Consider the following 51,786-nt stretch of genomic DNA (forward strand, 5'->3'; position numbering starts at 1 on the left):
GCTTGGCGGGCACGCCCGCTCTCGCCCAGGGCCACATGGGCACACCGCAGGAGCAGAACGCCTGCTCGCGCGATGCGTCGCGGCTGTGCCGCAAGGAACTCGGCAATGACGGCGCCGTGCAGAGCTGTCTGCAGGCCAACCGGGCCAAGCTGTCGAAAGCATGCAGCAAGGTGTTCGCCAGCCACGGCATGTGAGGAGCGGAGACACCCTGCGAACGGAGAGTGAAGCCATGCTGCGCGACGAACAACTCTCGATCCTCAGGGACATCAGCCAGTCCGTCGCCTTCGCCGACGACCGCCACGGCAAGATCGGCGAGCTGATCGCCGACGGCTATGTGATGAAGGACGGCGATCTGTTCGAGCTCACGGCGAAGGGCGTCAGCGCGGTCGAGGAACATGCCGCTTGCCTCGGTGATGACGATGCGGAACAAGCGAGCGCGTCATCCGACCGGCTGATCTGATCGCGCTGGCTCGCTTGCTGCGTGACGTGCGTGCAACAATTGCGAATTCCTTTGCGATGACCATTGCAGGCTCGTGACAATGGCGCATACTTCGCTCGGGCGGCGCAGCACTTTCGATTCGACATCACGTAATCGAGCGACCACATGCGGGATCAGGATCCCGGCGTGAAGGCTGTGACATGCGGCAGATCAAGTCGCGTGCGGCGCCCCAAAACCAAGTGGCTCAATCCACGGAACTCGGGGACGCAACCTTCATGACGCGCTATCAGACCATCACCTCTGTCGTCGCACTCGCCACCACCTTCGCACTCCAGACATCACCCAGTCTCGCCTTCTCGCAAGAAGCCCAGCAGATGTGCTCGGGTGACGCCATGCGGCTGTGCTCCAGCGAAATCCCCGACATCCCGCGGATCACCGCCTGCATGGTCCGGAACAAGGCGCATGTCAGCCCCGGCTGCCGTGCCGTGATGGACCGCGAGCATGCCGCGGCGGCAGCAGCCCGCAAGCGGGAAGCGGCGGCGCAGTAAGAGGGGTGGGGACGCCTGCCGCTCCGCCGTCATTGCGAGAAGCGCTTGCGACGAAGCAATCCAGAGCTGTCACCGTGGAAAGACTCTGGATTGCTTCGCTTCGCTCGCAATGACGGAGTGTGTGGCGACGCCTCCGGCCATACAGGCCGAGATTTCTCGGAGTAAGCCTAGTCGCCCCACTGCGCGAAGGCGTCGTTGAAGGCGCGCTCGCCGGGGGCGCCCTTCTCGATGGCGATGATGGCGCGGCGCTGGTTGGCGTAGACCAGCGGCACGTCGAACCAGGAGCGCTCCTTCAGGAGCTGGACGTTCCGGGCGCGGTCGGCATCGACATTGGAGAGGCCGACGAGAAAGAAGCCGTCGGTGACCTTGACCGCGAGGCCCGCGAGCGGCGTGCCGCGCGCCTGCTCGTTCGACTTCATCAGGATGCCCGGCACGTTGGAGACGCTGCCGCCCGGAAAATCCGGCGGCAGGATGAAGGTCAACTCCGCGGTGTGACTCGCCGGCAGCGAGGAGTCGGTATTGCGGCGGAACGACATCGTCATCTTGAACTTGCGGTCGGGGATCTCGATGTCGGCGCGCACGGCGAGATCGGCCTTCTGGTTGCCCGACGCCTTGATCGGCTCGAGCCGCCACACCACCGAACCGACATATTGCTTGCCCTTCGGGTCGGACGGATCCTCGTCATAGAGCACGACCTTCTGCGCCACCGGGGCGACCGGCTGGTCGCTGGCCGAGGGCTGGCCGACGCGGTCGGGGATCTTCGGCTTGCTCTGCGGCTGCGACGAATCCTTCGGCGCCTCCACCACCTGGGTCGGCGAGGACTTGAACAGGTTGGTGGCGGTCTGGAGCAGCGGCTTGCCCCAAAGGATGCCGGCCCCAATCAGGATCAGCACGATGCCGACGGCGATCGCACTCTTGAACGGGAACGCGGAGCCGCGGCGCTTGGGCTTCTTGGCGTCGCGGTCGAGGACCGGAATGTGGGGGCGCGCCGAGGCCGGCCGCGGCGCATAGCGCTCGGCCTCCTCGATCGACTCGTCATAGGAATAGGGCGCATCGCCCTCGCCGCCACGGTTTTCCAGGCTCGGCTCCAGCCGGTCGAATTCCGGCGAGGGCGAGGGCACGTTGGCATAGGTGCGGCGCGCGGCGCGGCTGGCCTGCGCAGCGGCGCCGCCGAGGTCGTTGGCATCGGCCGTGATGTCGCGGAAGCCGCGCACGCCCGGGGCGGGCGGCAGCGCCGGCGGAGGTCCGACATCCGGCGGACGGCGCCCACCCGCACGATCGCGGCCGGCCGGTGGCGGCGCCGGCGGCTCCGGCATTGATGGCGGCGCGGGCGGACCCGGCTGGCGCGGCGCGTCGAAACGCGGCGCGCGCGGTGGACGCTGGGTATCGCCCTGGTCATCGACGTTGATGGACGGACGGTCGGCCCGCGGCGGCGTCGGAGCCGGACGGGTGCGCGGCGGCGCGCCCGGCTGGGGAGCGGGCGGATTGCCCTCGGCGGCACGGGTGCTGGCCCGGCGGAAGGCATCGCCACTGCCACCGCTGCGCCCGCCGCTTCCGCCGGGGCGCGAGGCGTCGCGGGCACGTTGGGCGGCCTCCGATTCGACCTTCCGGACGGCTTCTTCCAGCGACAGCCGCTCGCGGGTGATCTCGGATTCGGAGAGCGGCGGCTGCACGCTGCGTAGCTGCGCGATCAGCGCCGTGCGCGCCCGCTCATAGAGCGCGCGACGGCTCTCGCCGGGAGCGTTGGGGTCCAGGGCGGCAATAGCGCGGGCGATCAGCGGATAGTAATCAGCCATTTCTACTCAACTATACGCGCGTCCCGGTAAGATATCGTTAAGCCTCAAACGGATTTTGCACGAGGATAGTATCTTCGCGTTCGGGGCTGGTGGAAAGCAGCGCGACGGGGCACCCCACCAATTCCTCGATCCGGCGGACATACTTGATGGCCTGGGCCGGCAACTGGGCCCATGACCGGGCACTGGCGGTGGGCTCCTTCCAGCCCTCGATGGTCTCGTAGATCGGCTCGACCCGGGCCTGGGCGCCCTCGCCGGCCGGGAAATGGTCGATCTCCTTGCCGTCGAGCCTGTAGCCGGTGCAGACCTCGATCGAATCGAAGCCGTCGAGGATGTCGAGCTTGGTCAGCGCGAGGCCATTGATGCCGCAGGTGCGGACGGCCTGGCGGACCAGCACGGCGTCGAACCAGCCGCAGCGGCGGGGCCGCCCGGTATTGGTGCCGAACTCACGGCCGCGTTCGCCGATCTTGCGGCCGATCTCGTTGTCCTGCTCGGTCGGGAACGGCCCCTGGCCGACACGGGTCGTGTAGGCCTTGCAAAGGCCCAGCACGTAGCCGACCGCGCCCGGCCCGAGGCCGGCGCCGGTCGCGGCCTGCGCCGCCACCGTGTTGGACGAGGTGACGTACGGGTAGGTGCCGTGGTCGACGTCGAGCAGCGCACCTTGCGCGCCTTCGAACAGCATGCGCTTGCCCGCGCGCCGCTCGATGTCGAGCAGGCGCCACACCGTCTCGGCATAGGGCAGCAGTTGCGGCGCCAGCGCGCTCAGCTCCTTCAGGATCTCCTTGCCATCAAACTCCGGCAGATTGAGGCCGCGGCGCAGCGCGTTGTGGTGCGCCAGCAGCCGGTCGATCTTGTGCGGCAGGGTGTTGAGGTCGGCGAGGTCCATCAGGCGGATGGCGCGGCGGCCGACCTTGTCCTCGTAGGCCGGGCCGATGCCGCGGCGCGTGGTGCCGATCGCGGTCGCAGCGTTCGAGGACTCGCGCAGGGCGTCGAGTTCACGGTGCAGCGGCAGGATCAGGGTGACGTTTTCGGCGACACGCAGATTGTCCGGGGAAACGGCAACGCCCTGCCCCCTGAGCTTGGTCACCTCGTCGAGGAAGGCGGCGGGATCGAACACCACGCCGTTGCCGATCACCGACAGCTTGCCCTCGCGCAGCACGCCGGAGGGCAGCAGCGCCAGCTTGTAGGTCTTGCCGTTGATCACCAGCGTGTGGCCGGCGTTATGGCCGCCCTGGAAGCGGACGACGATGTCCGCCTGCTCCGACAACCAGTCGACGATCTTGCCCTTCCCTTCGTCGCCCCACTGGGCGCCGACGACGACAACGTTGGCCATTCGCGGGTAATCCCTGTTCAATCTGTCTCTAGGAGGCACGATCCTCGCGGAAAACCGGTGTCCACTTTTCCGGGATCATGCCTGGCGCCCAGCCCAATCCGCGGCCCAGGACCGCTCGCACGCAAGGCAGCCAACCGGATAAAGGAAGCGGCCCCTCTAGGCAAGCAAGAACGGGGCTTTTTCGAGGTCCCGAGGCCGGCCCAAGCCTTTGATATCCCCTTAAAATCTCGCAACCTTCGCAGCCGGCGGGCACCCCGATTGACCGGCATCAAGCGTTCCAGCCTGCAATTGTGCCAGGGGATGGCTGTCACCTCCGCAGCTTACCCTTCCCGGGTCTTGAACCCCGCATTTTTCGGACATGCCGTGACCAAGCCGTTGAACAGCCAGGCGAGCCAGTTCTGGCGTCTTTCGGCCGACGCGCTCTGCACTCGGCTCGGCTGCTCCTTGCAGGGCCTGACCGGCGCAGAAGCCGCCGAACGGCTCGGCCGTTTCGGGCCGAACAGTGACGCGCCGCCACGCATCGAGGGCGCCATGCGCGCGATCCTGCGCCGGCTGCTGGAGCCGCTGTCGCTGATCCTGCTGGTCGCCGGCCTCGTCTCGATGCTGACCGGCGACGACATTGGCGGGCTCATCATCGTGCTGATTCTCGCAGGCTCGATCGGGCTCGACACCATCCAGGAGGGGCATGCGGTTCGTGCAGCCGAGATCCTCCGCCGCTCGGTGGCGCTCAAGGCCGAGGTCAAGCGTGACGGCGCCTTCCGCGAGATCGACGTCGAGCAGGTCGTTCCCGGCGATCTCCTGCGCGTCCGTGCCGGCGACATCATTCCCGCCGACGCGCTGTTGCTGGAGAGCACCGCCTTCACCGCGGGCGAAGCGGCGCTCACGGGCGAGCCCTATCCGGTGCCGAAGCGTGCCGGCGGCGTCACTGATCCCGACGACAGCTCGAACGCGCTGTTCCGCGGCGCCGTGGCGCAGACCGGCGAGGCGATCGCGCTCGCCGTCAGGACCGGCGGCAACACCGTGTTCGGAGCGGCCGCCGCCGCGCTTGCCGAGACGCAGGCCCGCTCCCCGTTCGAGCGGGATTTGCGCGAATTCGGCCTCGTGGTCGCGCGCGCCACGCTCGCGCTGGTGCTGATCGTCCTCACCATCCGCGTCGTGTTCGGCCGCGAGATCCTGGATTCGCTGTTGTTTGCGGTCGCGCTCGCGGTCGGGCTGACGCCGGAATTGCTGCCGATGATCACCACGGTGACGCTGTCGCGCGGCGCGTTGCGCATGGCCGGCCGCAAGGTGATCGTGAAACGGCTGGCCGCGATCCACGATCTCGGGGCCATGACGGTGCTATGCACGGACAAGACCGGCACGCTGACCTCGGCCGAGATCACGCTTGCCAAGAGCATCAATGCCGCGGGCAAGGATGAGCCCCGCGCGGCGCAGCTCGGCGCCATCGCGGCATCGCTCGGCGGCGACCGCGGCTCGCTCGATGCCGCGCTCACCGCAGGCCGGGTGGATGCCGCGCAAGGCTGGCGGCTCGCCGGGCAGCAGGCCTTCGACTTCTCGCGCCGGCTGGGGTCGGTGCTCGCAACCGGCCCGGAAGGCACGCTGCTGATCGTCAAGGGCGCGCCGGAAGCGGTGCTCGCATTGTGCACGATGGACGAATGCGCGCGCGAGGCGGCCATGGCGCGCGTGCGCGAGCTCGCGAGCGAGGGCCTGCGCACCGTGGCAATTGCCTCGCGGGCGTGGCGCGGCCCGCTGCGCGAGGTCGAAACGGACGACGAGACCGATCTCGCCTTCGAAGGTCTCTGCGCCTTCGCCGATCCGCCGAAGCCGACGGCCGCAGCAGCCATTGCGCGGCTCGCCGCCAGCGGCGTGCGGCTGAAGATCCTGTCGGGCGACGATCCCGTGGTGGTGAAGCGGCTCGCAGGTCTGGTCGGGCACAATCCCGAGCGCGTGCTGTCGGGGGCCGAGATCGCCGAACTCAGCGACGAGGCGCTCGCGGTGCGGGTGCGCACCACCGACGCGTTCGGCCGCCTCGCGCCGGACCAGAAGTCGCGCATCGTGAAGGCGCTGCAGGCCGGCGGCGAGGTGGTCGGCTTCCTCGGCGACGGCATCAACGACGCGCCGGCCCTGAAGGCCGCCGATGTCGGCTTGTCGGTCGACGGCGCCACCGGCGTGGCGCAGGCGGCCGCCGACATGATTCTGCTTGCGTCGGATCTCGAGGTCGTCGCCGACGGTGTCGAGGAAGGACGGCGCACCTTCGCCAACATCCTCAAATATGTCCGCATGGGCGCCAGCTCGAATTTCGGCAACATGCTGTCGATGGCGGCCGCCTCGATCGCGCTGCCGTTCCTGCCGATGCTGCCGACGCAGATCCTGCTCAACAATCTGCTCTACGATCTCTCCGAGCTCGGCATCCCCTTCGACCGGGTCTCGGCGCAGGTCACGGCGCAGCCGCAGGTGTGGAGCATGTCGCGCCTGGTGCGGTTTGCCGCAATCATGGGCCCGCTGTCGTCGGTGTTCGACGCCCTGACCTTCGTCGCGCTGCTGATGCTGTTCAAGGCCTCGCCCGGGGAATTCCGCACCGCCTGGTTCGTCGAATCCATGGCGACGCAGATCCTCGTGATCTTCATCATCCGCACCAACGGAAGGCCGTGGCGCAACCGGCCCGATCCCGCGCTCGCAGCATCCTCGTTGACCGCGCTGCTCGCTGCGATGGTGCTGCCGTTCACGCCGCTCGGGGCCTGGTTCGGCTTCGTCGCCCCGCCGCCGATCATGATGGCCGGCGTCGCGCTGCTCGTCGTCGTCTATCTCGCCTGTGCCGAGCTGCTGAAGCCCTTCGCGATCCGCAGCGGGCGCAAGGATTGAGGTTCCTGCCGTAGCGCCTGCGCATGGAGGCGATGCGCCTCGCCCCATTGATATCGGGGACGTTTCCGTGTCTTTGGACCGTGCCGGGTGATTGAAGCCGGCCCTGCTATCGCGGGGCCGGGTCCCGGTGCATGACGCGGGGCCACAACAATCACAATGTCCGCCACCGGCCACACCACCAGCGCCGACACATCCGGTCACAACTGGATCGCCAACCAGCCTTATCTGCTGCTCAGCATCACTGCGCTGTGCTGGGCCGGCAACGCCATCGTCGGGCGGCTCGCCGCCGGCCACATCCCGCCGGTGACGCTGTCGTTCCTGCGCTGGCTGTTCGCCTTCCTGCTGGTGCTGCCGTTCGCCTGGAAGCATCTGGTGCAGGACTGGCCCGCCATTCGTGGGCGGCTTGGCCTGATGATCACGCTCTCGATCACCGGCATCGGCGCCTTCAACACGATGCAATACTGGGCGCTCGAGCATACGCAGGCGCTCAACACGCTGCTGCTGCAGTCGGCCGCGCCACTCTTGGTGGCGCTGTGGTCGCTGGTCATCCTCGGCATCCGCCTCACCGCGGCGCAGGCCTTTGGCGTGCTGCTGTCGATGTGCGGCGTGCTGACCATCCTCCTGCATGGCGATTTCACCACGCTGTCGAACATCGAATTCAACAAGGGCGACCTCATCTTCCTGCTCGCGCTCCTGATCTTCGCGCTCTATTCGGTCCTGAGCCTGAAACGGCCGGCGATGCACGGCCTGTCGTTCCTCGCCTTCACCTTCGGTGCTGGCGCGGCCTGCCTGATCCCGCTGGAGATCTGGGAGCTCTACGCCCGTCCGGTGATGAAGCTGGATGCGCCGAACCTGCTCACTTTGTTCTATGTCGCGGTGTTTCCCTCGACGCTGGCCTATCTCTGCTTCAATCGCGGCGTGCGCCTGATCGGCGCCAACCGCACCGCCCCGTTCTTCCATGTCGTGCCGGTGTTCGGCTCGATCATGGCGATGGTGTTCCTGGGCGAACACCCGCAGGCCTTCCATTTCATCGGCTTCGCGCTGGTGCTGTCGGGCGTGTTCGCGGCGTCAAGGAAGCAGGCGGCATAGCTACGAAAGTCACTCACGCACGCCGCTGCCCTTCCCTCCTCCCCTTGTGGGAGAAGGTGGCATAGGCGGCCTGACCGGCTACATGGGTAACAGTCTAGACCGGCGATCCACCCTCTCCCACAAGGCAGAGGGAAAGCACGCACTGCATCAAGGGTGCGTCCAACATATTAACCGCTGGCGCTGCTCCTCGGCTCATGCCTGCATTGTAGCATTGCGGTGACGTGACTTGTGTCATCCAGGCAATCGGGCGCAAGTTGTATCCAACGCCCATGACGATTGCTTCGCCCGCGCCACCGGCCGCCAACCCGGCCAGTTGGCTCAACAACCAGCCTTATCTGCTGCTCAGCCTGAGCTCGCTGTTCTGGGCCGGCAACATCGTGCTCGCGCGCCATGTCGGGGCGCATGTGCCGCCGCTGACGATGACCACGATCCGCTGGTTCGGCGTCTTCCTGATCCTGTTGCCGTTCGCCTGGCCGCATCTGAAGCGCGACTGGCCCGCCTTGCGCCGGAGCCTGGCACTGATGCTGTTCCTGTCGCTGGTGGGCTTCGCCTTCAACAACGCGATCTCGTACTGGGCGATGCAGTACACGGAGGCGCTGAACGCGCTGCTGATCCAGTCGGCAGGTCCCCTGTTCGTGGCGCTATGGTCGCTGCTGCTGTTCGGCGTGCGGCTGACAGGCGGACAGCTCGCCGGCATCGCGATCTCGCTGCTTGGCGTGCTGACCATCATCCTGCGCGGCGATCTCGCGGCGCTGGCAAGCATCAGCTTCAACCGGGGCGACCTCATGTTCGCCTCCTCGCTGATCGCATTCGGCCTCTACTCCGCCTTCATCCCGCGCCGGCCCAAGATCCACCAGCTGTCCTTCCTCTCCTTCACCACCTGCTGCGGCGCGATGATGCTGCTGCCCGCCGCGATCTGGGAGGCGATGAGCGGCAGCGTCATGCATTTCGATGCGCTGACGCTGGCAACGCTGGGCTACATCCTGATCTTCCCGTCGACGCTCGCTTACCTCTTCTTCAACCGCGGCGTCGCGCTGATCGGCCCGAACCGCGCCGCACCGTTCTTCCATCTGGTACCGGTATTCGGCTCGGCGATGGCGATCCTGCTGCTTGGCGAAAAGCTGCAGCCGTTTCATTTGATCGGCTACGCCCTGGTGCTCGCCGGCGTCGTGATCGCCTCGCGCCAGGGCTCGGCGGCGAAGTAATTCCGCGGCGCGGGCACGAGACCAAGTCAACTCACGTCTTTTGATTTTCGCCTGGACAAGCTAGGTTCCCCGCCAACGAAAAAGAGGGAACGTCCGAACATGCTTTCAGCGTTGATTCGAAACCTGCGCGCCATCGGCACGGCCGCGCTCTGCCTCGCCGCCTCGACCGCCGCACAGGCCGACAATTGGCCGAGCCGCAACATCACGCTGGTGCTGCCGTTCGCGGCCGGCAGCGGCACCGACACCACGACGCGGCTGATCTCGCAGCATCTGTCGCAGGCGCTCGGCGTCGGCATCGTGATCGAGAACAAGGCCGGCGCCAACGGCATGATCGCGGCGACCTATGTCGCGAAGGCCGCTCCCGACGGCTACACGCTGCTGGTGACGACCAACACCACGCATTCGGCCAATCCCTATCTGCTCAAGAGCCTGACCTACGATCCGGTCAAGGATTTCACCCCGATCGCGCGCACCGGCGATCTGCCCTTCATGCTGGTCGTTCACCCCGACGTCCCCGCCAAGACCGTCGGCGAGCTCGTCGCCTACGGCAAGGCCAATCCGGGCAAGCTGAGCTACGCCTCGGGCTCGTCCTCGGCGATCGTGTCGGGCGCGACCTTCGCGCACAATGCCGGGCTCGATTTGCTGCACGTGCCCTATAAGAGCTCGCCGCCGGCGCTCAACGACGTCATGGGCGGCCGCGTCTCGATGATGTTCGTGGACATCCTGACCGGCCTGCCGCACGTCCAGGGCAACGCGCTGCGCGCGCTCGCCGTCACCACCAAGGACCGCTCGCCGCTGGTGCCGAACCTGCCCTCGATGCAGGAGGCCGGCGTGCCGGATTTCGACATCTCCTCGTGGCAGGGCTATTTCGGTCCCGCCGGGATGCCGAAGGAGATCGTGACGCGGCTCAATGCCGAGATCCGCAAGATCATCGAGAAGCCGGAGATCAAGGCGCAGCTCGCCACGCTCGGCATGGACGCGTTCTCAGGCACGCCAGAACAGCTCGGCACATTCGTGAACGAGCAGCTCGTGCTGTGGGAACGGCTGATCCGCGACGCGGGGATCGAGAAGCAGTAGGGGCTCCCGTGTCCCGGACGCCCTGCAGCGTGAAACGCTGCTGCGCTGCGTCCGGGGCACGAGACTGTGGTGGGGTGGGCAAGGCGAAGCGTGCCCACCGAAACGTCGCAAAAAGAAAAGGTGGGCACGACGCTTGCGCGCCTTTGCCCACCCTCCGAATTCACTGCAAGAATTTACGCCGCGCGCACCTTGGCGAGGAAGCCGTCCACCGCGTTGCGCAGCGCGCCGGATTGGCTGTCCAGCTCGCGCGCGTTGGTGAGCACATCGCTTGCCGCCGTGCCGGTTGCTTCCGCGGCCGAGGTGACGCTGCCGATATTGGCGTTGATCTCACTCGAGCCGGCCGCGACCGACTGGATGTTGCGGGCGATCTCGCGCGTCGCCTCGCCCTGCTGCTCGATCGAGGCGGAAATACCCGCCGTGATCTCGCTCATCTCGGCGATGGTCTGGGTGATGCCGCCGATCGCCGCGACCGCGTCGCTTGTCGAAGTCTGCATCGCCGCGACCTGGGCCGAGATTTCCTCGGTCGCCTTGGCGGTCTGGTTGGCCAGCGCCTTGACCTCGGAGGCGACGACCGCGAAGCCGCGGCCGGACTCGCCGGCACGCGCCGCCTCGATGGTGGCGTTGAGCGCCAGCAAGTTGGTCTGCGCCGCGATCGAGTGAATGAGCTTGACCACCTCGCCGATCTTCTCGGCGCCGGTGGAGAGCTCCTGCACCGTGGCGTTGGTGCGCTCGGCGTCGCTGACCGCACGGCTCGCAACTTCGGTCGAGCGCGTCACCTGGCGGGAGATTTCCGCAACCGAGCTCGACAGCTCCTCGGCGGCCGCCGCAACGGTGCCGACATTGCCTGAGGCTTTTTGCGAGGCCGCGCCGACCGTTGCGGCGCGCGAGGAGGCATCGCTCGCGGTCGCGGTCATCGACTGCGCGGTGGTCTGCATGCCGGCTGCGGCCGAGGAGACCGAGCGGACGATGCCGTTGACGCTGCGCTCAAAATCGTTGGCGATCGCTTCCATGGCGCTGCGACGTTCCGCCGCGGCGCGCTCCTTGGCATCCGCCTCGGTCTTCTCGAGGTCGCGGATGCGGATCGCATTGTCCTTGAAGATCTGGACGGTCGAAGCCATCGCGCCGACCTCGTCGCCGCGACCGACGCCGGGAATGTCGCCCTCGAGCTTGCCGTCGGCGAGGTCCTTCATGCGCGCGCCGAGCAGCGCCAGCGGACGGCTGATGCTGCGGCCGAGCATCCAGGCAACACTGCCGGCGACGATGACGATGCCGAGCATGGCAAGGCCCAGCAGCCAGTAGACCGGACCCATCTTGGCGTCGATGTCGCTGAGATAGGCGCCGGTGCCGAGATACATGTCGAAACCGGGCACCGCGACCGCGTAACCGATCTTGCTGATCGGCGTCTCCTGGCCGGGCTTCACATAATCATAGTAGAGCAGGATCGAGCCGTTGGCCTTGACGCCGTCCATGAGCTCGACGGACAGCTTGCGGCCGTTGGTCACGACATCCATGCGGTTGGCGCCAATCTGCTTCGGATCGGGCGCGAGCTGGGTGATGCCGTCATAGGACGTGCCGAACAGATAGCCCGAACCGTTGTCATAGGTCATCGCATTGCCGTAGCGGCGAAGCTCGGCCATGGCCGCATCCTTCGTCATCTCACCGGCATCGACGCGCTTCTTCAGCGCGGCTGCATAGTTGCGGCCCAAATCGACGATCGCCTTGGTCTGGTCGATGCGCGCATTCACCATCTCGCGCTTCATCAGATAGCCGGCGAGAACTCCGGAGATGCACAGGCCGAACAAGGTGAAGCCGACAAGGATGCCAAGCTTCGGGGCGATCTTCAGATTGCTCAACTTCACGGGATAGCTCCGGCAAAAAGGGATACGGGCACGCGAGTGACTCGATCGAAATTGAATCAACTTTTAGTGTGCGACCCCTTAGCAAGTTACTTACGTGCCTCCGTAGAAGCCCTGACGATGCCGCCAAAACCGGCAATATTCATCGCACGGGACAACCGGCAATTGTACGCGCCCGCCCCGATTTCGCGTAAAAGACGCAAAGGCCCGCCAAGAAGGCCGGGCCCGTAAACAAGAACCGACAACCAAATCGGGAGCCAGAAATGCCGAAATACAGGGTGGTGACGCCGAAGGGTGCGAGCTTCACGGTCGCGGGCAGCGATTATTCCTACGAGCGCGAGGCGCTCGATCCGATCGATGCCGAGATCGTCGAGGCGCCCGCCAACGAGGCCGAGTTCATCGCCGCCGCAAAAGATGCCGACGCCATCTATGCCAAGGGCATTCCGATCACCAAGACAATCATCGACAGCCTGCAGAGCTGCAAGGTCATCACGCTCGGCTCGGTCGGCGTGGACAGCGTCGACGTGAAGGCCGCGACCGCCCGTGGAATTCCGGTGACCAACATTCCCGACACCTTCATCGAGGAAGTCGCCGACCACGCCATGATGCTGCTGCTCGCCGGTTTCCGCCGCCTGGTCGAGCAGGACCGCATGGTGCGTGACGGCCGCTGGGCCGAGGGCCGACCGGCGCTGCTCAAGATCCCGAGACTGATGGGCCAGACGCTCGGCTTCATCTCGTTCGGCCGCGTCGCGCGTGCGGTTGCGAAACGCGCCGCGCCCTTCGGCCTGCGCATGATGGCCTACGATCCCTTCATCCAGGAAACGCTGATGTACGATCACGGCGTGATCCCGGCGACGCTGAACGAGGTTCTGTCGCAGTCGGACTTCGTATCGATGCATGCCCCCGCAAGGCCCGAGGTGCATCACATGCTGACCGAGAAGCACTTCCGGCAGATGAAGAAAGGCTCGATCTTCATCAACACCGGCCGCGGCGCCACGGTGGACGAGGAGAGCCTGATCAAGGCGCTGCAGGAGGGGTGGATCGCGCACGCCGCTCTCGACGTGCTGGAGAAGGAACCGCCCTCGCACAACAATCCGCTGCTCGGCATGGAGAACGTGACTCTGACCGCCCATGTCGCATCGGCCTCGGCACGGTTCGACGAGGCGCGCAAGCGCCGCGTAGGCTACGAATTGTCACTGGTGCTTCAGGGCATGTGGCCGGTAAGCTGTGTCAATCCGTCGGTGCTGCAGAACACCGCGCTCCGCCGCTGGCAACCCGTCAGCATGGATCGCGGACCGAACAGCTAGGCGGCCGGCGCAACACGCGCCGAAAGCCGAAACGGCCCTTCACCGGCGATCAACGCCGGGAAGGGAACATATAGGGAGGTACTGATGAGGAGCGACATCACACGTCGTGATGCCTTGGCGCTGGGCCTGTCCGCTGCAACGCTCGCGGCCACCGGTGCTGCAGCGCAAACAGCCAACATCAAAGCGGCCGATGTTCCGGCCCCCAAGCTCGAGATCGAGAAGGGTGCATCGCTACGCATGCTGCGCCCGGTCCGTTTCGTCCAGGCCGACGAGGACGTGTTCCGCGCCAATGCGGCAAAGTTCACCAAGGACACCGGGGTCGAGGTCAAGGTCGACTTCGTCGGCTGGGAGGACATCAACCAGCAGACCGCGGTGACTTCGAATTCCGGCGCCGGCCCGGACATCATCATCGGCTTCTCCGACGCGCCGCACATCTACATCGACAAGCTGATCGAGCTCACCGACGTCGCCGACTATCTCGGCAAGAAGTATGGCGGCTGGCAGAACCTGGCGAAGGCCTATGGCAAAAAGGCCAAGAGCGATACCTGGATCGGGCTCCCGTTCGGCGCAACCGCAGGTCCCCTGATCTATCGCAAGTCGATCCTCAAATCCGTCGGGTTCGACAAGGCGCCGGAGGACCATGCCGGGTTGCTGGACCTCTGCAGGAAGCTGCACAAGGCCGGCAAGCCCGCCGGCTTTGCGCTGGGCAACGCCGTCGGCGACGGCAACGGTTTTGCCGACTGGATGATGTGGTCGCACAACGCCGCGCTGCTGGACGAGGAGGGCAACGTCACCATCAACAGCAAGGAGACGATCGCGGCGCTGAACTATGTGAAGGAGCTCTACCCGACCTTCATCGCCGGCACGCCGTCCTGGAACGACGTCAGCAACAACCGCGCCTATTCCTCGCAGGAGATCGCGCTGACCGCGAACGGCGTCTCGCTGTACTTCTCGCTGAAGAACGATCCGGCGACTGCTTCCATCGCCGAAGATTCCGAGCATCAGTTGCTGCCGAAGGGCCTTGCGCCGAGGTCGCCGATGTCGGGACTGACGCTGAACGCCATGGTGTTCAAGCACAGCCCCTATCCCAACGCGGCAAAGGCCTTCCTGCAATTCATGCTGGAGAAGGACCAGTACGAGCCGTGGCTCAACGCCAACAGCGGTTACTGGTCGCAACCGCTCGCGGCCTATGCCGATGCAGCGGTGTGGAAGGGCGATCCCAAGGTCGCGATCTTCAAGGACACGATGAACAGCACCTATTACGCCGGCTACAAGGGGCCGATCTCGACTGCCACCGGCGCTGTTCGCGCGGATTATGTGACGGTGCAGATGTTCGCCTCCGTCGCCACCGGCGCTGCCACGCCGGAGGCTGCGGCCGCCGAAGCCGAGCAGCGCTGCAAGCGATACTTCCGGCGGCAGAAGTAGAGATCGTCATTGCGAGCGAAGCGAAGCAATCCAGTCCGTCCCCGCAGCGACAGCCTGAATTGCTTCGTCGCTTCGCTCCTCGCAATGACGACGTGGTGAAAGCTTAGAACAGGACAACGCCCTGATGTCCGTGACGACCCTCTCTTCCCCCGCGCTGGCGCAGCGGCAGCCGAACTGGATCGTGCGGCTGTTCGACTACAAGCCGTTCCTGATCGCGATGTGCCTTGCGCCGGCGCTCGGGCTGCTGGCCGTCTTCCTCACCTATCCGCTGGGCCTCGGCGTCTGGCTCGCCTTCACCGACACCACGATCGGGCGGCGCGGCATCTTCGTCGGCCTCGAGAACTTCCAGTATCTGCTCACCGATCCCCTGTGGTGGAACGCGGTGTTCTACAGCGTATTCTACACGGCGGTCGCGACCTTCGGGAAGTTCGCGCTCGGCTTCTGGCTCGCGCTGCTGCTCAACAACCATTTCCCGTTCAAGAGCGTGCTGCGCGCCATCGTGCTGTTGCCCTGGATCGTGCCGACGGTGCTCTCGGCGCTGGCGTTCTGGTGGATCTACGATCCGCAATTCTCGATCATCTCGTATCTGCTGGTCGACGTGCTGCACTGGAAGTCGACCAATATCGACTTCCTCGGCTCGCCCTGGCCGGCACGGTTCTCGCTGATCGCCGCCAACATCTGGCGCGGCATTCCCTTCGTCGCGATCTCGCTGCTGGCGGGCCTGCAGACCATCTCGCCCTCGCTCTACGAGGCCGCGATGCTGGACGGCGCCAGCGGCTGGCAGCGCTTCCGCTACATCACCTTCCCGATGATGATGCCGATCCTCGCCATCGTCATGACGTTCTCGATCATCTTCACCTTCACCGACTTCCAGCTCGTCTATGCCATCACCCGCGGCGGTCCCGTGAACTCGACCCACCTGCTGGCGACGCTGGCGTTCCAGCGCGGCATCGCCGGCGGCGAGCTCGGCGAAGGCGCCGCGATCGCGGTGTCGATGATCCCGTTCCTGGTGTTCGCGACGCTGTTCTCCTATTTTGGCCTGGCGCGCCGCAAATGGCAGCAGGGAGAGGCCAATGACTGACACCGTCGCGCAAGGCACCGCCGTCGCCAAAGCCGCCCCCGACACCATGGCCTGGGATTCCGGCCTGCGGCGGCTGATGATGATCTACCTGCCGCTCGGCTGCTTCGTGCTGATCCTGCTGTTCCCGTTCTACTGGATGGCGGTCACCTCGTTCAAGCCGAACGCGGAGCTGATGAACTACCGCGATCACAATCCGTTCTGGATCTCCTCCCCGACGCTCGCGCACATCAAGCACCTCTTGTTCAACACCGCCTATCCGCACTGGCTGAAGACGACGATGCTGGTCGCGATCGGCTCGACCACGCTGTCGCTGATCGCATCTACGCTGGCGGCCTATGCGATCGAACGGCTGCGCTTCCGCGGCAGTCCCTATGTCGGCCTCGGCATTTATCTCGCCTATCTCGTGCCGCCCTCGATCCTGTTCATTCCGCTCGCCACCGTCGTGGTGCAGTTCGGCCTGTTCGACTCGCCGCTTGCCCTGATCCTGGTCTATCCGACCTTCCTGGTGCCGTTCTGCACCTGGCTCCTGATCGGCTATTTCAAGTCCATCCCCTACGAGCTCGAGGAATGCGCGCTGGTCGACGGCGCCACGCGGCTTCAGATCCTGCGCCGGATCACGCTGCCGCTGGCGGTGCCCGGCCTGATCTCGGCCGGCATCTTCTCCTTCACGCTCTCCTGGAACGAGTTCATCTACGCGCTCGCCTTCATCCAGAGCGGCGCCAACAAGACCGTGCCGGTCGCGATCCTGACCGAGCTCGTCACCGGCGACGTCTACCAATGGGGTGCGCTGATGGCGGGCTCGCTGCTCGGCTCGCTCCCGGTTGCGATCTTCTACTCACTGTTCGTGGACTACTACGTGTCGTCGCTGACCGGCGCGGTGAAGGAATAGACGGCGGTTGCACGCGACGATCGTGCAATCGCGATAGACTGTCCGCTTCTTTCATCCCATGCTGCCGCTGTAATGGCGGGTCGATCGTTGGCGCCGTCAATTTGTCGCTCGGGCAAGCGAGAATTGTATGGGATCGCCAAGTTCGTTATCGCGACGCCGCTTTTGCTTGTGTTGCGTCGGCGGCGCCACGTTCGCCGCCTCCGCCGGGTGGCTTACGCCGCGCGAGGCTTACGCCGAGGCGCGCGGCCTCGTCAGCCTGGCCAAGGACAGCGCGGCGACGTCTCCCATCACGACCTACAAGCTGCGCGGCAATATCAGCGTGCTGGAAGGCTCCGGCGGCAACATTGCCGTCCTCACCGGACCCGACGGCAAGCTGCTGATCGATGCGGGCATCCGCGTCTCGCGTCCCCAGCTCACCAAGGGGCTGGCCGATCTGGGCGCCGATCCCGTCACCCACCTCGTCAACACCCATTGGCATTTCGATCACGCCGACGGCAACGAATGGCTGCATTCAGCCGGCGCCAAAATCATCGCGCAGGAAAACACCCGCAAGCATCTTCTCCGGGTCGAGCGCATTGAAGACTACGACTACAATTTCCTTCCGCTCGGCGCAGGCGGAATCCCCAGCGAGGTCTTTGCCGACAGCCACGCGCTCAAGCTCAACGGAACCTCGATCGGCCTGAAGCATTACGGGCCCGCGCACACAGACAGCGACATCTCCGTCACCTTCGCAGACGCCAACATCGTTCATGCCGCCGATACGTTCTGGAACGGCATCTATCCGTTCATCGATTATTCGACCGGCGGCAGCATCGACGGGATGATCGCGGCATCCGAAGCCACTCTCGCGGCGACCGACAAGGATACGATCATCATTCCCGGTCATGGCAAGCCGGTCAGCAACAAGGCCGAGCTTCAGGCGTTCCGGGATATGCTGGTCGCGATCCGCGACAACGTCGCCCGGCTGAAGGCGCAGGGACGAACCCGGGACGAAACCGTCGCGGCGAAGCCAACCGCGGCCTTCGATGCGCATTGGGGCCAGTTCGTGATCGACCCCGGCTTCTTCACCAAGCTGGTCTACCAGGGCGTTTGAAGAGCGCACGACTGACGTTCGAGCACCGAGTTTCACAGGGAGACGAGGTCACTCCGCTGATCCGCGATTTCCTCGCCCGCAAGATTGCTTAACCTTTGTCGGATTTCGCGAGGTTGCCGCGCCGGCGGACCCTCGCGAGATTTGATCGGGAGCGGGAGAGCGCGGCAGTTCGGCCTGTTCGACTCGCCGCTGGCCCTGATCCTCGTCTATCCGACCTTCCTGGTGCCATTCTGCACCTGGCTCCTGACCGGTGCGGTAAAGGAGTAGCAGCGTCCGCGCGACCTCGGCTGATCGTGCTATCGTGGTAGATCGCTTGTCTTCTTTGGTGCTACCAGCCGTCCCTGCGGCCGGTTCGATCGTTGGCGCCGCCAATAAGCATCGAGGAAAGCGAGCATCGCATGGGAACGCCAGAACTCCCTTCGTTGTCCCGACGGGGCTTTTGTCTGTGTTGCGTCGGCGGCGCCTTTGCCGCGACAACGGGTTGGCTCACGCCGCGACAGGCCTTCGCGGAGGCGCGCGGCCTCGTCAGCCTGATCAAGGACAGCGCGGCAACGTCCCCGATCACGACCTACAAGCTGCGCAACAATATCAGCGTGCTGGAAGGATCCGGCGGCAACATCGCCGTCCTCACGGGACCTGACGGCAAGCTTCTGGTCGACGCTGGCATCGGCGTCTCGCGCCCTCAGCTCACCAAGGCGCTGGCCGAGCTCGGCAAGGAGCCGATCGCGCACCTCATCAACACGCACTGGCACTTCGACCATGCCGACGGCAATGAATGGCTGCAGGCGGCCGGCGCCAAGATCATTGCGCACGAAAATACCCGCAAGCACCTCTCCGTCGTTCAGCGGGTCGAGGACTGGGACTATAACTTCCTCGCCCTGCCCGCCAGCGCCGTCCCGGCCCAGGTGTTCGCCAAGGAGCATGATCTCAAGGTCAACGGCGCATCGATTGCGATGAGGTACTACGGGCCGGCACATACCGACGGCGACATTTCGGTGATGTTTACCGAGGCCAACGTCCTTCATGCCGGCGACACCTACTGGAACGGCATCTATCCGTTCATCGACTATTCGACCGGCGGCAGCATCAACGGCATGATCACGGCGTCGGATGCCAATCTGGCGGCGGCCAACAACGACACCATCGTCATTCCCGGTCACGGCAAGCCCGTCAGCAACAAGGCGGAGCTGCAGGCCTTCCGCGACATGCTGGTCGCCATCCGGGACAATGTCGGCAATCTCAAGAAGCAGGGAAAGTCGCGTGACGAGATTGTTGCCGCCAAGCCCACGGCCGCATTCGATGCGAACTTTGGGCAGTTCCTCGTCGATCCCGGCTACTTCACCAGGCTGGTCTATGAGGGCGTGTGATGCCGGCTGCAGCGCTTGCGATGCGCTGCGACTCACCCGCGTGGTAAGGGGGTAACCGGGCCCTGCGGCCTTTCGCCCGGTTTCACAAAACTGCAATATGCCATCCGCATAAGGCGTGCGTCCGCTAACAGGAGACGCACATGCGCGCGACTTTTCTCGCTTCCGTCGCAACGATCATTCTCACCGCGAGCTCGGCGCTCGCGCAGAGCGAAGGCGAATTCCCGGCCAAGCTCGCCGGCCACGTTGTGATGCCGGCCGCCACCTTCATCGACGCACCGGCGGATGCGCCCGCCGATCTCAAGACTTCCGGCAAGTACACCACGGGAAAACGCGTCGACGCGCTCGGTACCGTGATGGGCAAGTCCTTTGAGCGCCCGACCGGCGTGTCGCTGCCGTTCAAGGGCCAGCCCTTGCAGGGCCATTCCGGCATCAAGCACATGCCCGACGGCAGTTACTGGGTGATCACCGACAACGGAATGGGCGCCCGCGCCAACTCGCCGGATTCGATGCTGTACCTCAACCGCTACAAGATGGATTGGGCGAACGGCAAGATCGAGCGGCAGGAGACCATCTTCCTGCACGATCCCGACAGACGCGTGCCTTTCCGCATCGTCCATGAAGACACCCAGAAGCGTTATCTCACCGGCTCGGACTTCGACACCGAGGGCTTCCAGATCATCGGCGACACCTTCTGGATCGGCGACGAGTTCGGCCCCTACATCCTGAAGGCGGACAAGTCCGGAAAAATTCTCGGCGTGTTCGAGACCGTTGCCGACGGCAAGCTCGTGCGCTCGCCCGACCATTGGGCGGTGGCAACGCCGGGCGCGCCTGGCGCGACCTACACCAACGTCAATCTCCGCCGCTCCAAGGGTTTTGAGGGCTTCGCCTCGTCGAAGGACGGCAAATTCCTCTACGGCCTGCTCGAGGGGCCGCTGTGGGATGCCGACAAGAAGGACTGGGAGAAGGTCGACGGCAAGGAAGCTTCCCGCATCCTCGAATTCGACGTCGCCGCCGAAAAATTCACCGGCCGCTACTGGCAATACGTGTTCGAGCAGAACGGCAACGCCATCGGCGATTTCAACATGATCGATCCGACGGCAGGCCTCATCATCGAACGCGACAATGGCGAAGGCACCGCCGACAAGGCCTGCCCGCAAGGCCAGCGCGGCGAGAACTGCTTCCCCGATCTCGCCAAATTCAAGCGCATCTACAAGATCGAGCTCTCGGACGCCAATGTCGGCAAGCCCGTCCGCAAGATCGGCTATATCGACCTGATGAAGATCCAGGACCCCGACAAGAAGGCGAAGAAGCCCCTGAATGACGGCGTCTACACCTTCCCGTTCTTCACCATCGAGAACGTCGACCGGGTCGACGACACCCACATCATCGTCGGCAACGACAACAATCTGCCGTTCTCCTCCAGCCGCGATCCCAACAAGGCCGATGACGACGAGTTCATGCTGCTCGAAGTCGCGGACTTCCTGAAGGCGAAGTGAGCTGACCCTCTCTCCCCGCTTGCGGGGAGAGAGTTGGAAACGACGGCGGCGCCACACCCTCCGTCATTGCGAGCGAAGCGAAGCAATCCAGAATCTCTCCGCGGATACAGTCTGGATTGCTTCGCTGCGCTCGCAATGACGAGGATAGAGTTCCGTTCCCGCACTCTCGGTGAGTTCGTGGAGACATCCCCTCACCCCACCCTCTCTCCGTAAGAACAGGGCGAGGGAGCGAGAGAGCGTCGTCACCTCACCGTAAACTCCACCGGAATCGTAAAGCTCATTGCGCCGTTCTTGATCTCGTCCGGCATCGGCGGNCTGGCGGACCATGGACATGGCCTGGGCATCGAAGGCCGCGACGCCTGAGGAACCGCCGAGGCGGCTGGACGTGACCTGCCCGCTGCGGCTGAGGGTGAAGCTGAGCCGCGCGACACCGCGCGCCCCACCGCCTGCGGACGGATATTGATGGAAGCGCATCAGATGCGCGCGGACGCGCTGATTGTAGGACGCGATCGCCGAGGCCACGGCGCCTGAGCTCATGGCGGATGCCATCGGTGCCTCGCGCTCGGCACGCGGCGGTGCGCTGGTGCGAGGCGCAGGCGTTGCGTCCGAGGGCTTCTTCGCTTCGCGGCGAACGACCTTCGGCTTCTCGGGCGCAGACTTTTCGACCGGCGCGATCTTCGCGGGCTCGGGCTTGGCAGGTAGCGGCTCCAGCTTCTCCGGCGCCGCCACGACTTCAGGCTTTTCCTGCGGCGGCGTCGGCGCGATGGTGTCCTCGACGGCCTGCTGCTGCACCGGCTCCGGCGGCGAGGCGTCGGCCTCCTGCATCAGTGGACCCGGCGCGACGTCGTCCAGAGTCGGCTGCGGCCTCGAGGTGACCGGGGACATGTCGACCATGATCGCCGGCAGGCTGACACCTTGCTCCGGCTGCGTCCTGAGCCAGCTCATCGCAGTGAGCGCGGCGGCGATGTGCAACGCCACGATCACCGCAGCCGATGCGGCCCAGCGCGCGGTTTCACGCTCGCCAGGCGGCGCGTGCAGGGCGAAGGCGTTCGCGGCGGCCATCAGCTGCGCCCGTCGAGACCGACGAGGGCGATCTTGAGATAACCGGCGTTGCGCATGGTGTTCATCACCTCCATCAGGTCGCCATAGGACACGGCCTTGTCGGCGCGGAGATAAATGCGCTCATCCTTGCGGCCCCGGGTGGCGGCATCGAGCGAGATGCCGAGCGCGTCGCGCCCCACGACATCTTCGCCGACCGCAATCGAAAGATCCGGCTTCAGCGTGACGAAGACCGGCTTGTCCGGACGCGGCGCGGGCTCGGCCGCGGTTGCCGGCAGATCGACGCCGATGTCGACGGTGGCGAGCGGGGCTGCGACCATGAAGATGATCAGCAGGACCAGCATCACGTCGATGAAGGGCGTGACGTTGATCTCGTGGGCGACGTCGAGATCACCGGGGTCGCCGCGCTTGAGCGGCGATGGCGAACGTGCGCCGAGCCTCAAAGCCATGGCCTACTCCGCCGCCCGCGCCAGGCGGAATTCCCCGTGGTCGCGCTGGCGGCTGACCAGCAGCATCAGCTGCGCCGAGGCATCTCCAAGCAGCGCGCGGTAATTGGCGATGCCGCGGACGAGATGATTGTAGATCACGACCGCCGGAATCGCGGCGACGAGGCCGAGCGCGGTGGCGAGCAGCGCCTCCGCGATGCCGGGCGCGACCACCGCGAGGCTGGTGGTGTGGCTCTCGGAGATGCCGATGAAGGCGTTCATGATGCCCCAGACCGTGCCGAACAGGCCGACGAACGGCGCGGTGGCACCGATGGTCGCGAGCACGCCGGTGCCGCGCGCGATCTGCCGCGACATCGCCGCCTCGACCCGCTCCAGCCGCAGCGCCACCCGCTCCTGCAGGCCATCATCGACAATGCCGCCGGAGAGCTCCGCCTCCTTCGCGCAGGACTGGATGAGCTGGGCGACGGCATCGTGCGCGTCGCCGGTCCGCTCCGCCGCCTCAGCCAGCTTCATCCTGCCTTCGAGCGCGCGCGTGCGCTCGAAGGCGAGCGCGCTCTTGCGGCGCAGCTCGATGGTCTTGGCGAGCCACACCGTCCACGTCACCAGGGAAGCCATGGCGAGCCCGATCATCACCGCCTTCACGACGATGTCCGCGCCGAGGAACATGCCCCAGGGCGACAGATTGCGCGGCAACAGCGCCTCGTCGATCGCCAAGGCCGGCGCCGGCGCGAGCGTCAGCGCGGTTGTTAGGATCACGTGCCGAAGCCTGGACCCGCCTTGCATCCTGATCTCCCGACAGACAGAGGGAAATTATGCCGCGATCCGGTCCGCGAGCGCGCGAAACCGCACGAGCTGGTCGCTGCGCAGTGCCCGGGTCTCGTCGCGGCCGACGAAGACCTTGAACATGATGCCGCCGTCGACATTGACGAAGGCGACGAAGGCCGAGACCTTGCCCATGAAGGGACGCTCGACGAAGGCGATGGCCGCACAGCGCTCGTGGCGGAGATGGCCATGCAATCCCTTCGGCTGCATCAAGTTGAAATAGCCGCGGCCGATCTCGCCCGCCGGCACGGCCCCGGTGAACTCGAAGATCGCATCATCGGTATGGACGATCAGCGTCACCTCGCCCCACCCGGCGATGTCCTGCATGCCGGCGGCGAAATGCTCGCCGCTTCCGATGCGCACCATCGACGGCGGCAGCGCTTCGATCACCGCGCGCGGGGTGACCCTGCGCTCGCGCGCGACGTCCTCGATCACCGCGCCGGGATTGTCGGCCATGTACGCCTTGAGGTCGGCGAAATCGGTGCTCAGCATGTCCGGCTCCTTTTTCACGCAGTCTCAGGCGGCCACGGCCTTGCGTTCGCTCTGGATCACCTCGAAGCCCTCGAATTTGGGATGGCCGAGATAGAGGCTTTCGCCGGTCCTGTTGTCGGCGCGGGCATGGGCGCGACGGAATTCCTCCGAGCGTGTCCAGGCCTCGAACGCAGCCTTGTCGACCCACACCGTGTGCGAGGAATAAAGGGTGTGACCGTCGGCGACCGGTCCCTTCAGCAGGTGGAATTCGACGAAGCCCGCCATGCTGCCGAGATAGGACTCGCGGGTGCGCCAGACGGTCTCGAACGCGGCTTCCGAACCGAGCTTCACCTGGAACCTGTTCATCGCGATAAACATTCAATCTTTCTCCTGTCAGTCTTGTCGATCGATCGGCGAATGCCGACCAGATTCAGAATGGGCCGAAGCCACGCTGGGACATCAGCGTGGCTCTAGAGGTCAATACGGCGTCCCCGTTCGGGGCGGCGGGCCTGCCCTTAGATGCCGCCGAAGTGATACTTCAGGCCCCCCTTCACCACGAGGCCGGCGCCGGCGCTCGCCCATTTCACGTCGTTTTGCGTATCGCCCGTGCTGCCGACCGGAATGGCGTAGGGCCGGTAGTACTGGTTGAGAAGATTCTCGACCGAGAAGTTGAGCGTGAGATCCGGCCGCGGCTGATACTGGGCGTAAAGGTTGACGAGATCGTAGGACGTCGCCGGCGTGTAGCTCGGCGGAATGTCGTAATTCGCGATCGCCGACGTCCACATCACCGAGAGGATCAGGGTCCGGTCCAGCAAGCGCACGCCGGCGGTCGTGGTGACCTTCTGCGGCGGAACGCTGTAGAGGCCAAATCCCGTCTGCAGGTTCTTGCCGTTCTGGTAAGTGCCGGAAAGGCCGAAGAACCAGGTGTTCGCGTCGTACATCGCCTCGGCCTCGAAACCCTGGATGCGGGCGGACGCGACGTTCTGATATTGCAGGAACGGAAGCACGGTGATGGACGGCGCCGGCGGCGGGCCGGTGGGGACCACCAGCGGGTTTCCGTAGGCGACCTGGTCGATGAAGTCGGAGATGTCGTTGCGGAACACGTTGATCTTGGCTCGCAGCGTATCGCCCGCCGCGAACAGATCGTCCTTCTTGATGTTGAAGCCGATTTCCTTGTTCTTGCCCACCTCGGGCCGCAGGTTCGGATTCGGAACGAAGCAGAAGGTCGAATCCGCGCCCGGCCCCGGCGTGCCCGATGGACAGCGGAAGAAGGAGTCGTTGACCGTGGCTCCGGAGTGCGGACCGCTGACCAGCGTCTCCGTGATCGACGGCGCACGATAGCCTTCGGCGTAGCTGACATAGGGCGTCACCACCGCTGTCGGAACGAGCGCGACGGTGATCTTCGGCGACAGCCGGTCACCGCCGGACGAGGTGGTGCCCGAGGACAGCTGATAATTGTCGTAACGGAGCGCGCCGATCATCTCGAGCATGGACGTGTAGTTGGCCTTCCACTGCACGAAACCGCCGGACAGCGTGCGCTGGCCGCCTGGCGTCGTCACCTCCGACGTGCCGGTCCTGTCCTGCGTCGAGACCTTGTCCTGGAAGGCGTCCAGTCCGTAAGTCACCGCGTGACGCCAACTGCCGGTGTCGAACCGCGTGGTGTTGTGCACGTCGACGCCGATCGTATCGAGCAGATATCCGCGGTTGCTGCCGATACAGCCGGACACGGCGTTGCCGGGCACGCCACCGCAGAAGACCGACGGTGTCGCGCTGGTATGCCCGGTCTTGATCTGGTCGTTCTCGGTGCGGTTCCAGTAGACCTTCGCATCCCAGTCGAACCACTGGTCGTCCGGCTGCGAATATTTCCAGCCGAGTGTCGTGGTGTAGTTCTTGACGTCGGACCTGTAGATCGACGTGCCGTTCAAATTGTTGGTGCCGTTCGCATTGGTCGAGTTGGGATCGCCGGCACGGCGCGGCGGCTGGCCCACGCTGTAGAGGTCTTCCTGGAAGATGGTGCCGAGCTTGACCTCGTGCCCGTCGGCCGGGCGCACCGTTAGCTTGGCGATGCCGCTGCTCAGCCGGTTGCCAGTGTTGGCGACCTCGAAGCCGGTGCCGTCCCTGTAACTCTCCTGCGTCGAATAGGTGCCGCCCGCGAACACATCCACGTTCGGATTGACGTGAACACCGCCGAAGACAGAGCCGAGCGCGCGCCCGTAATTGCTGCCAAGAATGGTCTTGACGTCGACGCCCCAGCGCTCGCCGGCAGGCACGACGTCCTCGATATCCTTGGTGCGGAACGACGCCACGCCGCCGATCGCTCCGGTGCCGTAGATGTTCGCCGTGGGGCCACGAACGATGTCGATGCCGCTGATCAATTCGGGATCGAGGAAGAACGAGCCGTTAGCGAAATGGCCGGTGCGCTGATAGTTCTGCCGCGCACCGTCGACAACGACGGCGACGCGGCCGAAATCCTGCAAGCCGCGGATATTGATCGAGGTGGAAGGCTCGTCGCCGCGGTTCTGAACCCACACGCCCGGCACGTTATAAATGAGATCGCCGACGGTGCTGGCCTGACGGGCCTCGATCTGCGCAGAGGTCACGACACTGACCGGCGCAAGCGCATCGACTGCGCGCTCGTCGGTCTTGGAGGCCGCCGCCGTGATAGTGTCGAGCGCCTGGACACCGACGATCGCCTGCGCGCGCGCATCCCACACGCTGGTGCTGGCCTGCGGCCGCTGACCGGCTTGCTGTGTGGCCGGCTTGCGCTTGGCCTGTTTGGGTTTCGCCGGCTTGGATGAATGCGCAGCTTGATCGGCGGNCCGCCGCAATTGAAACCACCGACGCGCCCAAGATCAAGGCGCGCGAATACCTAGCCCCGTCAGCCATATCAGCCCCAGCCTGCACTTCACTTCAGTTTTGGTGTCTTGTGGCTGGCGTGCGCCACACGACGCGGCGACTGGCTGGCTGATTGTCTCAAGGCGCGGACATGTCTGCCCGCTGCCATATTTGGTTACGTGGCAACACTCTGACGGTCAATGACGCCGGGTTGCAGTTTATATCAATTGTAAATTGCAGCCGTTGGAATGCGCCTGATGCCGCTTATACAAACAAGCGGCATCCGGAATTTCGAAAGCGCATCACACGGGCAATATGTCGGCAACATCTGGAGACAATCACGGCGACGCGGCGGGGCCGACACAAAGCTCTTCTGCGACAACGAGAACGCTCACTATGCGCGGAAGCCGGATCGACAGCCGCGAGCTGTTCGCGCATGAGCGCGAGATCATCATCGCGCATGGCGAGGACAGCTATCGCCTTCGCCTGACCTCGCAGAACAAGCTGATCCTGACGAAGTGACCCGCAATGACATTTTGTCGCACCCTCGCAAACCTCCTGCTATCAGGCACCATCGCGCTTGCGTCGAGCGCGCATGCGGCCGGCATCACGGTCCATGACGCGCGCAATCGCGACGTCACTGTTGCCGACTTCGCGCGCACGGTCTCGATCGGCGGCGCGATCACGGAAATCCTCTATGCGCTCGGGCTGGAAAGCCGGCTGGTCGGTGTCGACACCACGAGCCTTTATCCGGCCGCGGCGCTGCACGACAAACCCAATGTCGGCTACATGCGCCAGATCTCGGCCGAGGGCGTGCTCGGCCTCAACCCGACGCTGATCCTGGCGATCCAGGGCTCCGGCCCGCGCGAGACCATGGAGGTGCTGGAGACGGCGAAGGTGCCGCTGGTGCTGGTGCCCGAGACCTTCTCCGAGGACGGATTGATCGAGAAGATCAAGCTGGTCGGCCACGCCATGGGCGTCGATGCGCGCGCGGAGTGCCTCAGCACTGCCGTCGGCACCGATCTGGCCCAGCTCCGCGCGCTACGCGCCAAGGTGACGAAGCCGGTGCGCGTGATGTTCGTGATGTCGCTGCAGAACGGGCGCGCGATGGTCGCCGGCCACAAGACCGCCGCCGACGAGATCATCCAGCTCGCAGGTGCCGCCAACGCGGTTGACGATTACGACGGCTACAAGGTGATCGGCGACGAGGCGATCGTGGCCGCAAAGCCCGATGTCGTGCTCTCGATCGAGCGCGGCAAGGATTCGCTGCAAGCCGACGCGATCTATGCGCATCCCGGCTTTGCGCTGACGCCGGTCGCGGCCAACAAGAGTTTCATCACCATGGACGGGCTTTATCTGCTCGGCTTCGGACCGCGCACGGCGGCAGCGGCGCGCGATCTCTCGGTCAAGCTCTATCCAGCGCTGGCCGAGGGCGGCGCATTCACGTCGGCTCTGTCGGCTGTGAATTGCCGGCAATGAGTGTGGCGATCGGGGCCGGAGCACGAGGCCTGCGACGACATGCAGGACGACGGTCCGCATCGTTCGCGATCCCCCTTCTGCTTGCGGTGCTCGCGGCCACCGCGATCGTCGCGCTGACTGTCGGCGCTGCCGGCATTCCACTCTCGCGACTGCCTAACGCGCTCGGCTTCGCCGGCAACGCGACCCCAGATAGCCTCACCGCGCGCGACCAGCTCGTGCTGTGGTCGATCCGCATCCCTCGGATCGCCGCGACCGCGATGGTCGGCGGGCTGCTGGCGGCGGCCGGCGCGATCATGCAGGGGCTGTTTCGCAATCCGCTCGCCGATCCCGCCCTCGTCGGCGTCTCCAGCGGCGGCGCGCTTGCGGCGGCGAGCGCGATCGTCTTCACGGACTCGCGCTTCGGCGAGACGCTGCGCTTCCTCCAGGCCGAGTTGCTGCCGCTCGCGGCCTTCGCGGGCTCGCTGGCGACGACCGCGATCCTTTACGGCATCTCCAGCCGCTCAGGGCGGACCTCGATCGCGATCTTCCTGCTGGCCGGCGTAGCCATCACCGCGATCGCCAATGCCGGCATCGGGCTCCTGGTGTTCATCGCGGACGACCGCCAGCTGCGCGACATCACGTTCTGGATGCTGGGCTCGATGAGCGGCGCGACCTGGACCAAGGCCGCGGTGCTCGCGCCCGTCCTCGGCACCGGGCTCGCAGCCTGCGCCTTCATCGCCCGCGGCCTCGACCTGCTGGTGCTTGGCGAAGCCGACGCCTTTCACGGCGGGGTCGATGTCGAGCGCCTGAAGCGCATCTCGATCGTCATGGTGTCCGCCATGACCGGCGTTGCGGTCTCGATCAGCGGCGTCATCGGTTTCGTCGGCATCGTCGTGCCGCATCTGCTGCGCCTCGTCATTGGACCTGCGCACCGGCTGCTGCTGCCGGCCTCCGTGCTGCTCGGCGCGATCCTGATGGTCGGCGCCGACACACTTGCGCGCACCATCGTGGCGCCCGCGGAGATGCCGATCGGCATCCTGACCGCGGCGGTCGGCGCGCCGGTCTTTTTGGGCATCCTGCTGCGGCAGCGCGGGCTCGCCGCGCCATGAGCGCCGTGATGGAGGCGCGTGGCCTGGTCAAGCGCGCCGGCCGCGCCACGCTGCTCGATGGCGTCAGCCTGACCGTTGCGGCCGGCGAGATGGTCGCGATCATCGGCCCGAATGGCGCCGGCAAGTCGACGCTGCTGCGGCTGCTCTCCGGCGATCTCCGCGCGAGCGAAGGCGAGGTGCGGCTGAAGCAGCGCGACATCGGCAGCTACACGCCGCCCGAGCTCGCCGCACGCCGCGCCATGCTGTCCCAGCACATCAACGTCACCTTCCCCTTCACCGTCGAGGAGGTCGTGCTGATGGGGGCGGGCGAGCGCAGCCTTCGCGAGGTTGGCCCGCTCGTCGACGCCGCCCTGGACGAAGTGGGCCTTTCGCATTTCCGCGAGCGGCAATTGCCGACGCTGTCGGGCGGCGAGCAGCAGCGCGCTCATTTCGCCCGCGTGCTGGTGCAGCTCGCCTGCGGCGAGGCCGAGCATGGACCGGGACTTCTGCTGCTGGACGAGCCGACCTCGAGCCTCGACCTGCGCCATCAGATCGACCTCGTCGAAGCGGCGCGCCGTCGCGCTGCTGCCGGCACCGCCGTGATCGCGATCCTGCACGACCTCAATCTCGCGATCCGCTTCGCCGACCGGCTGGTGGTGCTAAGCGGTGGCCGGCTCGCAGCCGACGGCCCGCGCGCGAATGTCGTCACGCGCGAGATCATCCGCGACATTTTCGAGATCGACGCCGTCGTTCACGAGGCCGACGGCGTGCCGTATGTGCTGCCGCAATCGATGCGGGCGGTGCCCGCTTCGCGATGACGGTGCACTCCCTCGCCCCGCTTGCGGGGCGAGGTGAAGGGCACCGCCTACCCCGCCGGCACGATCACCACGCTCTTGTCCTTCGGCCAGCGGATGCGCCAGGCGAAGTTGATGTCCCGGGCCTCGCCGGGCTTGGTGTCGAACGACCATTCCAGCACGCCGCGCTTGTCGCGGATGTTGCTGACGGTCGGCTGCGTGCTCGAGGGCAGCATCTCGACGACGATGTCCTCATTCTCGCTGACCGGCAGCTGATCCTCGATCGTGACCTTGATCGGGAAGTCGTGGCCGTTGCGGACCGTGGTCTTGAACGAACGCTCGTCGGTCTTCGAGGTCGTGACCAGTAGTCCTGCCGAGCCCTCGTTGCGCTTGAGCACGGCGCGCTCGATCTTGATCTTGTCGTCGGCGCCGAAGCCCAGGCGCACGATGTCGTCCTTGGCCGACGCAGAAATCTTGCCGCGGCCGACAAAGACGCCGTCGCGATAGATCGCGACCTTGCCGGGCAGGAGCGTGGTGTCGTCGGTCTGCTTGAAGCTGGCCTCGAGGAAGGCGGTGGTATCCATCACCGGCGCAGCGCGGACCGCAAGATCGGCGGGCACGTTCATTGAAGCGATCTTCAGGCTCTTGGCGCCTTCGGCGGCGCCGAGACTGACGCGGCCGGGAATCTTGAAGGTGGCCTGGAAGTCGCCGATCTCTGCAACAGCTTGCTGTTCGTCGGCTCGTTGGGCCGGCAGATCAAATTCCTCCCGGCTGCGTGCCGCCTCCATCTTGCGCAGCATTGGTGCGGGAGCGGCGGGCCGTGCCAGATCCGAGGCCGTGCCGAGGGCCATGGGCCTCGGCGGTTGCGGATATTGCGCGACGAGCGAATTCAGCTCCGGCGCGCTGCCGCCGCGGCTGATCCGCACCGTGGAGACGCCCAACGTCACGTTCGACCAGTCCTCGCCGGTCGACTGCGTGATCTCGGCGCGGCGAACCAGCTCCAGCTGCGGCTTGCGGTCCTTGGCGCCGGTGTCGAGCCGGGCGTCATAGAGCGGCAGCCAGCGCGCATTGCGCACATTGTAAGTGACCCGCAACGTCGCCTTGGTCGCGGCTGCGGCGGCAATGTCCATGCGAACCTCGAGCTTGCTCGGCGGCTTGGCCTTGCGTTCGACATCGAGCTGGGCGATCTGTCGGTCGATCTCGCGCAGCTTGCGCGTGGCATCACGAACAGCACTATCGGCACTCGCAACTTCCTCGCCGACCGCGGCAAAGGCCGCGCGCCATTCGGCAATCGGCCGCGCCTCGCCCTTCTCGCCGATGCCGACGGGAGACGCTTCCGCAAAGTGCTCCGCAAATTTGCGCCGAGCATTGGCCGAGTCGATCGCACCCTGCAGATCGGCGCGCTGGTCGTTCAGCGCCTCGATCCGCTTGTCCAGCTCGGGCAGATTGACCGGCGCTGCGCGCGGCGACCGCGCGTCGATGGTGCCGATGGTGAGTTTTGTGCCGCCCTCCCCCTCGACGCGGATGGAGGACGTATCGAGACCGAGCGGAAAGTCCTTCGCCACCAGCGTCGTGTCACCGGACGGCAGATCGATCGTGATGAGGCGAGTGACGGTCGCACCATCCGGATAAACGGTGACGGTATCGATGGCCGAATTGGCGTCCAGATCGGCGGCCCATGACGGCAACGCGAATGCCGTGGTCACCAGAACCAGGCTCGTGGTTGCCAAACATCTTGCGGTGATGCGCATAAATCCCTCCTGCCGTATCGCCGCGCCGCCAGCCGGACGCGCGATCAAATGCCTCGCCAACATGGTTGGACGCGGCAGCGAAGGAACCGGTTCGATTGGGGTTTCCGTGAGGCGGGGCTACGGCAGCACCGAGGCCGCGGAACGCCTCGGGCGCCTCAAGTCTGAGTGGGCGCGCCGCCCTGGCCGAAGATGCGGCGGAGCAGATCGGTCACGTTCTTGGCGCCCGCCTTCTTCAGGATGCTGGCGCGGTAGCCCTCGACCGTCCGGGCGCTCAGATGCATGCGCCGAGCGATCTCCTTGTTGGTGAGACCGGCGGCGAGATGCTCGAGCACGTCGCCTTCGCGCCCGGTCAGCGGCTCGCGGCCGGGCAACCAGCGCTGGCGGCACGAACCGGGCTGCGCGACCTCGTCGATGGCGGCATCGATCCGCCCAACGATGTCGTGGGTGCGGAACGGCTTCTCGATGAAGTCGGTCGCGCCGCTCTTGATGGCGTCGACTGCCATGGCGATGCTGCCGTTCGCCGAGGTCACGAGGACCGGCGCCATGCAATTCTCCTCGCGCAGCCGCCGGAGCACGTCGAGGGCAGAGCGATCCGGCGGCATCTCCAGCAGCACACAGGCCGGCATCCGCGCCTTGGCCTCCGAGAGCAAGGACGCCCCGTCGGCGAAGCAGATCACGTCATAGGCGCTCTGTTCGAGCGCGGCGGAAAGTTGTTCGCGGGAGGCGGCGTCAGTGTCAATGACGAATACCTCGCCCTTGGAAAGCATGTTCCCCGGCATAATCCCGATCCAGCAATGTCTTGGTCAAATGGCCCGAGACGGCCGGGGGCCCCGTCGCCCTGCCGTGCCGTCGTGAGCACGGCATTCACGCCTGTGCTTCGGTTTCCCTTATGTATGTTCCATTCCGTTCCCGGATTTGACGGATGGGGACAGAAACTTTACATTTCGGGACATCTGCGGGAATGGCTGGCACGAACGGTTCGCATGACCGACCTCATTCGCAGCGCAGGCTTGAGCTATTACCCGGAGGTCGCCCGGTCAGTCGGGCTCGACCCCAGGCAGATGATGCGCAAGGTCCGGCTGCCGATGGCCGTGCTCGACAAGCCCGATACGCCGATTGCAGTGACCAGCCTGCGCCGCCTGCTCGAATTGTCGGCGGAGGCGTCGGGCGCCGAAGATTTCGGCTTACGGCTCGCCGAGCGCGGCGGCCTGACCAATTTCGGCGCGGTCGGCCTGATCGTGCGCGAACAGGCGACCGTCGGTGAAGCCATTAAAGCGTTCTCGCGCTTCATCCATGTCCATCACGACGGCATGAAGCTCGACGTCACCGGCGACAAGCAGACGGTGAAACTCACGCTGCATTTGCGTGGCCGGCAGCCGACGGCGCCGCGACAGTCGATCGACATGGCGCTGGGCAGCATCCACCGCATCATCCAGTCGCTGTTTGGCAGCGATTGGCGGCCGCAGGAAGTGCACCTGCATTATCCGCCGCCGCGCGACCGCAAACGCTACCGCGATTTCTTCGGATGCCGTGTGACCTTCAATGCCGACGACGATTCGATCCTGCTGTCGGCACACGACATGGAGCGCGGCATCCCGAGCGCGCATCCTCTCATCGCGAATTATCTGCGCAAGCGGATCGAGGCGATCGAGACGCGGCCGGCAAGCTGGGAGGGAAAGGTCGACGAGGTGGTGCGAGCCCTGCTCGCCAGTGGCGACTGCACCGTCGAGCGCGTGGCCGAGCATCTCGCCTGCACCCGCCGCACCATCCACCGTCACCTCGCCGCATCGGGCACCAGCTTCTCGGCCATCCTCGACGCCCAGCGCGCCGATCTCGTGATCCAGCTGATCGACGATCCCGACCGGCCGCTGGCGGATATCGCCGGGCAACTCGGCTTCTCCGCGCAAAGCGCTATGGCGCGCTGGTTCCGCGGCCGCTTCGGCTGCAGCATCACCGCATGGCGCAAGGGCATGCGGCCGCTGGCGAAGCCGGCCGACGTACCGTCGGCCAGCGCGGCCTAAGCGTTAGCGTACCGGCGCCGGCACGCCCATGAGCGCGAGCGCACGCCACCGGCTGCCGGCGAGCAGCGGGCCGAACGCGATCGCAAAGCCGAGGAATGCCGCGACCCAACCGAAGGCGGCGAGGTGCAGCAGCACGTCGCCATGCGCAGGTACGACCACCGCGCAGACCCGCGCCACCGCCGCGACGACGATCGCGACATAGATGGCCTGCGTCGCGGGCGAGGCAGTCAGCGCCTGTCCGGTGTGGCCGAGGCTTGCACGCGTCATCACCGCGAGCGTCATCGTTCCCGCCGCACCGGCCATCCAGGCGTGGATGCCGGCACTCGGCGGCAACGCGCCGAAGGCCGCCAGGGCGTGCAGCAGGAAGCCGAACGGAACGAAGACATAACCGACATGGAGGATCAGCAGCAGCCGCTCGCGCGTGGTGCGATCGCCCGCCCAGCGCACGAGGCGAACCAGATGCAGCACGCCGACCACCGCCATCACGACACCAGTCATCAGGTTCAGCGGCGCCACGATCCACGCGATCAGCGCCAGTGCGCTCGCTCCGATCACCGCGCCGTCAAAACGTCCGAACGGCACCGGCAGGCGCCCGGGATTGAACTTGACCAGCCAGTTGCGGGTGAAGCTCGGAATGATGCGGCCGCCGATCAGCGCGATCAGCAGCACAACCACACTGACCCCGACGCGGATGCTGACATCGGCCGCGCCTTCGAAATGCGCTTCGAGATGAAAACCGACATTGCCGGCGAGCAGCATGGCCACCAGCAGCACCACCGGCAGGTTGCGCCAGTTCCCGCCCGCGATGATCTCGCGCGTCGCAGCCGCGACGACAAGCGCCAGGAAGGCGGCATCGACGGCCAGCGCGAAGGCCCATCCGAGCTCGGCGGACAAGGTCACTGCAAGGCGGCCGGCCAGCCAGACCACCAGCAGCGCGGCGAGGGACGTGCCCTGGATCGGCAGCCGCCCGGTCCAGTTCGGGATCGCCGTGAACAGGAAGCCGGTAATCACCGCCGGAAGGAAGCCATAGAGCATCTCGTGGACGTGCCAGTCGCGCGGCGCGAAGGCCGACGTCACCGACAATTCGCCGTAGAACATCGGCAGCCAGGCCAGAATCGACAGCCCGGCCTGGATGGCGGCGAGCAGGAAAAAGGGCCGAAAACTGTTCGCAAACAGCGGCCAGCCCGCAAAGTTGCGGGATCGGGCGCCAGCCATGGGGCAACTCCTGTCAATTCAGATCATTGCCTGGAAAAATACTGCCGTCCCGGGCGGCCGGTTTTGCGCTATCGCAAATTGCGGGACGATTGCAGGTGCCATCACACTCCGGAGCGCCAAGGAGGCAGAATGGCCAAGGTCGACACATCGCTGGTTGCGCATTTGCCGCTGTTTTCGGGGCTCGCGCCGGACGCCCTCGACGAGATCCTGCGCGAGGCCAGGTCGGCCCGCTACCCGAAGAACACCGCCATCTTCGAGCAGGGCGCGGACGCGCTGTCGTTCTTCCTGCTGCTGCACGGCCATGTCCGCGCAGCCAAGACCACCCCGACCGGCGAGCAGATCGTGGTGCGCTATGTCGCGCCCGGCGAGACGTTCGGGCTCGCGATGGCGATCGGAGCCTCGCGCTACCCGGCAACCGCGATGGCGGTCGACGACAGCGTGGTGCTGATCTGGCCGACCTCGGCCTGGCCGCGACTGGTCGAGCGGTTTCCCTCGCTCGCCGCCAATACGCTCCAGACCGTCGGCACCCGGCTCCAGGAGAGCCACACCCGCATCCTGGAAATGTCGACCCAGCAAGTCGAGCAGCGCGTCGCGCATGTACTGCTGCGTCTCGCCAAGCAATCCGGGAAAAAACTCGATCGCGGCATCGAGATCGACTTCCCGATCAGCCGCCAGGACATCGCGCAGATGACCGGGACCACGCTGCACACCGTGAGCCGCATCCTCAGCGGCTGGGAAAGCCAGGGCCTCGTCGAGAGCGGCCGTCAGCGCATCATCCTGCGCGAACCGCACAAGATCGTCGTGCTGGCGGAACGGACTCCCGACAGCGGCGCGGCGTGAGCGCCGCACCGCTGTCGCTGAAGATAGGGGTGAGGGCGCCTCGGCTTACGGCCAAAGCTTGACCCTCACCCGGGAATCCGCACGCACCCGCGCGAACTCCGGACCGTCTCACGCCGGCACGCAGTCGCAGAGCGCAGCGAGGAATTTGTCGCGGTCGATGCCGTGCTCGCGGCAAGCGTCTTCCACCGTGTGGAAGGTTGCGATCGGGCAGCCGACACAGGCGAGCCTGAAGGCAAGAAACACGCGGATCGTGTGTGGCGCCGTGCGCATGATGTCATCGACCAGATCGTCGGATCCAAAAGGCATGGACAACTCCGTTCCGAGACGACGATAGCGGAGCGGGCCTGAGTTTCTTTGTCGGAGCGCAAGCTGTTGCCAATTCCTCAACTCGTCATTCCGGGGCACGCGTAGCGCGAGCCCGGAATCCATCGGGCAGCAATTCGTCCGGTGAAATGAATTCCGGGCTCGCCCCAAAAAAGGCGCGCCCCGGAATGACGCAGCTACACCGCCCTGCTGTGCAGCTGCCTTCCCGGATCCAGATGCGCGTCGAACGCGGCGGCGACGCTGCGGACCAGGAAGCGTGAGTCGTTTGCGACTGCGAGCCGGTCGCCGTCGAGCCTGACGACGCCGTCCGAGATCAGCGGCTTCAGGCGCGACGCGGATTTGAGCATCGGGCCGGCCTCGACACCATGGCGCGCGCAGATATCGCCGAGATCGGCGCTGAACTCGCACATGATACGTTCGATGATGTCGGCGCGCAGCCGGTCGTCGTCGGTGAGCCCATAGCCCTTGGCGGTGGCGAGGCGGCCAGCGGCAATGCTCTGCGCATAGGCGCCGATCTGCACGTCGTTCTGCACGTATCCCTGCGGCAGGTGCCCGATGGCGCTGGCGCCGAAGCCGAGCAGCACTTCGCCCCTGTCGGTGGTATAGCCCTGGAAGTTGCGCCGCAGCGTACGCTCCTTGAAGGCCACGGCCATGGCGTCATCTGAGCGCGCGAAATGATCGAGCCCGATCTGCACGTAGCCGGCCTCTTTCAGGGCATTGGCTATAGCACAGGCCTGGTCGTGACGCGCAAGGCCGTCGGGCAGCACCGCCTCGTTGATCATGCGCTGATGCTTCTTGAAAGCCGGCACGTGCGCATAGCCGAACACCGAGAAGCGGTCGGGCGCGAGCTCGAGCGCGCGCCGCACGGTGTCGAGGCACGAGGCGACGGTCTGATGCGGCAGCCCGTAGATCAGATCGAAATTGAGTCCCGCGATGCCGGCCCGCCGGAGCATGTCGACGACGGACGCGGTCTGCTCGAAGCTCTGCACGCGGTTGATCGCGCGCTGCACGACGGGGTCGAAACTCTGCACCCCAAGGCTGGCGCGGTTGACGCCGGACAGCCGCATGGCCTCGACCATGTCGGCGGTCAGCGTCCTGGGGTCGATCTCGACGGCGATCTCGGCCGAAGGCAGCACGAAGAACGACTGGCGCATCACCGCCATCAGCTCGGCAAAGGCCTCCGGGGCCATGATCGTCGGCGTACCGCCGCCGAAATGGATATGCTCGACCTTGATGCGGCGGCCGATGGTTTCGGCGACCTGCGCGATCTCGCTGCGCAGCGTTCGCTGATAGGCCGCGATCAGCTCGTCGCGGCGCACGATCTGGGTATGGCAGCCGCAATACCAGCACATCTCGCGGCAGAACGGCACGTGCAGATAAAGTGACGCGCTGGCTGCCGAGGGAAGCTCCGACAGCCACCGGGCGTAGGTATCGGCGCCGATCGCCGGCGAGAAGTGCGGCGCGGTCGGATAGCTCGTATAGCGCGGCAACCTCTCTTCGCCGTAGCTCGCTGCGAGATCGGATCTCATGTGTTACCTATTCGTAAATCGATGCCGCGGCGCGGCGCGGAAAATCCCGGATGGCATCAGACTACCCATTTCCAGATCAGCAACCTTGCGCTCGCTCAAAGTCCGAACGCCAAATTTGGCCGATGATGACGTTCAATCATCGCCCCTTTGGGAGACAGGCCATGGCGTCGTTCGCGCTCGATCTCGTTCTCTGGCTCGCCGGCATTCGCGGCCATATCCCGCGCTTCGACGATTTCCGTCCCGTCCCTGTTGCGCCCGCGACCGGTGCCGGTCACCTCGCACGGGTCCTGGCCCTCATGGCTGCCGTCTTCGCCGCGCTCTCGCTCGCGGTCTGGGGCACGGTCTGGATGGCGATACACCTGCTCTGATCGAGCGCACACGTTCACGACCGAGCGCAACTGAACATGCGAACGATTTGCCGCTTGCGCGGCTGAGGCAGCGCGACGTCGCACCCCTCGCATCGTCGATGCGACTTCGGCGCATCCTGTAAGGGATTTGCCGGCAGCGAATCCGGCAGAAGCTTGTCGCAGCGCAAACACTCTTGCCGTAACAGGCGCACACTGCATCCCGTCATCAAGACATTTCAGATGAAGGATGCTTCCAATGTTCACCCGCAGAGCCGCATTGATCAGCGCCGCCGCGACCGCCCTGATGCTGGCGAGCCCCGCTTTGGCCGCCGATGATCTCAAACTGCCGCGTCAAAAGGTCGAGCTGGTCGCTCCGCCGTTCGTGCATGCGCACGAGCAGGCGACCAAGCAGGGTCCCAAGATCATCGAGTTCAAGCTCACGATCGAGGAGAAGAAGGTCGTAATCGACGAGAAGGGCACCACCTTCCAGGCCATGACCTTCAACGGCTCGATGCCGGGCCCGCTGATGGTCGTGCACGAGGGCGACTACGTCGAGACGACGCTGGTCAATCCCGCGACCAACACGATGCCGCACAACATCGACTTCCACTCCGCGACCGGTGCGCTCGGCGGCGGCGCGCTCACCCTGATCAATCCCGGCGAGCAGGTCGTGCTGCGCTGGAAGGCGACCAAGACCGGCGTGTTCGTCTATCACTGCGCGCCGGGCGGCCCGATGATCCCCTGGCACGTCGTCTCCGGCATGAACGGTGCCGTGATGGTGCTGCCGCGCGAGGGACTGAACGACGGCAAGGGCCACGCGCTGAAATACGACAAGGTCTACTATATCGGCGAGCAGGACATGTACGTGCCGCGCGACGAGAAGGGCAACTTCAAATCCTACGACTCGCCGGGCGAGGCCTTCACCGAGACCGAAGAGGTGATGAAGAAGCTGACCCCCTCCCATGTCGTGTTCAACGGCAAGGTGGGCGCACTCACCGGCAAGAACGCGCTGACCGCCAATGTCGGCGAGAACGTGCTGATCGTGCACTCGCAGGCCAATCGCGACAGCCGTCCGCATCTGATCGGGGGCCATGGCGACTATGTCTGGGAGACCGGAAAGTTCGGCAATGCACCCGAGGTCGGGCTCGAGACCTGGTTCATCCGTGGCGGTTCGGCGGGAGCGGCGCTGTACAAATTCCAGCAGCCCGGCATCTACGCCTATGTCACGCATAATCTGATCGAGGCCGCCGATCTCGGCGCCACCGCGCACTTCAAGGTCGAAGGCAAGTGGAACGACGATCTGATGATGCAGGTGAAGGCGCCTGCGGAAATCCCGGCCGCCACCAACTAGACGTGACAAGGGGCCGGCGAACAACCGGCCCCTTCTTCTTTCGGGGAACGACCATGCTGATCGCATTCAAGCTGAAACTGCTCCTCGCCTGCGCGGCCGGACTTGCGGGACCGCTGGCCGTCGCGCCCCTGGTTTCCGAGATCAGGACACAAGGCGTGCAAGGCGAGCCCGCGATCGTCGAGATCGCCGCCGGCAGCTTCTCGTATCGCGAGGCCGGCGATTTCACCCGTGCCGGGAAGCAGGCCGAAGCCCCGCTGCGCGCATTGCGCTTCGACCGGCCGCTTCACATCATGCGCGAGCAGGTCTCCTCCTCCGACTATCAGCTCTGCGTGCGGGACGGCGCATGCCGTGCGCTCGACCGCGACGTCGTGGTCGCGCCCGATCGCCCCGTCGTTCAGGTGAACTGGCACGACGCCGAAGTCTATGCCGGCTGGCTGTCACGCAAGACCGGCAAGCACTACCGCCTGCCGAGCGACCAAGAATGGGCGTTTGCCGCTGGCGCCCGGTTCAGGGATGACGGCGTGGCGGTGGACGCGAACGATCCCTCAAAACGCTGGATCAGCCGCTATGAGCGCGAGTCCGAGCGCGACCTCTCAGACACGACGGCCTATCCGTTCGGCAAGTTCGGCGTGAACGAGCACGGCATTGAAGATCTCGCAGGCAATGTCTGGGAATGGACCTCGACCTGCTTCGTGCGTTCGCGGGTCGACGAGGCCGGCAACGCCGGCCGGCCGACCGTGAATTGCGGCGTGCGCGTCGCGGAAGGCGCGCACCGCGCCTATGTCACCGACTTCATCCGCGACGCCCGCGCGGGCGGCTGCGCCCAAGGCGTGCCGCCCGCCAATCTCGGCTTCCGCCTGGTGCGGGAGGAGACGTCGTGGGTGGCGAACGTATCGGCGCGATGGGGCAAGGTGCGGGCGCGGTCGTAGGCGGGACCGCGGCCTGAATTGGAAGAACGACGGCAGCGCCTCATGCTCCGTCATTGCGAGCGCCGCGAAGCAATCCAGAGTCTCTCCTTTGAGATAGCCTGGATTGCTTCGTCGCAAGGGCTCCTCGCAATGACAGCATGGCGGCTGCGCGCCCATGCCTCTCCGACGTCGTCCTGGCGCCCACAAGCGGCTCACATCGTCCGCGCGAACATGCGAAAACCCGGCGCGCCGATGATCGCTTCGAACGCGGGATCGCGCTTCTCTTCCGCAAAGGCAAATCCCGCCTTGGCGTAGGCGCGCTCGGCGGGCATGTTACCGATCAGGAACGATATCGTCGCCCGGCCAAAGCCAGCCGCCCGTCCCTTATCGAGCGCGTGGGCAATCAGCGCCTGCACCAGGCCGCGGCCGCGATGGGCGGGTTCGGTCGCGACATGCTCGATCATCCAGTCGCCCTCGCCGCCCTGAACCCAGCAGGCGCGCGTATAGGTGCCGCGTTGGCGGATGGCGTCCAGCTCAGGCGCAGCGAGTCCGATCGCGGCACCGACTTCCTCGATCGCGCGCCAGGCAGCCGGTCCCGTGCCGGCCGCTGGCACGGCGCAGAGCGCCGCGACCGGCTTCCCGCCGATCTCCGCAATCAAAAACTGCGAGACGTGCCACATCGACACCGCGCGCGCTGTTGCGACGCGCGCGACGAATTCGAGGCACTCGCCTTCCGGCCAGCCGAGCGCAATATCGAACCAGCCGCGAGGCCGGTAGCCACGCATCGATCGCAGGATGGTTTGTGCGATGAAACCGGCGTCTTCGGGACGCGCAGACCGTATCGTCATGCGCGCCCCATCGCGAAGCCTCAGGTATTCTTGAGCGCGACGCGGAATTCCGCCTCGGTCTTGGACTTGACCTCGTCGAGCGAGACGCCGTCGGCGAGCTCGATCAGGGCCATGCCGCCGTCGCCGTGCTTGTCGATGGTGAAGACGGCAAGATCAGTGACGACCATGTCGACCACGCGCTCGCCGGTCAGCGGCAGGTTGCACTTTTTCAAGAGCTTCGCGCCGTCCTTGGCCGAATGCTCCATCACCACGACGACGCGCTTGACGCCGGCGACGAGATCCATCGCGCCGCCCATGCCCTTGACCATCTTGCCGGGGATCATCCAATTGGCGAGATCGCCGTTCTGGGCGACCTGCATGGCGCCGAGGATCGACAGATCCATGTGGCCGCCGCGGATCATGCCGAATGAATCCGCGCTCGAGAAATACGAGGTCGAGGGCAGCTCGCTCACGGTCTGCTTGCCGGCGTTGATGAGGTCGGCGTCTTCCTCGCCCTCATAGGGGAACGGGCCCATGCCGAGCATGCCGTTCTCGCTCTGCAGGGAGACGTCCATGCCGTCGGGGATGTAGTTCGAGACCAGCGTCGGGATGCCGATGCCGAGATTGACGTAGTAGCCGTCACGCAGTTCCTTCGCGGCGCGCGCAGCCATCTGTTCACGGGTCCAGGCCATTGTTGAGCTCCAGTCGATTCTTTAGTGGCGCATGATCTGATCGGAAAACCGGTGGCCGCTTTTCCGGATCATGCGCTCGGGCGCGGGCGGGTGTTGCGGAACTCGATGCGCTTCTTGGCCGTACCGACCTCGACGATGCGCTTCACGAAGATGCCGGGCGTGTGGATGTGGTCGGGGTTGAGTTCACCGGCCGGAACCAGATGCTCGACCTCGGCCACCGTGATCTTGGCGGCGGTTGCCATCATCGGGTTAAAGTTGCGCGCGGTCTTGCGATAGATCAGGTTGCCGGCGGTATCGCCCTTCCAGGCATGGACGATGGCGAGGTCGGCGAACAGGCCCCGCTCCATCAGGTACTTCTCGCCATCGAACTCCTTCACTTCCTTGCCTTCGGCGATCAGCGTGCCGACACCGGTCTTGGTGTAGAAAGCCGGGATGCCGGCGCCGCCGGCGCGGATGCGCTCGGCAAGCGTGCCCTGCGGGTTGAATTCGAGCTCCAACTCGCCGGCGAGGAATTGCTGGGCGAACAGCTTGTTCTCGCCCACATAGGACGAGATCATCTTCTTGATCTGCCGGGTTTCCAGCAGGCGGCTCAGCCCGATGCCGTCGACGCCGGCATTGTTGGAGACCACCGTCAGCCCCTTGACGCCGGAATCGCGGATCGCGTCCGACAGCTCCTCGGCAATGCCGCAGAGGCCGAAGCCGCCCGACATGATCATCATGTTGTCTTTCAGAATGCCGTCGAGCGCCGACTTGGCGTCGGGATAGACCTTGTTCATGCAAAAAACCTCGACTGAACCTTCGGCTTGCAGCCGTCGCGCCTTGTTGGCGGCGATTATTAGGCGAAATCCTCCAAAGCCGTCAATGATACGGGGTTCTCCGCTTCGCGGAGCGGTGGTAGAAGCTGCCCACGGCCTTGAAAGCGACAAGAAAACCCATCAAGTTGCGGCACTTAACTTAAAAGGACTTGGGCGTGGGACGCAGGTTTCCCGGCCCGCCCCTCTGGCTCAAACGACCAACCCGATCAGGACATGCCATTGACCATGGCCCAAGGAATGAAGCGCCTCGGGACGCCGATCGCGGCGCTGCTCGGCGTCGCGCTGATCGCCCTGATCGCGAGCTCATGGCTCATCAACCGCGACGCGCTGCGCAAGGCGGTGGAATCGCAGATCCGCGACGTCACCGGCCTGGAGCTCAATGTCGCAGGCAACATCGACATTTCGGTGCTGCCGGCGAGCTACATCTCCTTCCATGACGTCGGCCTGAAGGGTGGCGGCACCAGCGATCCCGCGCTGCACGTCGACGTGCTCACCGCCAATCTGCGGCTGTTGCCGCTGCTGCTGCAGCGGTTCGAGATCGCCGACCTGACCCTGCTCAGGCCGCGCATCCATGTCAGCCTCAAGCCTGACGGCGAGAGCAACTGGACGCCCTTCATCCAGACCATCGCCCGAACCATGAAGCCGGGGGCCGACAACCAGGTCTCGTTCTCCGAGATCAGGATCCAGGACGGCGTGCTCAATTACGAGGACGCCGCCACCCACGGCACCGAGAAGCTCGAGGACATCGACCTGTCGCTGGCCTGGCCTTCGATCTCGCGCTCCTTCGCCGCCACCGGCCAGTTCGACTGGCGCGGCGAGCGCGTCGACGGCTCGATCAGCTTTTCCGATTTCGTCGCCGCCCTCTCCGGCGACCGGTCCGGCCTGAAGGCGCGGATCGCCAGCGCGCCGCTCAAGCTTGCCTTCGACGGCAGCGTCGCCAACCGCACCAGCCCGATGATGGAGGGCACGCTCACCATCGACAGCCCGTCCTTGCGCAACGCGCTGCGCTGGACCGGACAGCCGCAGCCGGCCAGCGGCGGCTTCGGGCGCTTCGCGCTGAAAGCACGGGCCAACGTCGTCGGCGCCTCGATCGCGCTCACCAATGTCAATGTCGAGCTCGACGGCAACACGGCCGAGGGCGTCATGACCTACGCCAATAACGGCCGGCAGACGCTGCAGGCGACGCTCGCGGCCGATGCGCTCGACTTCACACCTTATATCTCGACGTTCCGCCTGCTCGCGAGCGGCGCCCGCGATTGGAACAGGCAGCTGTTTGACCTCAACGGGCTCTCGACCACCGACCTCGACATGCGCCTGTCGGCGGCGCGGCTGACCGTCGGACCGACGAAGCTAGGCCGGACCGCGATCGGCGCAAACTTGCGCAACGGCACGCTGGCGCTCTCGGTGGGCGAAGCCCAGGTCTATGGCGGCATCGCCAAGGGTTCGTTCGGTATCGCCCGCGCCGACAGCGTCGCCGACATCAAGGCGCAATTCCAGTTCACCGACGTCGATCTGCAGGCCTGCGCCTCCGAGCTGTTCGGCCTCAACAAGCTGTCCGGACGGGGCAACATCAACGTCTCCCTGCTTGCCTCCGGCTCGAGCCCGTTCGGCCTCGTGCAGTCGCTCGACGGCAGTGCCACGGTCACCGGGCATGACGGCGCGATCTCGGGCTTCAATGCCGAGCAGCTCTTGAAACGGCTGGAGCGGCGGCCGCTGTCAGGCGGTGGCAATTTCCGCAGCGGCTCGACCCCTTACGACAACCTCACCATCGCGGTGAAATTCTCCGATGGCATCGCCACCGCCGAAGACATCCGCGTCGAAGGGCCGGCGGCGAAGATCACGCTCACCGGCACCGCATCGGTGCCGACGCGCGAATACGACATGAAGGGCGTGGCCAGCCTCAACAGTGCGTCGGGCTTCGAATTGCCCTTCGTGGTGCAGGGGCCCTGGGATGATCCCCTGATCTTCCCCGATCCGGAAAGCCTGATCCGCCGCTCGCCGGCTTCCGCGCCCCTGCTCGACATGCTGAAGGACCGCAAGGGGAGCGACGCCGTGCGCTCCGCGATCGAGCGCATCACCGGCGCAGGCAAGCGTCCCCCACCGGCGGAATCGCCGACGGCGGAGAACGCAAAAGAGAACGCCAAGTCGAATTAGAGTAATCGGCCTCGCTCTCTTCGGGTTCAAGCGGCCGATTGCGTCGTCGGAATCCAGCTCTCGTTCTCCTGCACCACTGGTGCTCCGCCGATCGTCGTTCCGGCCGCGACCTCGAGAGTGGCGCCCTGCCCCAGTTCACGCGCCAACACCTCGCGATCACAGGCACCCTCCCACAGCGAAATGGTGATGGATGCGACACAGTTGCTGATCATGCTGGTCAGCGCCCGCGCTTCCGACATGAAGCGGTCGATGCCGACGAGCAGCGCCACGCCGGTCACGGGCAGATCCGGCATGACGGAGAGGGTCGCGACAAGAGCGACGAAGCCGCTGCCGGTGACACCGGCCGCCCCTTTGGACGTCAGCAGCATCAGCCCGAGCATCGCCGCGATCTGCCCCCACGACAGATGAATGTCGCAGGCCTGCGCGATAAAGATGGAGGCCAGGGTGAGATAGATGGCGCTGCCGTCCAGATTGAAGGAGTAGCCCATCGGCAACACGAGCCCTGACACGCCTTTCCGGCATCCGAGCCGCTCCAGCTTGCGCAGGGCGCCAGGCAGCGCCGGCTCCGACGACGACGTGCCGAGCACGATCAGCAGCTCTTCCTTGAAATAGCGGATCGTCCTCCAGAGGCTGAAGCCGTTCAGCCGCGCGAGCGTACCAAGCACGACCACCACGAAAACGGAGCAGGCGATATAGAAGGTCAGGATCAGCAGTCCGAGCGAGCCGATCGAACGGATGCCGTAGCGGCCCACTGTGAACGCCATGGCCCCGAAGGCGCCGAGCGGAGCGAGCTTCATGATGAAGCCGAAGGACACGAAAAGCACTTGTGAGAAGGACTCGACTGCCTTCGTCACCACAACGCCGCCGTCGCCGGCGCGGCTCAGGCCAAAGGCGATCAGAACGGAGATCAACAGGACCGGCAGCACTTCGCCATCGGCAAACGCACCAAAGAAGGAGTGCGGGATGATGTGCAGCATGAAGTCCGCAAATCCGGTCGCACCTGCCTGCTTGGTGAATTTCGCGGCCACCGACGGATCCAGCGTATTGACCGCAACGTGCATGCCAACGCCCGGCTGGATCAGCGAGACGGCCATCAGCCCGGCCAGCAGTGCGAGCACCGTGAGCAGGTAGAACAGCGCCATGGACTTCGCCAGCGTGCGGCCGACCTCACGGGAATCGCTGATGCTGTTGATGCCGCTGACGATGGTGCAGAACACGATCGGCGCGATCATCATCTTGACCAGCTTGACGAAGTCGTCGCCAAAGGGCTTCAGCGCGGCGCCGAATTCGGGCCAGAAATGGCCGGTGAGGACACCCAGCATCAGGCCGATCAGCACCTGGACATAGAGAATCCGGTAGAAGGGCTTTCCAGCCTCGGTGTTCGGGTGACCAGCCGGCGCTTCCTTGTGCATTCTCATTTCTCCCATGGCTCTGATTTTTTGTGATGGCTTCGGAAGCGGCGGGGTTCAGGCCGCCAGCTCCGAATGAGGCACGTGTGATCGACGGGCGAAGACGTGGCCCTCGAAGATTCGCCGAGCCGTCCGCAGCACCCTGGCAACCGGGCCGGGCTCCAGCCGAACCACGAGATGGCCGGAGGGATGGGCGAGGGTGATCGGCACCGGCGGCGCCAATGGTCCGACCATCTCGGCCGCGATCGTTCCGGGCGTGACGCATGCCGTCGCGATCGCGACAGCGCCGGTCACCGCCAGCGCGCTATGGCAGTCGTGCGGCATGAAGTATCTGGTGTTCAACGTCGCCTCGCCCCCGCGCGCAATCAGGACCGGCTTCGGGATCACCATGGCCGCGGAATCTGGAAAGCCCATCCGCCGTCCGGCCTCGATGCGCAAAGCTTCGAGACGCGCGCGAAAACGATTGTCGGCGAAGTCCGAGGGAGCCTCGCGGCCGGTCCATCCCAGATCTGCGGCGCGGACCAGCATGACGGGCATCGCCGCGTCGATGCAGGTCACATCGATCCCATCGATCCGATCGACCGGTCGTCCGGTGGGCAGGAGACGGCCGGTGCGCGCGCCGGCCGCGTCCGGGAACGACAGCTCGATCGGCGCGGCGGTTCCGGGGACGCCGTCGATCCGCGCCTCGCCATCGTAAGTCACGCGCCCGCCCGGGGTCGGAACGGTCGCATCAATCAGCTTGCCCGTGTTGACATTGTGGATGCGCACATAGGTGCGATCTGCTGCGGCGGCGACGAGGCCGGCTTCAATTGCGAATGGCCCTACTCCCGCGAGCATATTTCCGCAGTTCGGCGAGGTGTCGACGATGCCTTCGCGAACGCGCACCTGGGCAAACAGGTAGTCGACATCTGCGCCGGGCACCGATGCCGGTCCGACGATCGCAACCTTGTTGATGACGGCATTGCCGCCACCGATTCCGTCGATTCCAAGATCATGCCCTCCTCCCATCACGGACAGCAGGATCGCGTCGCGCAGTTTGGGGGCGCCCGGAAGATCGCGGGCCAGGAAAAACGGCCCGCGCGAAGTACCCCCGCGCATGACCACACAGGGAATGGCAATCTGATCGTTCATGGAGCTTTTCCGTTCGGCGAAACTTCGCCCGAGCCAAAGCATCGTCGACGAGAACTCTTTTGTGAAATGCAAATATCTGAGATATTATTCCGATTATCGATATAATGGAGCCCTGCCATGAACGCGGAACTGCTCGACCTCAAGGCGTTCATCACCGTGGCGGAGACGGGAAGTTTCGTCCGGACCGCCAGGGCGCTGAACCTGTCGCAGCCGGCGCTCAGCCGACGCATTCAGAAACTGGAAGAAGGTCTCGGCGCGCCGTTGCTCGAACGGTCGACGCGCCACGTCAATCTCACCATGACGGGGCGCGACTTCCTGCCGAAGGTGCGCCGCCTCATCGACGAGTTCGAGACCTCGGTGCTCGCCATCCACGATATCGGCGCGCGAAGTTCAGGCCTTGTCTCGGTGGCTGCGGTGCCGACGGCGGTGTTCTATTTCCTGCCGCGTGCGATCGGCCGGTTTGCAGAAGCTTATCCACGCATTCGCATCCGAATTCTGGACATCGGTGCCAATGAGGGATTGGAGGCGGTCGCGCGCGGAGAAGCCGATTTCGGCATCAATTTCATTGGTGCGTCACATGCCGAAATCGAATTCGAGAAACTGGTCGAGGATCCCTTCGTCCTGGCCTGCCGTCGTGACCATCCGTTAGCATCGCGCAAACAGGTCAGCTGGTCAGAGATCGCGCCGCACCGGATCATCACCGTCGGTCGCAACAGCGGCAATCGCGCGCTGATTGACAATGCGCTGGCGCGGCATGGCCTACAGCTGAACTGGTCCTATGAAGTCGCTCACCTCTCCGGCTCGCTTGGCCTCGTCGAAGCTGGACTTGGCATCGCCGTGCTGCCGAGGCTTGCGACGCCCGCCTCCGGTCATCCCATCATCCACACCATTCGGTTGAACGAGCCGGAAGTGTCCCGGACAATCGGAATCGTGCGCAGGCACGGGGCCACGCTGTCCCCTCATGCGAGCCAGTTTCTCAAGATGCTCCTCGAGGCCTGGCACACGCCTTCCGAGACGAGCGGCCAAGACAAGCCGCGGCTCCGATCCGCTCAGGCAAATTCGAATGCCGTTTCGGCGGGCCGCAAGGGGAAACGCTGATAGCTCGGCGGCGCAGCGGTACGAGGCCATTCCCGTCGACATGGAAGTTCCGCGGATCAGCCCCGCCGGCACTTCGGCTCCTCCGGCCGCAGCAGCATGGTGGCCAGCCAGGTGCGTTGCGTTCAGTCTTCATACCGCTTACAAAGCGCGGCTTCGCTAGTCGCGAGCAGGTACGGAAGTGCACATGGTCAGGCGATCAGAACGCAGAACCCGAATTGATTGCCGCGAATTGATGCGGCGATTGGATCGATGCGCCCGTTAAGCATCTCCTCCGGTGCAAGACCCACGACCTAGGTCTGACAAGATGCCGCTAGATCGGCTCACCGCCATGCGCTAGTGTTTTATACGACCGGTTAAAAACACCGGCCGTTTGAGGGAGAAAAACGTGAGATCCAAGGTTATTGGCGCAGTGTCACTGGCGGTCGCTGCGGTTGGGCTGTTTGCGGCCACCGCACCTGCCTTTGCGCAGCAGAAGACGATTACGGTCTGGTGGGGCAAGGGCTTCTATCGCTCCGAAGACGACGCGCTGATCGATACGATCAAGAAATTCGAAGCCAAGACCGGCATCAAGGTCGAATTGTCGCAATACGCGATCCAGGACATGATTCCGAAGACGGTTGCCGCGCTCGACGCCGGTACCGTGCCCGATGTCGCCTATTCCGATTCCTATGACGTGCAGGCCCAGGGCAAGTGGGCCTATGAGGGCAAGCTCGAGGACCTCTCGGACGTGATGGAGCCGATCAAGGACCGGTTCGTGCAAAACACGCTGGACGCCTCGATCCTCTACAACGACGTCGCCAAGAAAAAGGCCTATTACGGCTTTCCGCTGAAGCAGCAGAGCATGCACGTCCAGATCTGGAACGACATGCTGGAGAAGGCCGGCTTCAAGCAGAGCGACATCCCGAACGACTGGACCGGCTACTGGACGTTCTGGTGCGACAAGGTGCAGCCGGCGATCCGCAAGGCCACCGGCCAGCGCATCTACGCCGTCGGCCAGCCGATGGGCGTGGAGTCCACCGACGCCTTCCAGTCGTTTTACACCTTCATGGACGCCTACCACGTCAAGCTGGTCGACGATGACGGCAAGCTGCTGGTCGACGATCCCACGGTTCGCGAGAACCTGATCAAGGCGATGAAGGACTACACCGACACCTACATCAAGGGCTGCACGCCGCCCTCGTCCACGACCTGGAAGGATCCCGACAACAACGTCGCCTTCCACAACAAGACCATCGTGATGACCCACAACTTCACGATCTCGATCGCGGCGAAGTGGTTCGAGGACTCCCAGAACCAGGCCCTGACCCAGGAGCAGCGCGACGCCGGCAAGAAGGCCTATGAGCAGGACATCATCACCGCGTCCTTCCCGAAGGCTCCTGATGGTTCGACCATCCGCTACCGCTCCGACGTCAAGACCGGACTGATCTTCACCGCGGCCAAGAACAAGGCCGAGGCCAAGCAGTTCATCAGCTTCCTGCTCCAGGAAGAGAACGTCCGTCCCTACATCGAGGGCGCGCTCGGCCGCTGGTTCCCGGTGACGAAGGAAAGCCAGGAAAGCCCGTTCTGGCAGGCCGACAAGCACCGCAAGGCGGTCTACACGCAGTTCAAGGGCGGCACCGCGGCGTTCGACTTCACCAAGAACTGGAAGTTCACGATCCTCAACAACGAGAACGTGTGGGCCAAGGCGATGAACCGCGTCGTCAGCGAGAAGGTTCCGGTGGACAAGGCCGTGGACGAGCTGATCGCCCGCATCAAGCAGGTCGCGGGTTAAGTCCTCCGCCCCTCTCCCCGCCTTGCGGGGAGAGGTGTAAGAACAACACCGGCCGCGTTTCGCGGCCGGCTTCTCTTTGAAGAGTCCGAAAGAATGGCGATCACGCTCTCTGGCGATCAGGCACTCCCCGGCCCGCCCCTGTCGTCGCGGCTGACCCCGGCGCAGGTCTGGGGCATTGTCCTGCTCGCACCCTATCTGCTCGTTTTCCTCGCCTTTGTCGTCTATCCCGTCGGCTACGGGCTGTGGCTGGCGCGGGATCCTGCGAACTATGTCGCGCTCTACAACGATCCGATCTTTGCGCGTGCTGCAGTCAACACGCTGATCTTCCTGGTCATCGGCATCAACATCAAGATGCTGATCGCGCTGTTCCTGTCCGGCTTCTTCGCGCAGCAGCGCACCTGGATCAAATGGCTCTCGGTGATCTTCATCCTGCCCTGGGCGGTGCCGTCGATCCCGACCATCCTGTCGGTGCGCTTCATGCTCAATCCCGAGTGGGGCGTCATCAACCACCTGATCTTCTCCTTCACCGGCGATGACGGCCCGAACTGGCTGAACGACCCGACCGTGGCGCTCAGCATGGCGATCGGTGTGCACATCTGGAAGTCGCTGCCGTTCTGGACGCTGATCCTGATCACCGGACGCCTTGCGATCGCGCACGACCTGTTCGAGGCCGCCGAGGTGGACGGCGCGAGCTGGTGGCAGAAATTCCGCTACATCACCTGGCCGTCGATGCAGACGCTCTACGTGACCTGCACGCTGCTCTCGATGATCTGGACGCTCGGCGACTTCAACAGCGTCTACCTGCTCACCGGCGGTGGCCCGGCCGACCTCACCCACGTGCTGGCGACGCTCGGTATCCGCTATCTCCGGCTCGACCAGCTCTCGCTCGCGATGGCTTCCATCGTCTGCGCGATGCCGTTTGTCCTGCCGCTCGTGTACTTCATGATGAAACGGTTGTCGCGATGAAGCTTCCCTCTCTCCGTGACGTCGCGACGGAAGCGCGGCTGCTCCTGATCGGCATTCCCGTCTTCCTGTGGACGATGATCCCGATCTACCACATGTTCCTGTTCGCGATCTCTCCGAAGGAGGACGCGTTCTCGGGCAAGCTGTGGCCGGATCACCCGACGCTGCACAATTTCGAGATCGTGTTCAAGCAGCAGCATTACTTCCTGCGCGACTTCTACGTCCAGTTCTGGAACTCGACGCTGATCGCTGCGGCCGTTGGCGTGCTGACGCTGTTCATCGCCACGGCGGCGGCGTTCTCGATCTCGCGGCTGAAGGTGCCGGGCGGGCGCATGGTGCTGAACCTCGCGCTCTTCACCTATTTCATCCCAGCGGCGTTCCTCGCTGTGCCGATGTACCGGACCATGGGCAATTACGGTCTGCTCAACAATCACTGGTCGCTGATCCTGGCCATGGTGACGATCGCCTCGCCTTACGCGATCTGGGTGCTCAAGCAGGCGTCCGACAAGCTGCCGGTCGAGCTGGACGAAGCGGCGGTCATGGACGGCGCGACGACGCTGCAGATCTTCCGCCTGGTCTATCTGCCGCTGATGATGCCCTCGCTGGTCGCGATCGGCACCTATGCGGTGCTACTGGCCTGGAACGAATATCTCTACGCGTTCCTGCTGCTCTCGAACGACCGTCAGATCACCCTCCCCGTCGCGCTCGGCAACTTCCTCGCCGCCGACGACTCGCCGTGGGAGCTGCTCATGACCACCGGCTTCATCTACGCGCTGCCGCCGGCCGCGGTCTATTACGCCTTCCGCC

General features: G+C 65.2%; 46 protein-coding genes and 2 pseudogenes. 29 read left to right on the plus strand and 19 right to left on the minus strand.

Annotated features, from left to right (window positions below; genetic code table 11):
* Positions 1 to 2: 2 nt before the first annotated feature.
* The 3 genes from A5906_RS32575 (at position 3) to A5906_RS43355 (ending at position 987) form a co-directional block, all read left to right on the plus strand.
* On the plus strand, positions 3 to 194 hold the full coding sequence (locus A5906_RS32575) for a hypothetical protein (protein ID WP_080139237.1): 192 nt from the start codon (positions 3 to 5) through the stop codon (positions 192 to 194).
* A gap of 35 nt (positions 195 to 229) precedes the next feature.
* A complete protein-coding gene (locus tag A5906_RS32580) occupies positions 230 to 460 on the plus strand; it encodes a hypothetical protein (RefSeq protein ID WP_080139238.1) in 231 nt (76 codons plus the stop codon).
* A gap of 254 nt (positions 461 to 714) precedes the next feature.
* On the plus strand, positions 715 to 987 hold the full coding sequence (locus A5906_RS43355; protein WP_167523733.1) for a hypothetical protein: 273 nt from the start codon (positions 715 to 717) through the stop codon (positions 985 to 987).
* A gap of 167 nt (positions 988 to 1,154) precedes the next feature.
* Here the strand turns inward: A5906_RS43355 and A5906_RS32590 are convergent, their stop codons facing one another.
* Both A5906_RS32590 and A5906_RS32595 read right to left on the minus strand, forming a co-directional pair.
* Positions 1,155 to 2,783 carry a hypothetical protein gene (locus tag A5906_RS32590; protein ID WP_080139239.1) on the minus strand — a complete coding sequence of 543 codons (1,629 nt, stop codon included), beginning with the start codon at positions 2,781 to 2,783 and terminating at the stop codon, positions 1,155 to 1,157.
* A 37-nt stretch (positions 2,784 to 2,820) separates the two neighbouring features.
* On the minus strand, positions 2,821 to 4,113 hold the full coding sequence (locus tag A5906_RS32595; RefSeq protein ID WP_080139240.1) for an adenylosuccinate synthase: 1,293 nt from the start codon (positions 4,111 to 4,113) through the stop codon (positions 2,821 to 2,823).
* 363 nt (positions 4,114 to 4,476) lie between these two features.
* Here A5906_RS32595 and mgtA point away from each other — a divergent pair, with 363 nt between their 5' ends.
* The 4 genes from mgtA (at position 4,477) to A5906_RS32615 (ending at position 10,346) form a co-directional block, all read left to right on the plus strand.
* Positions 4,477 to 6,975 carry a magnesium-translocating P-type ATPase gene (gene mgtA, locus A5906_RS32600; RefSeq protein WP_136615651.1) on the plus strand — a complete coding sequence of 833 codons (2,499 nt, stop codon included), beginning with the start codon at positions 4,477 to 4,479 and terminating at the stop codon, positions 6,973 to 6,975.
* A 156-nt stretch (positions 6,976 to 7,131) separates the two neighbouring features.
* Entirely contained in the window at positions 7,132 to 8,064 is a 933-nt protein-coding gene (locus A5906_RS32605) for a DMT family transporter (RefSeq protein ID WP_080139242.1), read from the plus strand.
* 269 nt (positions 8,065 to 8,333) lie between these two features.
* The gene (locus A5906_RS32610; protein ID WP_080139243.1) at positions 8,334 to 9,269 is read left to right on the plus strand and encodes a DMT family transporter; all 936 of its coding nucleotides are present in this window, start codon (positions 8,334 to 8,336) and stop codon (positions 9,267 to 9,269) included.
* Between the two features lie 99 nt (positions 9,270 to 9,368).
* Positions 9,369 to 10,346 (plus strand): Bug family tripartite tricarboxylate transporter substrate binding protein, encoded by a 978-nt coding sequence (locus tag A5906_RS32615; RefSeq protein WP_080139244.1) that lies wholly within the window; start codon positions 9,369 to 9,371, stop codon positions 10,344 to 10,346.
* Between the two features lie 173 nt (positions 10,347 to 10,519).
* Here the strand turns inward: A5906_RS32615 and A5906_RS32620 are convergent, their stop codons facing one another.
* Positions 10,520 to 12,205, minus strand: a complete 1,686-nt coding sequence (locus A5906_RS32620) for a methyl-accepting chemotaxis protein (RefSeq protein ID WP_080139245.1) — start codon at positions 12,203 to 12,205, stop codon at positions 10,520 to 10,522.
* 260 nt (positions 12,206 to 12,465) lie between these two features.
* Here A5906_RS32620 and A5906_RS32625 point away from each other — a divergent pair, with 260 nt between their 5' ends.
* From A5906_RS32625 to A5906_RS32655, 8 genes and pseudogenes are all read left to right on the plus strand, one after another.
* Entirely contained in the window at positions 12,466 to 13,509 is a 1,044-nt protein-coding gene (locus A5906_RS32625; protein ID WP_080139246.1) for a C-terminal binding protein, read from the plus strand.
* An 84-nt stretch (positions 13,510 to 13,593) separates the two neighbouring features.
* Complete coding sequence (locus tag A5906_RS32630) at positions 13,594 to 14,934, plus strand: ABC transporter substrate-binding protein (RefSeq protein ID WP_080139247.1); 1,341 nt, start codon at positions 13,594 to 13,596, stop codon at positions 14,932 to 14,934.
* Positions 14,935 to 15,058: 124 nt separating this feature from the next.
* Positions 15,059 to 16,015 (plus strand): carbohydrate ABC transporter permease, encoded by a 957-nt coding sequence (locus tag A5906_RS32635; protein WP_080139248.1) that lies wholly within the window; start codon positions 15,059 to 15,061, stop codon positions 16,013 to 16,015.
* Positions 16,008 to 16,904, plus strand: a complete 897-nt coding sequence (locus tag A5906_RS32640; RefSeq protein ID WP_080139249.1) for a carbohydrate ABC transporter permease — start codon at positions 16,008 to 16,010, stop codon at positions 16,902 to 16,904. The genes A5906_RS32635 and A5906_RS32640 overlap by 8 nt, the downstream gene beginning before the upstream one ends.
* 127 nt (positions 16,905 to 17,031) lie before the next feature.
* Entirely contained in the window at positions 17,032 to 17,997 is a 966-nt protein-coding gene (locus tag A5906_RS32645; RefSeq protein ID WP_080139250.1) for an MBL fold metallo-hydrolase, read from the plus strand.
* A gap of 165 nt (positions 17,998 to 18,162) precedes the next feature.
* Positions 18,163 to 18,258, plus strand: a pseudogene (locus tag A5906_RS46050) (carbohydrate ABC transporter permease); the annotation flags it as partial.
* 137 nt (positions 18,259 to 18,395) lie between these two features.
* Positions 18,396 to 19,364 carry an MBL fold metallo-hydrolase gene (locus A5906_RS32650; protein WP_080139251.1) on the plus strand — a complete coding sequence of 323 codons (969 nt, stop codon included), beginning with the start codon at positions 18,396 to 18,398 and terminating at the stop codon, positions 19,362 to 19,364.
* A gap of 140 nt (positions 19,365 to 19,504) precedes the next feature.
* Complete coding sequence (locus A5906_RS32655) at positions 19,505 to 20,860, plus strand: esterase-like activity of phytase family protein (protein ID WP_080139252.1); 1,356 nt, start codon at positions 19,505 to 19,507, stop codon at positions 20,858 to 20,860.
* Positions 20,861 to 21,175: 315 nt separating this feature from the next.
* Here A5906_RS32655 and A5906_RS32660 read toward each other — a convergent pair.
* The 6 genes and pseudogenes from A5906_RS32660 to A5906_RS32685 form a co-directional block, all read right to left on the minus strand.
* Positions 21,176 to 21,922 (minus strand): annotated as a pseudogene (locus A5906_RS32660) (energy transducer TonB family protein); the annotation flags it as partial.
* Entirely contained in the window at positions 21,922 to 22,368 is a 447-nt protein-coding gene (exbD, locus tag A5906_RS32665; protein WP_080139253.1) for a TonB system transport protein ExbD, read from the minus strand. The pseudogene A5906_RS32660 and the gene exbD, both read right to left, overlap by 1 nt.
* Before the next feature lie 3 nt (positions 22,369 to 22,371).
* On the minus strand, positions 22,372 to 23,148 hold the full coding sequence (gene exbB, locus A5906_RS32670) for a tonB-system energizer ExbB (RefSeq protein ID WP_080139254.1): 777 nt from the start codon (positions 23,146 to 23,148) through the stop codon (positions 22,372 to 22,374).
* A gap of 27 nt (positions 23,149 to 23,175) precedes the next feature.
* Positions 23,176 to 23,679 carry a heme utilization cystosolic carrier protein HutX gene (hutX, locus tag A5906_RS32675; protein WP_080139335.1) on the minus strand — a complete coding sequence of 168 codons (504 nt, stop codon included), beginning with the start codon at positions 23,677 to 23,679 and terminating at the stop codon, positions 23,176 to 23,178.
* A 24-nt stretch (positions 23,680 to 23,703) separates the two neighbouring features.
* The gene (hmuQ, locus tag A5906_RS32680) at positions 23,704 to 24,036 is read right to left on the minus strand and encodes a heme-degrading protein HmuQ (protein ID WP_080139255.1); all 333 of its coding nucleotides are present in this window, start codon (positions 24,034 to 24,036) and stop codon (positions 23,704 to 23,706) included.
* 137 nt (positions 24,037 to 24,173) lie between these two features.
* On the minus strand, positions 24,174 to 26,476 hold a 2,303-nt coding region (locus tag A5906_RS32685), incomplete at its 5' end, for a TonB-dependent hemoglobin/transferrin/lactoferrin family receptor (RefSeq protein WP_245327037.1).
* A gap of 332 nt (positions 26,477 to 26,808) precedes the next feature.
* On the opposite strand from A5906_RS32685, the gene A5906_RS45500 reads away from it, so the two are divergent.
* From A5906_RS45500 to A5906_RS32705, 4 genes are read left to right on the plus strand one after another with little or no spacing between them, the layout of a single operon-like run.
* A complete protein-coding gene (locus A5906_RS45500) occupies positions 26,809 to 27,015 on the plus strand; it encodes a hemin uptake protein HemP (protein WP_080139256.1) in 207 nt (68 codons plus the stop codon).
* Between the two features lie 6 nt (positions 27,016 to 27,021).
* Entirely contained in the window at positions 27,022 to 27,972 is a 951-nt protein-coding gene (locus A5906_RS32695) for a heme/hemin ABC transporter substrate-binding protein (RefSeq protein WP_080139257.1), read from the plus strand.
* A complete protein-coding gene (locus A5906_RS32700) occupies positions 27,969 to 29,060 on the plus strand; it encodes a FecCD family ABC transporter permease (RefSeq protein ID WP_080139258.1) in 1,092 nt (363 codons plus the stop codon). The genes A5906_RS32695 and A5906_RS32700 overlap by 4 nt, the downstream gene beginning before the upstream one ends.
* Positions 29,057 to 29,857, plus strand: a complete 801-nt coding sequence (locus A5906_RS32705; protein ID WP_080139259.1) for a heme ABC transporter ATP-binding protein — start codon at positions 29,057 to 29,059, stop codon at positions 29,855 to 29,857. The genes A5906_RS32700 and A5906_RS32705 overlap by 4 nt, the downstream gene beginning before the upstream one ends.
* A 47-nt stretch (positions 29,858 to 29,904) precedes the next feature.
* On the opposite strand, the gene A5906_RS32710 is transcribed toward A5906_RS32705, so the two are convergent.
* Positions 29,905 to 31,584 (minus strand): mucoidy inhibitor MuiA family protein, encoded by a 1,680-nt coding sequence (locus A5906_RS32710; protein WP_080139336.1) that lies wholly within the window; start codon positions 31,582 to 31,584, stop codon positions 29,905 to 29,907.
* Between the two features lie 155 nt (positions 31,585 to 31,739).
* A complete protein-coding gene (locus A5906_RS32715) occupies positions 31,740 to 32,363 on the minus strand; it encodes a response regulator transcription factor (protein WP_080139260.1) in 624 nt (207 codons plus the stop codon).
* 204 nt (positions 32,364 to 32,567) lie between these two features.
* On the opposite strand from A5906_RS32715, the gene A5906_RS32720 reads away from it, so the two are divergent.
* A complete protein-coding gene (locus tag A5906_RS32720) occupies positions 32,568 to 33,605 on the plus strand; it encodes an AraC family transcriptional regulator (RefSeq protein WP_080139261.1) in 1,038 nt (345 codons plus the stop codon).
* Positions 33,606 to 33,608: 3 nt separating this feature from the next.
* On the opposite strand, the gene A5906_RS32725 is transcribed toward A5906_RS32720, so the two are convergent.
* Positions 33,609 to 34,820 carry an NnrS family protein gene (locus tag A5906_RS32725; RefSeq protein ID WP_080139262.1) on the minus strand — a complete coding sequence of 404 codons (1,212 nt, stop codon included), beginning with the start codon at positions 34,818 to 34,820 and terminating at the stop codon, positions 33,609 to 33,611.
* Between the two features lie 129 nt (positions 34,821 to 34,949).
* Between A5906_RS32725 and A5906_RS32730 the strand changes: the two genes are divergently transcribed.
* Positions 34,950 to 35,660, plus strand: coding sequence for a Crp/Fnr family transcriptional regulator (locus A5906_RS32730; protein ID WP_080139263.1), 711 nt, complete (start codon positions 34,950 to 34,952; stop codon positions 35,658 to 35,660).
* 108 nt (positions 35,661 to 35,768) lie between these two features.
* Here the strand turns inward: A5906_RS32730 and A5906_RS32735 are convergent, their stop codons facing one another.
* Positions 35,769 to 35,966 (minus strand): DUF1858 domain-containing protein, encoded by a 198-nt coding sequence (locus tag A5906_RS32735; RefSeq protein WP_011089822.1) that lies wholly within the window; start codon positions 35,964 to 35,966, stop codon positions 35,769 to 35,771.
* A gap of 194 nt (positions 35,967 to 36,160) precedes the next feature.
* A complete protein-coding gene (gene hemN / locus A5906_RS32740; protein ID WP_080139264.1) occupies positions 36,161 to 37,513 on the minus strand; it encodes an oxygen-independent coproporphyrinogen III oxidase in 1,353 nt (450 codons plus the stop codon).
* Positions 37,514 to 37,674: 161 nt separating this feature from the next.
* On the opposite strand from hemN, the gene A5906_RS32745 reads away from it, so the two are divergent.
* The 3 genes from A5906_RS32745 to A5906_RS32755 all read left to right on the plus strand — a co-directional run bounded on the left by A5906_RS32745 (position 37,675) and on the right by A5906_RS32755 (position 40,140).
* Positions 37,675 to 37,881, plus strand: a complete 207-nt coding sequence (locus A5906_RS32745) for a hypothetical protein (RefSeq protein WP_080139265.1) — start codon at positions 37,675 to 37,677, stop codon at positions 37,879 to 37,881.
* Between the two features lie 235 nt (positions 37,882 to 38,116).
* Complete coding sequence (gene nirK, locus A5906_RS32750; RefSeq protein ID WP_080139266.1) at positions 38,117 to 39,211, plus strand: copper-containing nitrite reductase; 1,095 nt, start codon at positions 38,117 to 38,119, stop codon at positions 39,209 to 39,211.
* Positions 39,212 to 39,264: 53 nt separating this feature from the next.
* Entirely contained in the window at positions 39,265 to 40,140 is an 876-nt protein-coding gene (locus tag A5906_RS32755; RefSeq protein WP_080139267.1) for an SUMF1/EgtB/PvdO family nonheme iron enzyme, read from the plus strand.
* A gap of 191 nt (positions 40,141 to 40,331) precedes the next feature.
* On the opposite strand, the gene A5906_RS32760 is transcribed toward A5906_RS32755, so the two are convergent.
* The 3 genes from A5906_RS32760 to A5906_RS32770 form a co-directional block, all read right to left on the minus strand.
* Positions 40,332 to 40,967 carry a GNAT family N-acetyltransferase gene (locus A5906_RS32760; protein ID WP_080139268.1) on the minus strand — a complete coding sequence of 212 codons (636 nt, stop codon included), beginning with the start codon at positions 40,965 to 40,967 and terminating at the stop codon, positions 40,332 to 40,334.
* A gap of 20 nt (positions 40,968 to 40,987) precedes the next feature.
* Entirely contained in the window at positions 40,988 to 41,638 is a 651-nt protein-coding gene (locus A5906_RS32765; protein WP_080139269.1) for a CoA transferase subunit B, read from the minus strand.
* 68 nt (positions 41,639 to 41,706) lie between these two features.
* On the minus strand, positions 41,707 to 42,414 hold the full coding sequence (locus A5906_RS32770; protein WP_080139270.1) for a CoA transferase subunit A: 708 nt from the start codon (positions 42,412 to 42,414) through the stop codon (positions 41,707 to 41,709).
* Positions 42,415 to 42,678: 264 nt separating this feature from the next.
* Here A5906_RS32770 and A5906_RS32775 point away from each other — a divergent pair, with 264 nt between their 5' ends.
* Complete coding sequence (locus tag A5906_RS32775) at positions 42,679 to 44,607, plus strand: AsmA family protein (RefSeq protein WP_080139271.1); 1,929 nt, start codon at positions 42,679 to 42,681, stop codon at positions 44,605 to 44,607.
* Between the two features lie 26 nt (positions 44,608 to 44,633).
* On the opposite strand, the gene dctA is transcribed toward A5906_RS32775, so the two are convergent.
* Positions 44,634 to 46,019 carry a C4-dicarboxylate transporter DctA gene (gene dctA, locus A5906_RS32780; protein WP_080139272.1) on the minus strand — a complete coding sequence of 462 codons (1,386 nt, stop codon included), beginning with the start codon at positions 46,017 to 46,019 and terminating at the stop codon, positions 44,634 to 44,636.
* Positions 46,020 to 46,073: 54 nt separating this feature from the next.
* Positions 46,074 to 47,147 (minus strand): 4-oxalomesaconate tautomerase, encoded by a 1,074-nt coding sequence (locus A5906_RS32785; protein ID WP_080139337.1) that lies wholly within the window; start codon positions 47,145 to 47,147, stop codon positions 46,074 to 46,076.
* A 117-nt stretch (positions 47,148 to 47,264) separates the two neighbouring features.
* Between A5906_RS32785 and A5906_RS32790 the strand changes: the two genes are divergently transcribed.
* The 4 genes from A5906_RS32790 to A5906_RS32805 form a co-directional block, all read left to right on the plus strand.
* Entirely contained in the window at positions 47,265 to 48,245 is a 981-nt protein-coding gene (locus tag A5906_RS32790; protein ID WP_080139273.1) for a LysR family transcriptional regulator, read from the plus strand.
* Positions 48,246 to 48,630: 385 nt separating this feature from the next.
* Complete coding sequence (locus A5906_RS32795) at positions 48,631 to 50,016, plus strand: ABC transporter substrate-binding protein (protein ID WP_080139274.1); 1,386 nt, start codon at positions 48,631 to 48,633, stop codon at positions 50,014 to 50,016.
* Between the two features lie 93 nt (positions 50,017 to 50,109).
* On the plus strand, positions 50,110 to 50,982 hold the full coding sequence (locus A5906_RS32800; RefSeq protein WP_080139275.1) for a carbohydrate ABC transporter permease: 873 nt from the start codon (positions 50,110 to 50,112) through the stop codon (positions 50,980 to 50,982).
* Positions 50,979 to 51,786 (plus strand): carbohydrate ABC transporter permease (locus A5906_RS32805; RefSeq protein WP_080139338.1); only part of this gene is annotated, 808 nt, incomplete at its 3' end. The genes A5906_RS32800 and A5906_RS32805, both read left to right, overlap by 4 nt.

Source organism: Bradyrhizobium sacchari (genome assembly GCF_002068095.1).
In the GTDB taxonomy this organism is placed as follows: Bacteria; Pseudomonadota; Alphaproteobacteria; order Rhizobiales; family Xanthobacteraceae; genus Bradyrhizobium; species Bradyrhizobium sacchari.

Excerpts from the sequence above, each read along its gene's own strand:
- A5906_RS32580 (WP_080139238.1), top strand. The coding sequence starts at position 230 with ATGCTGCGCGACGAACAACTCTCGATCCTCAGGGACATCAGCCAGTCC.
- A5906_RS43355 (WP_167523733.1), top strand. The coding sequence starts at position 715 with ATGACGCGCTATCAGACCATCACCTCTGTCGTCGCACTCGCCACCACC.
- A5906_RS32590 (WP_080139239.1), bottom strand. The coding sequence starts at position 2,783 with ATGGCTGATTACTATCCGCTGATCGCCCGCGCTATTGCCGCCCTGGAC.
- A5906_RS32595 (WP_080139240.1), bottom strand. The coding sequence starts at position 4,113 with ATGGCCAACGTTGTCGTCGTCGGCGCCCAGTGGGGCGACGAAGGGAAG.
- A5906_RS32605 (WP_080139242.1), top strand. The coding sequence starts at position 7,132 with ATGTCCGCCACCGGCCACACCACCAGCGCCGACACATCCGGTCACAAC.
- A5906_RS32610 (WP_080139243.1), top strand. The coding sequence starts at position 8,334 with ATGACGATTGCTTCGCCCGCGCCACCGGCCGCCAACCCGGCCAGTTGG.
- A5906_RS32615 (WP_080139244.1), top strand. The coding sequence starts at position 9,369 with ATGCTTTCAGCGTTGATTCGAAACCTGCGCGCCATCGGCACGGCCGCG.
- A5906_RS32625 (WP_080139246.1), top strand. The coding sequence starts at position 12,466 with ATGCCGAAATACAGGGTGGTGACGCCGAAGGGTGCGAGCTTCACGGTC.
- A5906_RS32630 (WP_080139247.1), top strand. The coding sequence starts at position 13,594 with ATGAGGAGCGACATCACACGTCGTGATGCCTTGGCGCTGGGCCTGTCC.
- A5906_RS32635 (WP_080139248.1), top strand. The coding sequence starts at position 15,059 with ATGTCCGTGACGACCCTCTCTTCCCCCGCGCTGGCGCAGCGGCAGCCG.
- A5906_RS32640 (WP_080139249.1), top strand. The coding sequence starts at position 16,008 with ATGACTGACACCGTCGCGCAAGGCACCGCCGTCGCCAAAGCCGCCCCC.
- A5906_RS32645 (WP_080139250.1), top strand. The coding sequence starts at position 17,032 with ATGGGATCGCCAAGTTCGTTATCGCGACGCCGCTTTTGCTTGTGTTGC.
- A5906_RS32650 (WP_080139251.1), top strand. The coding sequence starts at position 18,396 with ATGGGAACGCCAGAACTCCCTTCGTTGTCCCGACGGGGCTTTTGTCTG.
- A5906_RS32655 (WP_080139252.1), top strand. The coding sequence starts at position 19,505 with ATGCGCGCGACTTTTCTCGCTTCCGTCGCAACGATCATTCTCACCGCG.
- exbD (WP_080139253.1), bottom strand. The coding sequence starts at position 22,368 with ATGGCTTTGAGGCTCGGCGCACGTTCGCCATCGCCGCTCAAGCGCGGC.
- exbB (WP_080139254.1), bottom strand. The coding sequence starts at position 23,148 with ATGCAAGGCGGGTCCAGGCTTCGGCACGTGATCCTAACAACCGCGCTG.
- hutX (WP_080139335.1), bottom strand. The coding sequence starts at position 23,679 with ATGCTGAGCACCGATTTCGCCGACCTCAAGGCGTACATGGCCGACAAT.
- hmuQ (WP_080139255.1), bottom strand. The coding sequence starts at position 24,036 with ATGTTTATCGCGATGAACAGGTTCCAGGTGAAGCTCGGTTCGGAAGCC.
- A5906_RS45500 (WP_080139256.1), top strand. The coding sequence starts at position 26,809 with ATGTCGGCAACATCTGGAGACAATCACGGCGACGCGGCGGGGCCGACA.
- A5906_RS32695 (WP_080139257.1), top strand. The coding sequence starts at position 27,022 with ATGACATTTTGTCGCACCCTCGCAAACCTCCTGCTATCAGGCACCATC.
- A5906_RS32700 (WP_080139258.1), top strand. The coding sequence starts at position 27,969 with ATGAGTGTGGCGATCGGGGCCGGAGCACGAGGCCTGCGACGACATGCA.
- A5906_RS32705 (WP_080139259.1), top strand. The coding sequence starts at position 29,057 with ATGAGCGCCGTGATGGAGGCGCGTGGCCTGGTCAAGCGCGCCGGCCGC.
- A5906_RS32710 (WP_080139336.1), bottom strand. The coding sequence starts at position 31,584 with ATGCGCATCACCGCAAGATGTTTGGCAACCACGAGCCTGGTTCTGGTG.
- A5906_RS32715 (WP_080139260.1), bottom strand. The coding sequence starts at position 32,363 with ATGCCGGGGAACATGCTTTCCAAGGGCGAGGTATTCGTCATTGACACT.
- A5906_RS32720 (WP_080139261.1), top strand. The coding sequence starts at position 32,568 with ATGACCGACCTCATTCGCAGCGCAGGCTTGAGCTATTACCCGGAGGTC.
- A5906_RS32725 (WP_080139262.1), bottom strand. The coding sequence starts at position 34,820 with ATGGCTGGCGCCCGATCCCGCAACTTTGCGGGCTGGCCGCTGTTTGCG.
- A5906_RS32730 (WP_080139263.1), top strand. The coding sequence starts at position 34,950 with ATGGCCAAGGTCGACACATCGCTGGTTGCGCATTTGCCGCTGTTTTCG.
- A5906_RS32735 (WP_011089822.1), bottom strand. The coding sequence starts at position 35,966 with ATGCCTTTTGGATCCGACGATCTGGTCGATGACATCATGCGCACGGCG.
- hemN (WP_080139264.1), bottom strand. The coding sequence starts at position 37,513 with ATGAGATCCGATCTCGCAGCGAGCTACGGCGAAGAGAGGTTGCCGCGC.
- A5906_RS32745 (WP_080139265.1), top strand. The coding sequence starts at position 37,675 with ATGGCGTCGTTCGCGCTCGATCTCGTTCTCTGGCTCGCCGGCATTCGC.
- nirK (WP_080139266.1), top strand. The coding sequence starts at position 38,117 with ATGTTCACCCGCAGAGCCGCATTGATCAGCGCCGCCGCGACCGCCCTG.
- A5906_RS32755 (WP_080139267.1), top strand. The coding sequence starts at position 39,265 with ATGCTGATCGCATTCAAGCTGAAACTGCTCCTCGCCTGCGCGGCCGGA.
- A5906_RS32760 (WP_080139268.1), bottom strand. The coding sequence starts at position 40,967 with ATGACGATACGGTCTGCGCGTCCCGAAGACGCCGGTTTCATCGCACAA.
- A5906_RS32765 (WP_080139269.1), bottom strand. The coding sequence starts at position 41,638 with ATGGCCTGGACCCGTGAACAGATGGCTGCGCGCGCCGCGAAGGAACTG.
- A5906_RS32770 (WP_080139270.1), bottom strand. The coding sequence starts at position 42,414 with ATGAACAAGGTCTATCCCGACGCCAAGTCGGCGCTCGACGGCATTCTG.
- A5906_RS32775 (WP_080139271.1), top strand. The coding sequence starts at position 42,679 with ATGGCCCAAGGAATGAAGCGCCTCGGGACGCCGATCGCGGCGCTGCTC.
- dctA (WP_080139272.1), bottom strand. The coding sequence starts at position 46,019 with ATGCACAAGGAAGCGCCGGCTGGTCACCCGAACACCGAGGCTGGAAAG.
- A5906_RS32785 (WP_080139337.1), bottom strand. The coding sequence starts at position 47,147 with ATGAACGATCAGATTGCCATTCCCTGTGTGGTCATGCGCGGGGGTACT.
- A5906_RS32790 (WP_080139273.1), top strand. The coding sequence starts at position 47,265 with ATGAACGCGGAACTGCTCGACCTCAAGGCGTTCATCACCGTGGCGGAG.
- A5906_RS32800 (WP_080139275.1), top strand. The coding sequence starts at position 50,110 with ATGGCGATCACGCTCTCTGGCGATCAGGCACTCCCCGGCCCGCCCCTG.